The organism is Parabacteroides sp. PF5-9, assembly GCF_029893105.1.
Lineage (GTDB): Bacteria > Bacteroidota > Bacteroidia > Bacteroidales > Tannerellaceae > JARXWG01.
This window is the reverse complement of sequence record NZ_JARXWG010000008.1, coordinates 1-57,671: the sequence shown is the minus strand read 5'-3', so window position 1 is coordinate 57,671 and position 57,671 is coordinate 1. Positions and strand designations below refer to the sequence as shown.

Annotated in this window: 62 protein-coding genes, 1 tRNA gene and 1 pseudogene (1 of these 64 running past the window's edge); 40 read left to right on the top strand and 24 right to left on the bottom strand. The window is 38.7% G+C overall.

The features are described 5' to 3' along the window. From traJ to M2135_RS06390, 13 genes and pseudogenes are all read left to right on the top strand, one after another. On the top strand, positions 1–375 hold the final stretch of the coding sequence (gene traJ / locus M2135_RS06450) for a conjugative transposon protein TraJ (RefSeq protein WP_129733320.1). It extends 612 nt beyond the left edge of the window; 375 of the gene's 987 nt are visible here — the last part of the coding sequence; its start codon lies off the left edge, out of view; it ends in the stop codon at positions 373–375. Between the two features lie 21 nt (positions 376–396). Then, positions 397–1,020, top strand: a complete 624-nt coding sequence (gene traK, locus M2135_RS06445; RefSeq protein ID WP_129733319.1) for a conjugative transposon protein TraK — start codon at positions 397–399, stop codon at positions 1,018–1,020. Between the two features lie 3 nt (positions 1,021–1,023). Further along, positions 1,024–1,299, top strand: coding sequence for a TraL conjugative transposon family protein (locus tag M2135_RS06440; protein WP_129733318.1), 276 nt, complete (start codon positions 1,024–1,026; stop codon positions 1,297–1,299). Beyond that, the gene (gene traM / locus M2135_RS06435) at positions 1,292–2,647 is read left to right on the top strand and encodes a conjugative transposon protein TraM (RefSeq protein ID WP_129733317.1); all 1,356 of its coding nucleotides are present in this window, start codon (positions 1,292–1,294) and stop codon (positions 2,645–2,647) included. Before M2135_RS06440 ends, traM begins: the two co-directional genes overlap by 8 nt. A 71-nt stretch (positions 2,648–2,718) precedes the next feature. Then, on the top strand, positions 2,719–3,681 hold the full coding sequence (gene traN / locus M2135_RS06430; protein WP_129733316.1) for a conjugative transposon protein TraN: 963 nt from the start codon (positions 2,719–2,721) through the stop codon (positions 3,679–3,681). Between the two features lie 2 nt (positions 3,682–3,683). After that, the gene (locus M2135_RS06425) at positions 3,684–4,268 is read left to right on the top strand and encodes a conjugal transfer protein TraO (protein WP_129733315.1); all 585 of its coding nucleotides are present in this window, start codon (positions 3,684–3,686) and stop codon (positions 4,266–4,268) included. Positions 4,269–4,281: 13 nt separating this feature from the next. Further along, the gene (locus M2135_RS06420; protein WP_129733314.1) at positions 4,282–4,620 is read left to right on the top strand and encodes a hypothetical protein; all 339 of its coding nucleotides are present in this window, start codon (positions 4,282–4,284) and stop codon (positions 4,618–4,620) included. Positions 4,621–4,640: 20 nt separating this feature from the next. Beyond that, positions 4,641–5,069, top strand: a pseudogene (locus tag M2135_RS06415) (DUF3872 domain-containing protein); the annotation flags it as partial. Between the two features lie 185 nt (positions 5,070–5,254). Beyond that, positions 5,255–5,854, top strand: a complete 600-nt coding sequence (locus M2135_RS06410; RefSeq protein ID WP_165359883.1) for a M23 family metallopeptidase — start codon at positions 5,255–5,257, stop codon at positions 5,852–5,854. 2 nt (positions 5,855–5,856) lie between these two features. Continuing rightward, complete coding sequence (locus M2135_RS06405) at positions 5,857–7,728, top strand: DUF4116 domain-containing protein (RefSeq protein WP_129733312.1); 1,872 nt, start codon at positions 5,857–5,859, stop codon at positions 7,726–7,728. Positions 7,729–7,739: 11 nt separating this feature from the next. Beyond that, positions 7,740–8,183 (top strand): PH domain-containing protein, encoded by a 444-nt coding sequence (locus M2135_RS06400; RefSeq protein WP_129733311.1) that lies wholly within the window; start codon positions 7,740–7,742, stop codon positions 8,181–8,183. Between the two features lie 350 nt (positions 8,184–8,533). Then, the gene (locus tag M2135_RS06395) at positions 8,534–8,896 is read left to right on the top strand and encodes a hypothetical protein (protein WP_129733310.1); all 363 of its coding nucleotides are present in this window, start codon (positions 8,534–8,536) and stop codon (positions 8,894–8,896) included. Then, positions 8,887–9,231, top strand: a complete 345-nt coding sequence (locus M2135_RS06390; RefSeq protein WP_129733309.1) for a hypothetical protein — start codon at positions 8,887–8,889, stop codon at positions 9,229–9,231. Before M2135_RS06395 ends, M2135_RS06390 begins: the two co-directional genes overlap by 10 nt. A gap of 44 nt (positions 9,232–9,275) precedes the next feature. Here the strand turns inward: M2135_RS06390 and M2135_RS06385 are convergent, their stop codons facing one another. Further along, positions 9,276–10,271 (bottom strand): hypothetical protein, encoded by a 996-nt coding sequence (locus M2135_RS06385; protein WP_129733308.1) that lies wholly within the window; start codon positions 10,269–10,271, stop codon positions 9,276–9,278. Between the two features lie 113 nt (positions 10,272–10,384). Then, on the bottom strand, positions 10,385–10,717 hold the full coding sequence (locus M2135_RS06380; RefSeq protein WP_129733307.1) for a hypothetical protein: 333 nt from the start codon (positions 10,715–10,717) through the stop codon (positions 10,385–10,387). Between the two features lie 437 nt (positions 10,718–11,154). Here M2135_RS06380 and M2135_RS06375 point away from each other — a divergent pair, with 437 nt between their 5' ends. The 14 genes from M2135_RS06375 to M2135_RS06310 all read left to right on the top strand — a co-directional run bounded on the left by M2135_RS06375 (position 11,155) and on the right by M2135_RS06310 (position 23,023). After that, positions 11,155–12,168 carry an IS110 family transposase gene (locus tag M2135_RS06375; protein ID WP_129733306.1) on the top strand — a complete coding sequence of 338 codons (1,014 nt, stop codon included), beginning with the start codon at positions 11,155–11,157 and terminating at the stop codon, positions 12,166–12,168. A 67-nt stretch (positions 12,169–12,235) separates the two neighbouring features. Then, positions 12,236–12,568 (top strand): metalloregulator ArsR/SmtB family transcription factor, encoded by a 333-nt coding sequence (locus M2135_RS06370; protein WP_129733305.1) that lies wholly within the window; start codon positions 12,236–12,238, stop codon positions 12,566–12,568. A gap of 88 nt (positions 12,569–12,656) precedes the next feature. Next, a complete protein-coding gene (arsM, locus tag M2135_RS06365; protein ID WP_129733304.1) occupies positions 12,657–13,490 on the top strand; it encodes an arsenite methyltransferase in 834 nt (277 codons plus the stop codon). A gap of 12 nt (positions 13,491–13,502) precedes the next feature. Further along, on the top strand, positions 13,503–13,937 hold the full coding sequence (locus M2135_RS06360; RefSeq protein WP_129733303.1) for an arsenate reductase ArsC: 435 nt from the start codon (positions 13,503–13,505) through the stop codon (positions 13,935–13,937). After that, entirely contained in the window at positions 13,930–14,964 is a 1,035-nt protein-coding gene (gene arsB / locus M2135_RS06355; protein ID WP_129733302.1) for an ACR3 family arsenite efflux transporter, read from the top strand. The genes M2135_RS06360 and arsB overlap by 8 nt, the downstream gene beginning before the upstream one ends. Before the next feature lie 30 nt (positions 14,965–14,994). Further along, a complete protein-coding gene (locus M2135_RS06350; protein WP_129733301.1) occupies positions 14,995–15,423 on the top strand; it encodes a nitrophenyl compound nitroreductase subunit ArsF family protein in 429 nt (142 codons plus the stop codon). Continuing rightward, positions 15,423–16,121, top strand: coding sequence for an aromatic aminobenezylarsenical efflux permease ArsG family transporter (locus M2135_RS06345; RefSeq protein ID WP_129733956.1), 699 nt, complete (start codon positions 15,423–15,425; stop codon positions 16,119–16,121). Before M2135_RS06350 ends, M2135_RS06345 begins: the two co-directional genes overlap by 1 nt. A gap of 28 nt (positions 16,122–16,149) precedes the next feature. Further along, a complete protein-coding gene (locus M2135_RS06340) occupies positions 16,150–16,383 on the top strand; it encodes a thioredoxin family protein (RefSeq protein WP_129733300.1) in 234 nt (77 codons plus the stop codon). A gap of 11 nt (positions 16,384–16,394) precedes the next feature. Beyond that, entirely contained in the window at positions 16,395–16,616 is a 222-nt protein-coding gene (locus M2135_RS06335; protein WP_129733299.1) for a ferredoxin family protein, read from the top strand. A 122-nt stretch (positions 16,617–16,738) separates the two neighbouring features. Further along, on the top strand, positions 16,739–17,068 hold the full coding sequence (arsD, locus tag M2135_RS06330) for an arsenite efflux transporter metallochaperone ArsD (protein WP_129733298.1): 330 nt from the start codon (positions 16,739–16,741) through the stop codon (positions 17,066–17,068). Positions 17,069–17,073: 5 nt separating this feature from the next. Continuing rightward, positions 17,074–18,792: an arsenical pump-driving ATPase gene (arsA, locus tag M2135_RS06325; protein ID WP_129733297.1), complete on the top strand. Its 1,719-nt coding sequence runs from the start codon at positions 17,074–17,076 to the stop codon at positions 18,790–18,792. Between the two features lie 313 nt (positions 18,793–19,105). Next, entirely contained in the window at positions 19,106–19,525 is a 420-nt protein-coding gene (locus M2135_RS06320; RefSeq protein ID WP_229058434.1) for a DUF302 domain-containing protein, read from the top strand. Between the two features lie 521 nt (positions 19,526–20,046). Further along, positions 20,047–22,224, top strand: coding sequence for a TonB-dependent receptor (locus tag M2135_RS06315; RefSeq protein ID WP_129733296.1), 2,178 nt, complete (start codon positions 20,047–20,049; stop codon positions 22,222–22,224). A 1-nt stretch (position 22,225) separates the two neighbouring features. After that, positions 22,226–23,023: a cation diffusion facilitator family transporter gene (locus M2135_RS06310; protein ID WP_129733295.1), complete on the top strand. Its 798-nt coding sequence runs from the start codon at positions 22,226–22,228 to the stop codon at positions 23,021–23,023. 116 nt (positions 23,024–23,139) lie between these two features. Here the strand turns inward: M2135_RS06310 and M2135_RS06305 are convergent, their stop codons facing one another. The 17 genes from M2135_RS06305 to M2135_RS06225 all read right to left on the bottom strand — a co-directional run bounded on the left by M2135_RS06305 (position 23,140) and on the right by M2135_RS06225 (position 34,830). Further along, positions 23,140–23,922, bottom strand: a complete 783-nt coding sequence (locus M2135_RS06305) for a DUF695 domain-containing protein (RefSeq protein WP_129733294.1) — start codon at positions 23,920–23,922, stop codon at positions 23,140–23,142. A 143-nt stretch (positions 23,923–24,065) separates the two neighbouring features. Further along, entirely contained in the window at positions 24,066–24,428 is a 363-nt protein-coding gene (locus M2135_RS06300; RefSeq protein WP_229058435.1) for a hypothetical protein, read from the bottom strand. A gap of 8 nt (positions 24,429–24,436) precedes the next feature. After that, positions 24,437–25,117 carry a hypothetical protein gene (locus M2135_RS06295; RefSeq protein ID WP_129733293.1) on the bottom strand — a complete coding sequence of 227 codons (681 nt, stop codon included), beginning with the start codon at positions 25,115–25,117 and terminating at the stop codon, positions 24,437–24,439. 11 nt (positions 25,118–25,128) lie between these two features. Then, on the bottom strand, positions 25,129–25,362 hold the full coding sequence (locus M2135_RS06290; protein ID WP_129733292.1) for a hypothetical protein: 234 nt from the start codon (positions 25,360–25,362) through the stop codon (positions 25,129–25,131). 38 nt (positions 25,363–25,400) lie between these two features. After that, the gene (locus tag M2135_RS06285; RefSeq protein WP_129733291.1) at positions 25,401–26,333 is read right to left on the bottom strand and encodes a hypothetical protein; all 933 of its coding nucleotides are present in this window, start codon (positions 26,331–26,333) and stop codon (positions 25,401–25,403) included. A 14-nt stretch (positions 26,334–26,347) separates the two neighbouring features. Continuing rightward, positions 26,348–26,941: a hypothetical protein gene (locus tag M2135_RS06280; protein WP_129733290.1), complete on the bottom strand. Its 594-nt coding sequence runs from the start codon at positions 26,939–26,941 to the stop codon at positions 26,348–26,350. 47 nt (positions 26,942–26,988) lie between these two features. Further along, on the bottom strand, positions 26,989–27,549 hold the full coding sequence (locus M2135_RS06275) for a hypothetical protein (RefSeq protein ID WP_129733289.1): 561 nt from the start codon (positions 27,547–27,549) through the stop codon (positions 26,989–26,991). Between the two features lie 20 nt (positions 27,550–27,569). Further along, positions 27,570–27,776 (bottom strand): hypothetical protein, encoded by a 207-nt coding sequence (locus M2135_RS06270; RefSeq protein WP_129733288.1) that lies wholly within the window; start codon positions 27,774–27,776, stop codon positions 27,570–27,572. 51 nt (positions 27,777–27,827) lie between these two features. Continuing rightward, positions 27,828–28,820: a fusion protein gene (locus M2135_RS06265; protein WP_129733287.1), complete on the bottom strand. Its 993-nt coding sequence runs from the start codon at positions 28,818–28,820 to the stop codon at positions 27,828–27,830. 19 nt (positions 28,821–28,839) lie between these two features. Beyond that, the gene (locus M2135_RS06260; protein ID WP_203558333.1) at positions 28,840–29,076 is read right to left on the bottom strand and encodes a hypothetical protein; all 237 of its coding nucleotides are present in this window, start codon (positions 29,074–29,076) and stop codon (positions 28,840–28,842) included. A 507-nt stretch (positions 29,077–29,583) separates the two neighbouring features. Beyond that, positions 29,584–30,114, bottom strand: a complete 531-nt coding sequence (locus tag M2135_RS06255; RefSeq protein ID WP_129733285.1) for a hypothetical protein — start codon at positions 30,112–30,114, stop codon at positions 29,584–29,586. A 22-nt stretch (positions 30,115–30,136) separates the two neighbouring features. Further along, positions 30,137–30,556: a virulence RhuM family protein gene (locus tag M2135_RS06250; RefSeq protein ID WP_129733284.1), complete on the bottom strand. Its 420-nt coding sequence runs from the start codon at positions 30,554–30,556 to the stop codon at positions 30,137–30,139. Positions 30,557–30,562: 6 nt separating this feature from the next. After that, positions 30,563–31,087 carry an ORF6N domain-containing protein gene (locus M2135_RS06245; protein WP_129733283.1) on the bottom strand — a complete coding sequence of 175 codons (525 nt, stop codon included), beginning with the start codon at positions 31,085–31,087 and terminating at the stop codon, positions 30,563–30,565. An 11-nt stretch (positions 31,088–31,098) separates the two neighbouring features. After that, complete coding sequence (locus M2135_RS06240; protein ID WP_129733282.1) at positions 31,099–31,995, bottom strand: site-specific integrase; 897 nt, start codon at positions 31,993–31,995, stop codon at positions 31,099–31,101. A 20-nt stretch (positions 31,996–32,015) separates the two neighbouring features. Next, on the bottom strand, positions 32,016–33,458 hold the full coding sequence (locus tag M2135_RS06235) for a site-specific integrase (protein ID WP_129733281.1): 1,443 nt from the start codon (positions 33,456–33,458) through the stop codon (positions 32,016–32,018). 455 nt (positions 33,459–33,913) lie between these two features. Further along, positions 33,914–33,987: transfer RNA gene (locus tag M2135_RS06230), tRNA-Asp, on the bottom strand. 225 nt (positions 33,988–34,212) lie between these two features. Next, complete coding sequence (locus tag M2135_RS06225; protein WP_280747746.1) at positions 34,213–34,830, bottom strand: hypothetical protein; 618 nt, start codon at positions 34,828–34,830, stop codon at positions 34,213–34,215. Between the two features lie 528 nt (positions 34,831–35,358). Between M2135_RS06225 and M2135_RS06220 the strand changes: the two genes are divergently transcribed. From M2135_RS06220 to M2135_RS06190, 7 genes are all read left to right on the top strand, one after another. Next, positions 35,359–36,102, top strand: coding sequence for an NUDIX domain-containing protein (locus M2135_RS06220; protein WP_280747745.1), 744 nt, complete (start codon positions 35,359–35,361; stop codon positions 36,100–36,102). 18 nt (positions 36,103–36,120) lie between these two features. Further along, on the top strand, positions 36,121–37,611 hold the full coding sequence (locus M2135_RS06215) for an FGGY family carbohydrate kinase (RefSeq protein WP_280747744.1): 1,491 nt from the start codon (positions 36,121–36,123) through the stop codon (positions 37,609–37,611). Between the two features lie 21 nt (positions 37,612–37,632). After that, positions 37,633–38,961 carry a xylose isomerase gene (xylA, locus tag M2135_RS06210; RefSeq protein WP_280747743.1) on the top strand — a complete coding sequence of 443 codons (1,329 nt, stop codon included), beginning with the start codon at positions 37,633–37,635 and terminating at the stop codon, positions 38,959–38,961. A gap of 96 nt (positions 38,962–39,057) precedes the next feature. Next, positions 39,058–40,605, top strand: coding sequence for a D-xylose transporter XylE (gene xylE / locus M2135_RS06205; protein ID WP_280747742.1), 1,548 nt, complete (start codon positions 39,058–39,060; stop codon positions 40,603–40,605). Positions 40,606–40,919: 314 nt separating this feature from the next. Then, positions 40,920–42,074, top strand: coding sequence for an efflux RND transporter periplasmic adaptor subunit (locus M2135_RS06200; protein WP_280747741.1), 1,155 nt, complete (start codon positions 40,920–40,922; stop codon positions 42,072–42,074). Continuing rightward, complete coding sequence (locus M2135_RS06195; RefSeq protein WP_280747740.1) at positions 42,071–45,250, top strand: multidrug efflux RND transporter permease subunit; 3,180 nt, start codon at positions 42,071–42,073, stop codon at positions 45,248–45,250. The genes M2135_RS06200 and M2135_RS06195 overlap by 4 nt, the downstream gene beginning before the upstream one ends. Then, positions 45,247–46,632, top strand: a complete 1,386-nt coding sequence (locus tag M2135_RS06190; RefSeq protein ID WP_280747739.1) for an efflux transporter outer membrane subunit — start codon at positions 45,247–45,249, stop codon at positions 46,630–46,632. The genes M2135_RS06195 and M2135_RS06190 overlap by 4 nt, the downstream gene beginning before the upstream one ends. 85 nt (positions 46,633–46,717) lie before the next feature. Here the strand turns inward: M2135_RS06190 and M2135_RS06185 are convergent, their stop codons facing one another. Next, positions 46,718–47,989, bottom strand: coding sequence for a hemolysin family protein (locus M2135_RS06185; RefSeq protein ID WP_280747738.1), 1,272 nt, complete (start codon positions 47,987–47,989; stop codon positions 46,718–46,720). A 172-nt stretch (positions 47,990–48,161) separates the two neighbouring features. On the opposite strand from M2135_RS06185, the gene pheS reads away from it, so the two are divergent. From pheS to M2135_RS06165, 4 genes are all read left to right on the top strand, one after another. Further along, positions 48,162–49,181 (top strand): phenylalanine--tRNA ligase subunit alpha, encoded by a 1,020-nt coding sequence (pheS, locus tag M2135_RS06180; protein WP_280747737.1) that lies wholly within the window; start codon positions 48,162–48,164, stop codon positions 49,179–49,181. Between the two features lie 69 nt (positions 49,182–49,250). Then, a complete protein-coding gene (crcB, locus tag M2135_RS06175; protein ID WP_280747736.1) occupies positions 49,251–49,631 on the top strand; it encodes a fluoride efflux transporter CrcB in 381 nt (126 codons plus the stop codon). 1 nt (position 49,632) lies between these two features. Further along, positions 49,633–50,271: an endonuclease III gene (nth, locus tag M2135_RS06170; protein ID WP_280747735.1), complete on the top strand. Its 639-nt coding sequence runs from the start codon at positions 49,633–49,635 to the stop codon at positions 50,269–50,271. Then, on the top strand, positions 50,268–51,185 hold the full coding sequence (locus M2135_RS06165) for a hypothetical protein (protein WP_280747734.1): 918 nt from the start codon (positions 50,268–50,270) through the stop codon (positions 51,183–51,185). Before nth ends, M2135_RS06165 begins: the two co-directional genes overlap by 4 nt. Here the strand turns inward: M2135_RS06165 and M2135_RS06160 are convergent. From M2135_RS06160 to M2135_RS06150, 3 genes are all read right to left on the bottom strand, one after another. Further along, positions 51,182–51,937: an MBL fold metallo-hydrolase gene (locus tag M2135_RS06160; RefSeq protein WP_280747733.1), complete on the bottom strand. Its 756-nt coding sequence runs from the start codon at positions 51,935–51,937 to the stop codon at positions 51,182–51,184. The two genes, M2135_RS06165 and M2135_RS06160, sit on opposite strands and share 4 nt — an antisense overlap. After that, positions 51,937–52,950 (bottom strand): UDP-N-acetylmuramate dehydrogenase, encoded by a 1,014-nt coding sequence (gene murB, locus M2135_RS06155; RefSeq protein ID WP_280747732.1) that lies wholly within the window; start codon positions 52,948–52,950, stop codon positions 51,937–51,939. The genes M2135_RS06160 and murB overlap by 1 nt, the downstream gene beginning before the upstream one ends. Positions 52,951–53,052: 102 nt before the next feature. After that, positions 53,053–54,012 (bottom strand): hypothetical protein, encoded by a 960-nt coding sequence (locus tag M2135_RS06150; RefSeq protein ID WP_280747731.1) that lies wholly within the window; start codon positions 54,010–54,012, stop codon positions 53,053–53,055. 207 nt (positions 54,013–54,219) lie between these two features. Here M2135_RS06150 and M2135_RS06145 point away from each other — a divergent pair, with 207 nt between their 5' ends. Together M2135_RS06145 and trxA are read left to right on the top strand one after the other, a co-directional pair. Next, positions 54,220–54,495 carry an HU family DNA-binding protein gene (locus tag M2135_RS06145; RefSeq protein ID WP_280747730.1) on the top strand — a complete coding sequence of 92 codons (276 nt, stop codon included), beginning with the start codon at positions 54,220–54,222 and terminating at the stop codon, positions 54,493–54,495. 402 nt (positions 54,496–54,897) lie between these two features. After that, positions 54,898–55,374 carry a thioredoxin gene (trxA, locus tag M2135_RS06140; RefSeq protein ID WP_280747729.1) on the top strand — a complete coding sequence of 159 codons (477 nt, stop codon included), beginning with the start codon at positions 54,898–54,900 and terminating at the stop codon, positions 55,372–55,374. 100 nt (positions 55,375–55,474) lie between these two features. Here the strand turns inward: trxA and M2135_RS06135 are convergent, their stop codons facing one another. Next, a complete protein-coding gene (locus M2135_RS06135) occupies positions 55,475–57,361 on the bottom strand; it encodes a TonB-dependent receptor (protein ID WP_280747728.1) in 1,887 nt (628 codons plus the stop codon). Positions 57,362–57,671: the final 310 nt, after the last annotated feature.

Genomic DNA, 57,671 nt, shown 5'->3' with positions numbered 1-57,671 from the left:
TATGACGGGTTTCAGGCAACGCTCACCCAGTGGCTTACACGCTATATAAGCGTATATCTGTGGCTTCCTATTTCTGACATTTTTTCTTCCGTACTGGCACGCATACAGACTTTGATGCTTGAACAGGATATAGCCTTGTTGCAAGATCCGAACTATATTCCCGACGGCTCGAATGGTGTGTATATCGTATTCTTGATTATCGGAATTATCGGATACTTCACTATCCCGACCGTAGCCGGATGGATTATTCAATCAGGTGGAGCGGGTGCATACGGAAGCGCAGTAAACAAAACAGCAAGTAAAGCAGGTGGAATTGCCGGAGGCGTTGCGGGATCAGTAGCCGGAAACGTTGGCGGTCGTTTGCTTGGTAAATAACCAATAAATGTAATTAAAAACATGGAGTTCAAAAGTTTAAAAAATATTGAAACAAGTTTCAAGCAAATAAGGATTATCGCCATTGTGTTTGTGGTGCTGTGTGCAGGAATTACCGGATATGCAGTCTGGAACTCATTCAGCTTTGCGGAAGCACAACGGCAGAAAATCTATGTATTGGATGAAGGAAAATCGCTTATGTTGGCTCTTTCACAGGACTTATCTCAAAACCGTCCTGTTGAAGCAAGGGAGCATATCAAGCGATTTCACGAACTGTTCTTTACCTTATCACCGGATAAAAGCGCCATTGAATCAAACATCAACAGGGCACTCTTTCTGGTGGACAAAAGTGCTTTCCGCTATTATCAGGATATGTCGGAAAAAGGTTACTACAACCGCATTGTGTCGGGTAATATCAATCAGATTATTCAGATTGATTCTGTGGCATGTAATCTCGATGTTTATCCCTATAAGGTAATGACCTACGCCCGGCAAATGATTATCAGGGCAAGTAATGTAACGGAGCGAAGCCTTGTTACACGCTGCGACCTGATAAACTCTGTCAGAAGCGACAATAATCCTCATGGGTTCACTATGGAACGCTTTGAGATAATAGAAAACAGGGATTTAAGAACAATAGACCGATAAGCCATGATAAAGAAAAAACTTACAGCCGTAAGGGACTGGATGGAAGACGGTCTGCGGTCATTGTTAGGGCAGATAACGCCCGACGGACGGATTATTATAATCCTTGTAATGCTTTTCGTGTTTGGCGCAGGTTCCATCTACATGACGGTTTCTTCCATATATAATATGGGAAAGAAAAGCGGTCAGGAAATGCAGATAGACCATATCAAGCAACTGGAACTGGAGTATCAGCAGAAAGCAGATAGTATCAACCAAATAAACAGATTTGATTATGAGTAAGGAAAACGAAGGTAACGAACCGAAACCGGAAGTTACTGAAAAAAAGAAAGAGAGTAAGCCTAAAAAAGAGCTTACGCCGCAGGAGATTCAGAAGCGGAAAAAGATGCTTGTCTATCCCTTGTTTGTCTTGCTGTTCATCGGGGCTATGTGGCTCATCTTTGCGCCCTCCGGCGGAAAGGATGAAAAGCAACCCGACGGGTTTAACCCTGAACTACCCATCCCTAAAGACGAAGGTATTGTAGGGGATAAGCGGACAGCTTACGAACAGGAAGCCATGCGTAACAAAGAAGAAAATAAAAGGCGTAGTTTACAAGACTTTGCATTTTCGCTCGGTGAAGATGAAGACCGCAAAACGCAGGAAGATTACGAAAAACAGGTGCGCACGGCTCCTGTTACTCCCGATTCTCCCGATAACTCCCGTAGTGCGGCTTCTCCTATCCAATCTTCAGCCCATGCTTATCAGGATGTAAACCGCCAGTTAAACAGTTGGTATGAACAACCCGCAAGCGGAGCCGATGAACAGCAGCTTGCTTTGGATCGGCGTATGCAGGAATTGGAGCGTAAACTGGAAGAAGCCGAAGCTGCGAAAAGTGCGGAGGATAAACAACTGGAACTGATAGAAAAATCTTATCAGATTGCAGCCAAATACACGCCCAATGCACAGGGACAGGTAACGCCTGACGGACAGCAGCAACAAAATGGGGATAACACAATCAACCTGCGTGAGAAAGTAACCCCGAAGCCTGTGTCACAGGTACATCACAGTGTTGTTTCGCTTTTGGCAGCTCCAATGGATAATGACGAGTTTCTGGAGCAATACAGCAAGCCCCGTAACATGGGATTTATCACGGCTGCCGGACAGGAAGGCGTAAGGGAGAAAAACGGTATCAAGGCTTGTGTGTGCCAGACTATAAAACTTTCCGATGGGAAAGAAATGCAACTGCGTTTACTGGAGCCTATGAGAGCCGGAAATATTCTGATTCCTGCTAATACTATTCTGACAGGAAGTGCGAAGATTAGCGGGGAGCGGCTTCAGGTAACAATCATTTCTATACAGTATGCAGATAATGTGATACCTGTTGAAATGGATGTTTACGATTTAGACGGATTGCGGGGATTTTCGGCTCCGGGTTCGGATGAAATGAACGCAGCTAAAGAAATTGCAGCCAACATGGGTACGTCGATGGGCAGTAGCATTACCATAACAGACGACGCAGGTTCACAGCTTGCCGCCGATTTGGGGCGAAGCGCCATTCAGGGATTGTCGCAATACGTCAGTAAAAAAATGCGTAAAGTGGAAGTAACATTGAAAGCTAATCATCAGGTATTACTTCTTCCAAAGGTATAAAACAGGGCGTAAGCCTACCACTAAAAAAATCCAATAGTATTTAGTAATTAACAATTAAAACAATTTTTCGTATGAAACAAATTCTTTTTGCACTCGCTATTATCGGGTGCGTATTCACAGCGAACGCTCAGGATGTTGAAAAACAGAGCGTAGAAAAACAGCAAACAGCAAATATTTCTCCCTCTACCGGAGATTATTTTGACGGTCTGACCAGACCGCTAACCTTTAACCGGATGATACCACCGTACGCACTGGAGGTTACATTCTCAAAGACAGTGCATATCATTTTCCCGTCTGCTATAAGATATGTCGATTTGGGTTCTGCCGACCTGTTGGCAGCCAAAGCTGCTGGAGCGGAAAACGTATTGCGTGTAAAAGCTGCTCTCCGGGACTTCTCTCGTGAAAGCAATTTGGCGGTCATTACCGACGATGGCGCATACTATACCTTTAATGTTAAATATGCCGATGAACCGGTGAAATTGAGTGTCGAAATGACCGACTTTATCCATGATGGAGAAGCCGTGAACAGACCAAATAACGCTATGGAGATTTACATGAGGGAATTGGGTAGCGAATCGCCGTTACTGGTTAAACTGATAATGAAATCTATCTATAAAAATGATGACAGGGAAATAAAGCACATCGGTTCCAAACGTTTCGGTATTCAGTACACACTCAAAGGAATTTACACGCATAACGGATTGCTTTATTTCCACATGCAACTCAAAAACTCATCCAATGTGCCGTTTGATGTAGATTTTATCACTTTCAAGATTGTAGATAAAAAACTGGCGAAACGTACAGCCATTCAGGAACAGGTAATTGTACCACTCCGGGCGCATAATAACCTGACATTGATAGGTGGAAAACGGACAGAACGTGTGATTTTCACTTTGCCGAAGTTTACGATACCGGATGATAAGCACCTTATCATCGAACTGAACGAAAAAGAGGGCGGACGGCATCAAAGTTTTGTTGTCGAAAATGCCGACCTGATAAGGGCGAAAGTTATCAACGAATTGAAAGTTAAATAACCATGAAACGGCTATTACTTATACTAACGTTTGTGCTGTGCCTGGTCTTTGCAGACCAAGCACACGCACAGCGTTGTTTGCCCGGTATGCAAGGCATACAGGTAACTGGTGGAATGGTAGATGGATTCCATTTGTCAGACAAAAAGAATGAACTGGGCTATTATTTCGGGTTGTCGATGGCCACCTATACCAAACATGCAAATAAGTGGGTATTCGGTGCCGAGTTCCTGAATAAATATTACCCTTATAAAGATGACAGAATACCTGTCAGCCAGTTCACTGGAGAGGGTGGTTATTACCTGAAATTTCTTTCCGACCATAATAAAGTAGTCCTTTTTTCTTTGGGCGGATCTGCTCTTGCCGGATATGAAACAAGCAACTGGGGAGAAAAAACACTTTTTGACGGTTCCACACTCCGGAATAAAGACCGGTTCATTTATGGGGGTGCTATTACGTTGGAAATGGAAACCTATTTATCAGACCGTGTTGTATTGCTCCTGACTGCCCGTGAACGGATATTGTGGGGAACATCAACAGGGCATTTTCATTTCCAGTACGGATTAGGGTTAAAATTTATAATAAACTAAACTTTGAGAAGAAATGATAGCAACAACATCAGATAACCTCTTAGAATTTTTAAGATTCTGGAATAATGAACATTTATCGCAGGATGATACTGTCCCTGTGAATATGTATAATATGTCTGCTTTGTCAGCGGGGGTTGGTTTCACATTAAAATGGTTTATTTCAAAAGACGATTTTGAAAAAATAGCGAAGGAAGTAAACTACGTTTTTAATGACAGTGATAAAACTCGTATGCTCCTTAATATTGGAGAAGATAGAATAGAACTGGAAATAGACAAGTATAATATTATTGCTGATTTCAAGGAAGAGGTTAGAGGTATTGATGCTGTCTTTGATAAAATGACAAAACAATAAATATTTTAAAATAAAAAAACATGAAAAAGTTTTTAGCATATTTTTTATACACGCTATTGCTATCGGCAATAGTCTGTGCCTGTAGTGACGATTTGGATATTCAGCAGGCTTATTCATTTGATCTTGTTACTATGCCCGTCCAGAAAAAAATCGTTCAGGGCGAGAGTGCGGAGATTCGATGCCAACTGGTAAAGGAAGGTGACTATGATAACGCCCGGTTCTTTATCAGGTATTTTCAAAGTGATGGAAAAGGAGAACTGCGGATGGATGACGGAACGGTATTTCTACCGAATGACCTATATCCGTTGAATAAAACGACATTCCGGCTCTATTATACATCACACAGTACGGATCAGCAGGTTATCGACGTATATATCGAAGATTCATTCGGTCAGGTCGTGCAAAAAACATTTAGTTGGCAGAATGACAAGGGGGATGATGAAGAAGATGATGATTTACTAAAAGTATCAGTCCATGATTATATGCAGCTATATCGTGTTAAACGTCCTCTGCTGGCTATGGATAGCCCATTCGTTGAATAATGCACCGACAGACGTAGATCTGTGGGGTGAGGAAGTTGAATAAGTAAAGTACCCGGATTATTTCGGGTACTTACTGTTTTTACAGATTGATTATGAAATACCTACTAATATTCGTCACCGTTTTGCTGCATTTGCCTTTATGGGGGCAGCCGTTTGATTCTCTAAACAGAAAATCGGAAATAGAAGACTGTACGAAATCTGCCTATTCTATAAATGAGTTCCAACAGATAGCGGATTCTTTGCAAATGTCTATTGATGAGTTATCCGACTATCCTGTGATTTTTCCAATAAAAAAACCGCTATATATTTCATCGGGCTTTGGTAGGCGTTATCATCCTGTTTATAAAATACAAAAATTTCATACCGGGATTGATATTCCTAAAATCAAAGGTACCCCAGTCTATGCCACTGGTAACGGGATAGTAGTTCGCAAGGGTTTTTGTTCGGGATATGGGAACTACATTGAGATTGAACACGCAGGCGGTTTCCATTCATTTTATGCCCATTTGAGTAAGACGATGGTAAATGCAGGGGATTCGGTAAGTATAACCCAACAGATTGCCTGTGTAGGCAATACAGGAGTATCGACAGGTAGCCATCTGCATTACGAAGTAAGAAAAGGTAAGCGCTATCTGAATCCCCAAAAATGGTGTTATTGCCTTTTTGAAATTATAACAACGAAAAATAAATAAAAATGAATCCACAAGAAAAACAAGATGCTGAATTTGTCAGTAAGGATAAAGACAGATTTATGACACTACCCGGAGATAGACGAACTGAAAGTGTTTCTCTGGCTGCCATTGAAGTTGATCCCGATAATATAAGGTATGTGCCTGAAAATATTCTGAATGAAAAACTTATGAAAAAGGCACTTCAAGGTGATGGTTTAACATTGGAGTACATACCTGATAATATGAAAACATCCGATCTATGTAATGTTGCTGTGGAGAATAGCGGCTGGGCATTACAGTTTGTTCCTGAAGAAATGAAAACAGAACAAATGTGCCGAAGAGCCCTTCATTCCGCTTATGATATTACGGGAGAGGGTATCGAAGTGTTAGCTTTCATCCCTTATCCAGACGTTTGTATGCATGGGATAAAGCTATATGAAAATTCTATGGTTAATATGATGGATATATACGGCTTCATCAATCCGCAAATTATGACTGCGGAGATGGCCATGTATGGTGTTAAGGATGAACCGGGAGTATTAGGCTTTATTCCGGAACATCTTCATTCTTATGAGTTAAGAATGGAGGCTGTTAAAGGTGATGGTATGCGGCTATATAATATTCCTGACAAAGATAAAACGATGGAATTATGCGAGGCTGCAATTAATTCGACCTTTCATAGCCTGAGATATGTTCCCGATGAAATGAAAACTACGGAACTATGTAATCAGGCTTTAAAGAAAGACGCTTTTGCAATACAGTATTTCCCTGCGGATAAACTAACACATGAAGTTTGTCTGGAAGCGGTAAATACAGCCAGTCATCCCCGTATATTGTCATTTATACCGTTTGAGGATATTCATCTAAAGGTTTTCAATGAACAATGCAAAGATTACTCCACTACGAAAGAATTTTTGGAGAATATGAAGCCTGATTATATAAAACAGGATTTGGCATATAAAATTTTTGAGAAACAACCAGAGTTGTTTTACAATATCCCCATCCAATTTAAGGATAAACAATTATGCGAAGCTGCTGTAAAACGTGACGGATCATACTTGGCACATATTCCAGAAAGCCAAAAAACAAAAGAATTATGTGAGTTAGCTATAAAAAGCAGTCCTTATGCCATTCCGTATATTTTGGATGAAATGAAAGGGGAAGAACAATATCGAAAAATGGTAAAAGATAATCCGAAAAACTTAATAGGTATTCCTTATGAAGACCGAACCGATGAATTGTGTCGGATTGCTTTGGACAATACTTTCGGGAAAGATAAAAACGATTTCTCTGTTGTTAATTCTGTTACATCATCTCAAATGTTGCTGGAAGTATTTAAAGCTCATACTAATCCCGAAAAAGTGGATTTGTTGTTACATATTGTTAGTCATGATTTAATCACACCGGAAATAGCAAAAGATGCTTTACAAAAGAGCGGTAGAAGTTTTCACGTTATACCGCAAAAGGCTTGGACACCCGAAGTTGCTGAAACAGCCGTTAAGAGTGATCCCAGTTCATTAGGTTGGGTTCCTTCTAATATGAGGACTGCTGATATGATTTTATTTACTAAAAAAGCTATTGAGGGATATAACATCAATATTCCAGAAGAGATTAGCAAGGGCGATAACATTTATACATTCCACAAAAGAGTGGAAAATATAATAAATAAGCCCTTATCATACGATCAGCATAAGCAGCTATATAATGGAGAATCTATTAGAGTTAAGGATATACAAACATCTAATGGTTTTGTGAAAATTGGAGAATTAAGGTATGATGCAAAGAGCAAAAACCTAAATGTCAAATCTGTGGAACAAACTACCGCAGAAAAACAAAAAAACTCTATCCAAATCAATAAAAAGCCAGACCGAAAAGGGAAAGGGCGGAAAATCTAAAAAACAAAAATATGAACTTTTTATCTACATATTTACAGCCCGGAGAAGAAATAAAATACAGGGCAAAAATACATATATTTCTTTTTCTCCAACCCGCTATATTGTTGGGTATTGGCTATATGTGTTATCTTGATGATGCCCGGATGACACGCTATTTAGGTGTAACATTGCTGTTCTTGGGGTTGGTTTCCCTTGTACAGCGTGTTTTGATAAAGGTTGGTTCGATTTATGCCGTTACTAATAAACGAGTAATTTTGAAAACGGGTGTAATAAGCCGCAGAACGGTCGAACTTGTCCTGGCTAAATGCGAAGGATTGCATGTAAGCCAGAACGTGTTGGGACGTATATTTAATTTTGGAACTATTACAGTAACGACTGGCGGTGCTATCAGTAGCTATCCTTTTATCGCTCGTCCGTTTACATTCAAGCGAGAAATCAACAAGCAAATAGGATAGTTTACAGTGGCGTGCTATTGATTTATGTTTTCAAAATCAGTAATATTCCATTGTTTTTGTGTATTTTTGCACACAGGATCATTTATAACGATGCCAGTCATCGGATGGTTCTTACATAGGAAATAGCAGCATTATAGTGAGGTTTTGAAAACCGCCAAATATTTTAGAACTCACTCACATGGTAATGGATGTTAGCTTCCGTCAGTCTGTATATATGTTACTCGCATATACCGGCAAGGGCGTGAGGTTATTATCTATTGAGTGAGTGGGTGCTTGGCGGTACCTCAAAGCCGATATTTAGTAATTCTTGCGCCTGTTTTTTGGTACTAACATAATATTACAGAGAGATCATGAATTTTGCACAAAAAGCCATTTCTAAACTTTACCTTAAAAGGCAATCACCTGTAAATAAGTTTACTGTTTGTGATAAAATCCGTCCTATACTGGTATTACACAGAATTTCGATTAAAGAATCACTATTTATTTTTCCTGACTATGAGTATGTCTATGAAGCAATGAAAGGGAAAAAAGAATTAGTCAGTACACGGGATTGTATTCGATTTGAAGACATAGTACATCTGGACGAAACAGAGGTTTATGTGGAGATTGTAACCCGCACGGGCTTTGTTCATTTGTTATCTAAGGAAAAGCCGGAGAGAACCTATTTTAATATGTTTTCAGTTACCCATAATAAACCCCGTTTATGGAAATAAAGACAATCTATACTAAAGTAAAAGACTATATTGAGTATAAGAAATTTGTGTTTGAGGATTTGCGGGCTATGGGCTACATTTCAAAAGGGGAGATACTTTTCGTTTCTGTATTTATCCTGTTCGTGGTAGGCTTTACAACTTGGTGGATAATTGATAGTCGGCAAATGGAAAAGGAATACCAAAGGAAGGTGCAGGAATTAGACAGACATTACAGAGAGAAACAAAAGGAACTGAAGATTGACAGGCATTCATTGGACAAGATGCCTCACGAATTTGATTCTCTGGAGGATTGGATCAGGTGGGAAATGGAAAATGATTTTGACAGACCTCGATAAAACAAAAGAAGCATTAAATTTAACTTTAATGCTTCTTTTGTTTTTTATTTCACGGTATATTTTAGAGTTGATTTCTTCATCATTTGCTCTGTTGAAAGTTGTTCCGTTATCTGATCTATTGCTTGTTCTACATTTATGTCCTCCTGTAACTGCTTTTCCGATATATCCCTAATTTTTTCTGCAAAATTGGGGGGAATACTTATTGTTCTTATTCCCTGCATGATTCCGGTTCCGGCATCCACAAGAAACATTGTTATTATATTTGCTTCTGAATTTAACCAATCGTCTTGTTTTTCCTCTGGAATTTTAGTTACATCAATACTCACTTCAAAAGAAAAACCCATGTCAAAAATCAGAAATGGAATGTTAGAGTTTTCATATAAGTAAACATCTAATTTCCCCTTTCGGAATAGTCTTATTTCTTCTGTCGTTGGTTCATGGAAACTGCAAAAAACATCAAAAAATGCTGTATTAATAATAGCAGCAGTTGTTTCTATTTGATTCAAATATCTTTCATCAGGGAATCTCTTACCCACCTCGTATTTTATTTTTTCTTTTGATGTAGTGTCAGCAGAATGTGTGTTATTTGTTTTTTTTCGGTAATCGTTGAGATATAAGGAATAATATATGTATAGTTCCACTTCGCCCATTATCATTTCTTCTTCTCCGCTTGTAAGCGAAGCGGAAGGATAGCAAGGAACTGTATATATAAAAGAGCTTTCTTTGGGGGTAGTAGTCAATTTCTCAAATCCTCTTTTCTCTATAAAATTATCAACCAGTTCCAATACCATAGATGCGTCTTTTGCTTCAAAACAGCAAAAGTTCATATACAAAGGGATATTATTTTTTTCAAAGTTAAAAATAGCAACGTTGCTGGCTATGGTAGTAACGACTTCCAAATTAGTTAAAGGAAATTTCAATTTGCTCTTTTCCTTATTAATGTCCTCAAAGGGTTTGAGTAAATTTATTGTTTCCTCTGTAATATCATCAGTATCTCTAACAAGTGTAGAGCCTTTATATGTTATATGTTCAACCTTCATGCTTATCGCTTTTTATGCAAAAGTAGAGAATTTATATATATCATAGATGATTTCATTTAACTTTTTAAATATCTGTTAATCTACAATTTACTTTCCATAGTGGAATTTGTAGATTATTCTATGTATTTATTTTCGCTACTATCGGTTTGTTCTCGTAAAGCACGCTTTTTAGCTTTCTCTTTTTTCTTCTTTTCTTTTTTTGCTTTGTCATCTGCGATAATGTCATTCAGAGAGCGAACAGTAACAGGTTCTTCCCGTTTAAACCGTTTGATATATATATCTTCGATAAACTGGGGTAACGGAACTTTCCATGTTTCCTGTTTATGGTTATCTATTTTACCTAATTTATCGGGATTTAGTCCCAACTCACGAGCCATCTGGACGTGCTTATCTGACAATTTATGTTTTTTTTGGGCAACTACCCATTTTTCTATTTTTACAGGCATATTATTGAGATTTCAAGACAAAAATACCTATTTGTTCAAATGTATGAAAACAAATAGGTTTAAAAGGCTTTTTGTTACTTTTTCTTCCGTTAGATTACTTTTACTCATGGAAAACCTTAGGTTTGCATTGTAATTATTTTATAAACTATAATGAGTGAACCGTATGGAAAAAGAGAAATGTAAAGTCTATGTTACTATTTGGGACTCATTTTATTCATTTAATTTCAAGAATATTTAATGATTTACGTTATGAATTAAGAAGAAAGGAAAATAACAAGTAAATCAGCATGGAAAATAGGAATAACTTATGTTACTATAACGAACTTGTTATTTGTCTTGGATTAGACCTATATAAGAATTTTATCTGAAAGATATTTAAGGTTTTTAGGATATATTCAAATGCCTTTCCAAATTATAAATCATTAAATCACTTTATTATGGGAAACTATTATTTTATTGGAATTGATGTGAGTAAAAAGAACTTGGATTGTTGCCTCCTGAGTAATGGTGTGGTGGTGAAACAAGATGTTATTTCAAATCATCAAAAGAGTATCGAGGACTACTTATCTGTAATTTGTGCAGAACAAAATATAGATGCAGAACAAATAGTAGTATGTGCTGAATTTACAGGATTATATATTTATCCTTTAACAATCTCTTGTCAAGCCGGAAACTATAAACTTTGGTTAGAAGATCCTACTCAAATAAAATACAGTTCAGGGTTGCAACGAGGAAAAAATGATCCCGTAGATGCAAAGCGTATTGCTTTATATGCCTATCGTTATATAGATAAACTTAAAATATATAACCACCCAACTATAAGTGTTGAATCAATAAAGCTATTAACAACAGAATTAAATATGCTATGTGTTGATAGAGCTAAATACCAAGCTCAATTATCAGATCAAAAAGAATATATGCCTGATAGAGTCTATAAATTGAAGTCAAAGAGATTATCTCTGCTTATTAAAGAATTAGATAAAGCAATAGCTAATATTGAAGCGGAGATTGAGGATATTGTAGCAAAGGATGCTTTATTATCTCATCAGATGAAATTATTATTGAGCATTGAAGGAATAGGTAAAAAAACTTCTTTAAAAATGATACTGGAAACACAAGGCTTTACACGATTTACAGATAGTCGTAAATTCTGTTGCCATGCGGGTGTTGCTCCATTCAGTTATTCATCAGGAAGTAGTCAGCATTCTAAAAATCGGGTTTCCCATAGAGCAAATAAAAGTATAAAATCTTTACTCCATTTAGCAGCCTTATCTGCTATTCAAAATAAGAATAGTGGATTAAGGGTATATTACGATAGAAAAGTTGCTGAGGGCAAAAATAAAATGTCAGTACTAAATGCTATCAGAGCCAAACTCGTAGCCCGCATGTTTGCCGTAATAAAGAATAATGAACTATACAACTCAAATTATACTAATCAGTTTGTTGTCTGAAAAAACTGTTCGTATATTTGCGAATTAAAAAACTATTCGTATATTTGCGAACTATAAAATGAAGAAGATGGAAAAAGTGAAGAAAAGATATACGGTTGAGCAGGTGCAAATGGCACGTTTCGCCAAAGCCCTTTCGCATCCTGTACGGATTGCTATTCTGCAATTGTTAGCAAGTCAAGAATGTTGTTATCATGGAGATATGTCTGAAGTGTTACCAGTAGCGAAAAGCACTTTATCGCAACATTTGAATGAATTAAAAGATGCCGGTTTGATACAAGGTGAAATTACATTGCCATCTGTTAAGTATTGCATTAATCAGAAAAACTGGTCTTTAGCGAAAAGATTATTTGAAGCTTTATTGACTGAAGTAGAAATATCAGACAATTGTTGTAATACATAATTTTTTATCTTTAAAGTTCGTATGTTTGCGAACCTACAGACAATTCGCTTTAAAGCGAATTGAATTTTTGATAAACTTATTATTATATATGGAAAATAAAGAAATTAAAGAAATGGTAAAGCAAAAATACAGCGCACTTGCTTTACAAAATGATAACCAGTCGTCTTGTTGTGGCTCTGGATGCTGTTCCTCTGATAATGTGTATAACATTATGAATGAGGATTACAGTCAGCTTGACGGCTATGAAGCAGATGCTGATTTAGGTCTGGGATGTGGACTTCCTACAGCTTTTGCCGGATTAAAAAAAGGCGATTTTGTTGTGGATTTAGGTTCCGGGGCAGGAAATGATTGTTTTGTAGCCCGCGCTGAAGTCGGAGAAACAGGGAAAATCATCGGTATTGATTTTACAGATGCTATGATAGAAAAGGCAAGAAATAACGCACAAAAGAGAGGTTTTACAAATGTCACTTTCCGCAAAGGTGAAATAGAAGATATGCCTATTGGTGGTAATTCCGTTGACGTTGTAATAAGTAACTGCGTATTAAACCTATTACCAACCAAAGATAAAATCTTCCATGAAATTTTCAGGGTTTTAAAACCCGGTGGGCATTTCTGCATCTCGGATGTGGTTTTAGAAGGTGAATTACCTGAATCCATCAAACAAGTAGCAGAATTATACGCCGGATGCATTGCAGGAGCAATTCCTAAAGAACAATATATGGTTAAGATTTTCAGTGCAGGTTTTTTACAGGTGAAAATACAAAGGGAAAAACCTATCGTTGTCCCTGATGATATCCTAAAAGAGCATCTTGATGAAAAATCATTCCATGAATACAAGGAGAATAATTCAAAGATATTCTCTATTACAGTAACAGGTGTAAAACCTGAAAGTGCTTGCGATTGTAGTTCCGGATGCTGTTAATAATGTTTTGATATGAATGCACAAAAAGTTTTAATTCTTTGTACAGGCAATAGTTGCCGTAGCCAAATGGCACATGGCTTCCTGCAATCTTTCGACCCTGCATTAAAAGTATTCTCTGCAGGGACAAATGCAAGCGGAAAGGTTAATCCCAAAGCCATAGAAGTAATGAAAGAAGCCGGAGTAGATATATCCAGCCATACTTCCGATAGTGTAGATAAGTATCTGAATGAAGAATGGGATTATGTCATTACGGTTTGTGGTGGGGCAAATGAAAACTGTCCTACTTTTTTCGGTAAAGTGAAAAACCGTTTGCACATAGGATTTGAAGATCCGTCAGAAGCAAAAGGGTCACCAGAATTTATCCATTCGGAATATATCCGGGTACGGGATGAAATAAAAGAAGCATTTTATAAATTATACATAGAAAAAATAAAAGGCAATGAGTAAGAAGAAAATGAGTTTTTTAGATAAGAATCTCACTCTTTGGATATTCCTGGCAATGGCTATCGGGGTTGGGCTGGGTTACTTTTTCCCATCTTTCAGCACTACAATAGATTCATTATCCAGTGGAACTACAAACATCCCTTTAGCCATCGGTTTAATCTTAATGATGTATCCGCCATTGGCAAAAGTCGATTATAAACAATTACCGAAGGTTTTTAAGGACGTAAAAATATTATCAGTTTCGTTAATCCTGAATTGGATTATCGGGCCGATATTAATGTTTGTACTTGCCATCATCTTCTTACACGATTACCCTGAATACATGGTAGGTGTAATCCTTATCGGATTAGCGAGATGTATAGCAATGGTGCTTGTGTGGAATGACCTTGCGGAAGGAAATACGGAATACGGTGCAGGTTTAGTAGCCCTGAACAGTATCTTTCAGGTATTCTTTTACAGTTTCTATGCTTGGTTGTTTATTACGAAACTTCCTCCCCTTTTCGGGTTTGAAGGGGCTATCGTTGATATTTCCATCGGTACGATTGCCGAAACGGTTGCTATATATTTAGGTATTCCTTTCTTAATGGGAATATTGAGCCGACTTATATTAGTGAAATTGAAAGGAGAACAATGGTATAAGGAAAAGTTTATCCCGAAAATATCCCCGATAACCTTAATTGCACTGTTATTTACAATCGTTCTTATGTTCAGCCTGAAAGGTGAATTGATTGTACAAATACCAATGGATGTGGTTCGGATAGCCATACCGTTGCTTATCTACTTTGTCGTGATGTTCCTGCTTAGTTTCTTCGCAGGTAAGTTTATGGGGGCTTCTTATGATAAAAATGCTTCTATTGCTTTCACTGCAACCGGAAACAACTTTGAACTGGCTATCGCAGTGGCAATCGGCGTATTCGGATTACATAGCGGACAAGCCTTTGCCGGAGTAGTCGGGCCATTGGTCGAAGTCCCGGTATTAATCCTGTTAGTGAACTTGGCTTTTTGGCTTCGGAAGAAATATTATAAATAAACATAGTACAAACTAATAAAAACACATTGTATGAAAAAAAGTATTTTAATCGGGCTTTTTGCCATATTGCTGGTAGCCTGTGGTGGTAATGCACAAAAAAACAACGGACAAGCCACTGAAACGCAAGCTAAAGAGCAAGTAGCGGATGCTTCTGTGGTGAACGTTTACTATTTCCACGGTAAACAACGCTGTAAAACCTGTATTGCGGTAGGCGATGTAACAGAGAAGACAATAAAAGAACTTTATGCAGACAATCCACACGTGAAATTCATTGAAGTAAAAACCGATGAAAAACAAAATGCTTCACTCGTAGAAAAATATGAAGTAACATGGAATGCCCTTATTATTGCCAAAGGGGATAATTCCATAGATATTACCGACAAGGCATTTGCCAACGCTTTGAATACTCCCGAAAACCTCACTGACCTGATCAAAACCGAAGTCAATAAAAGATTATGATGGAGTTTTTACAGAATCTTGTGGATGGCTCTAACTTTCCATTACTAACGGCGTTTCTTTTGGGCTTAATGACTGCAATCAGTCCTTGCCCATTGGCAACCAACATTACAGCTACCGCTTATCTTAGTAAAGATATAGGCGATAAGCGAAGAGTAATGTTTAATGGCGTATTCTATACACTCGGCAGAATGTTTACCTATACGGCACTTGGTTTGATTTTCTATTTTGGAGCAAGTCAGTTTCAGGTAGCTAAACTTTTGCAGAATGTTGGGGGAATGTGGCTTGGGATAGCATTAGTCATTATCGGGATATTCATGTTGGACATTATTAAAATAAAGGTTCCGGGAATGAATAAGCTAACCTCAAAAATAGAAAACAAGAAAGGAAAGAAAACCTACCTCGACGCTTTCCTGCTCGGTTTGCTGTTTGCATTGGCTTTTTGCCCTTATAGCGGTGTATTGTACTTTGGTGGATTAATCCCGATGACTATTGCCAGCCCGTCAGGGTTATTACTTCCCCCTGTATTTGCCATAGCTACCGGGTTGCCTGTAATTATCATTGCATGGCTGTTGGCATACAGTGTTAGCAACGTAGGCAAATTCTACAATAAGATGAGTGTCTTCCAGAAATGGTTTAAATGGATTGTCGCTGCCGTTTTTATAATAGTGGGTATTTACTACATAATTACAAGCATTTAATTAGAAATAACAATATAAGATAAATAATATGGAGATTATTGTATTAGGTACAGGTTGTGCCAAATGTAAAACAACCTATGAATCTGTCCGGAAAGTGTTGGCAGATAATAACATTGCTGCCGATTTGAAGAAGGAAGAAAATATACTTGAAATTATGAAGTATAACATTATGTCTTTACCTGCGGTTGTTGTTGATGGAGAAGTAAAGTTGAAAGGGTATGTTCCGAGTGAAGAAGAAATAAAGAAATCCCTGAATCTATAAAACATCACATTATGAGCAGCACATGGTATCCGATTATTGATTCGGAAAAATGTACAGGATGTTCCGCTTGCTTTGAAAAATGCAAGAAAGGAGTTTATGCGATAGAAAATGAGAAACCAGTAGTTGTATATCCTGATGGATGTGTAACTGGTTGTCATGGTTGCGAACCTCTTTGCCCTACTGCTGCAATCAGTTACTTTGGTGATGCAGCAACAATGGATTACTGTAATTGATAGAATTGTACGCATTGAATAGATGCTGTTTTGAATCAGATAGCGTCTATTTTTTTAACCAAATAGTTCGCTACATTACGAACATTGAATAAATAGAATTAATAACAAATAAAATATTAAAAATGAAAACAATTAAAATTTATGACCCTGCATTATGCTGTCCTACCGGATTGTGCGGAGTGAATATCGACCCTGAGTTGATGCGTATAGCAGTTGTGGTTGAAACATTGAAACAAAAAGGAATTATAGTTGAACGTTTTAACTTGCGAGACCATCCTCAGGTATATGTAACCACGAAGGTTGTCAATGATTGCCTTATGGCAGAAGGAGCAGACGTATTTCCTCTAATCACAGTTGATGGTGAAATTGCTATAAAAAAGGCGTATCCATCAAATAAGCAGATTGCAGAATGGCTCGATATTTCAGAAGATGAACTAACAATAAAAAAATAACCCACATGAAAAAGTATAATCCTTCAAACGAAAAACTTACCCAGTATATATTTTTCACGGGTAAAGGCGGTGTAGGCAAAACATCTATCGCCTGTGCTACAGCTGTAAGTCTTGCAGATAGTGGAAAAAAAGTATTGTTGTTGAGTACCGACCCGGCATCCAATTTACAGGATGTATTTGATATGCCGTTAGACAATAAAGGTACTCCCATTAAAGATGTACCCCGCTTGACTGTTGTAAACCTTGACCCCGAACAAGCGGCTGCCGAATACAGGGAATCGGTTATCGCTCCATATCGGGGTAAATTACCTGAAAGTGTAATTGCTAATATGGAAGAACAACTATCCGGTTCATGCACAGTAGAGGTCGCAGCGTTCAATGAATTTTCTGATTTTATCACTGACGAAGATAAGAGCAAAAACTATGATTATATCATTTTTGATACAGCCCCAACAGGTCATACACTCCGTATGTTGCAACTTCCTTCTGCGTGGGATACTTTTATTGACGAAAATACGACCGGAGCTTCGTGCTTAGGACAATTATCAGGTTTGGAAGACCGCAAAGATGTATATAAACATGCGGTAAAAAATCTAACCGATAAGTCTAAAACAACGCTCTTCCTTGTCAGCCGACCGGAAGACAGCCCGTTGAAAGAGGTCGAACGTTCATCCAATGAGTTGTCGGATATAGGTATCGAAACACAGCATTTAATCATAAATGGCGTATTAGAAAACTACGATGCAGACGATAGTATTTCCAAACAGATTTATGAACACCAGCAAAATGCGCTGAATAACCGTTCGGCAGCCTTGCTAAAACTGAACACCTATATTGTTCCGCTTCGTTCTTATAACATGACAGGCATTGATAATATCCGTAATATGTTGAATGCGGATGTAGCCATAAAGAACGAAAGTCCGGATATTGAGAAACGTAGTTTCAATACGATTGACAGCGTTATTGAAGACCTCTACAAAACAGGTAAACGGGTGATTTTCACGATGGGTAAAGGCGGTGTAGGCAAAACTACCATTGCCGGGAATATTGCTCGTGGTTTGGCTAAAAAAGGAGTGAAAGTGCATCTGACTACAACTGACCCTGCAAACCATTTGGCTTATATCGAAACGAAAATAGACGGCATCACAGTAAGCCATATAGATGAAAAAGCGGTGCTTGCTGCCTATCAGAAAAATGTGCTTGACAAAGCAAGGGAAACAATGGGTGATGCTGATTTAAGTTATATCGAAGAAGACCTGCGTTCCCCATGCACACAGGAAATTGCCGTTTTCAATTCCTTTGCCGAAATAGTTGCCAAAGCGGATAATGAAGTGGTTGTGATAGATACTGCACCAACCGGACACACGTTGCTGCTGCTGGATTCAACCCAAAGTTATCATAAGGAAGTAGAACGGACACAGGGAAATATCACCCCTGCGGTTCAAAACCTATTACCTCGCTTGCGAAGCGAAAAGGAAACGGAAGTGGTTATCGTAACCCTGCCGGAAACAACACCTGTGTTTGAAGCACAAAGACTGCAACAGGACTTACAACGTGCCAGAATTAAGAATAAATGGTGGGTGGTTAATTCCAGTCTTTTGCTGACTTCAACCAATAGTCCATTCCTTAAAGCTAAAGCATTAAGTGAAGTGCAATGGATTAATAAAGTGAAGGAGATTTCAGACGGGAACTTTGCCGTTATTGAATGGAAGGAAAAAGTGTAATTTAGAACGATCTGCAAATTATTCTGAAGAAAATAAACGAATAATTTGCAGATCTTTTAAAAATCTTCGATTTTCATCAATCTTTTTTATTTTAAATTAATGATGATGTACATCCATTTTTAAAGAAAATCAGACTTTTAGCATATTTAGCTGTTAAAAATTGACTATCAAAATCTTTATAAAATTATGTAAGGTGCTTGTATCTTCATGCAATGTAAATAGTAAAAATAAAGCGGATAATAAACGTATTATGCAACCTTTTTGGCAAGAAAATTGTTTAAATAATAACATAGAGTAATATAAAAAAAGAATCATGAAATCAACAGAACAACCTGAGAGCGCAATGTTTTTAGAAAACGTAAGCCGTTACAGTTATGACGAAACCTTCGATAAACTATCCGAAAAAATCCAGTCTCTCGGAAACTGGAAAATACAGCATATTCATGATATGCAGGAAACGCTTCGCAAAAATGGGAAAGAAGTGCTACCGATAAAAGTCATAGAATTGTGCAACCCCAAATATTCCGGCAGAATATTGGAGCATGATATGGAACGTCTTTATTCATCATTACTTCCATGTCGCATATCTATATATCAGACTTCTGATGGTATAACCCGTATTTCGCGCATGAATTCGGTTGCTATGGCAGCACAAATCGGCGGACTGGTAGAGGAAGTAATGAGCGAAGCCTTTGCTGAAATTGAAAAAGCAATAGCCGAAATAGAATCGTAAATTAAACAGTAGATAATCTGTGAAAATAGTACGAAACTTGCAACTAAGTTGCAAAACATAATCGCTATCTTTGCAGCATGAAATATTTGTCCCTCATATTATCCATATATGTATTACTGTTATCAGTAATGCCATGTTGTTTTGAGGATAAATGTTTAGCTATATATACAGATACCGTTGAAACGAGCAATGACATAGGCAATAGTTGTGACGACTGTTCCGATGATAGTTGTTGTTCCCCTTTTCTACATTGTAATACCTGTTCCGGATTTCCGGAAGCCCGTTTTTATAATCCAATAATAATAATTTTAGGCTCTATACCTGATTATAAATCAGATTATATAGTAAAAAACGCTCTCTCTGATTATAAATCTTCAATCTGGCAACCGCCAAAAGCATAAACTAATTTTTATTATACAGGTCGTTGTGAATATGCCCTGCAATTTTTACGATAATACATTCTTTGTAATATCGTAATCCTCATATCATTTATAGTTGAAGATTTAAAAACAAGAAATAAAATGAAAACAAAAATTATACTGATGCTATTCTTAGTATTCAGCATTTCCAATATTTTCGCTCAAAATACACTTAACGTTAAACTAATAGACTGTGATAACAAAGAGCCTTTAATCGGTGCTAATATTATACTTCAAAATACTACGAACGGAACATCTTCTGATGCTGAAGGATTAGCGGTACTCTCCAATATTCCAGACGGTAAACAGAGGTTTGAAATTACTTATGTAGGATATGAAAAGACCATAAAAGAATTTACATTCCCGTTGGCTTCGGATGAACCTATCGTTATCAGGGTTGAGCCTGATGAAGAAACATTGCAGGAAGTAGTTGTTTCTTCAACAAGGGGGACACGTACTTTTAAAGATATTCCTACCCGTATTGAATTTATAAATGCCGAAGAGTTAGGCGAAAAAGGAGTGATGAAACCCGGAGATATACGTATGCTTCTGAATGAAAGCACGGGTATTATGACACAACAAACATCAGCCATATCGGGTAATTCATCTATTCGCATTCAAGGTTTGGACGGTAGATATACACAGATACTAAAAGACGGTTTTCCCGTATTTTCAGGTGCAGCAAGCGGATTAGGTTTATTACAGACACCACCGCTCGATTTAAAGCAGGTTGAAATAATAAAAGGTTCTTCTTCTACTTTATACGGTGGCGGTGCTATTGCGGGACTGGTAAACCTTATATCGAAAACGCCTGAAAAGGAAAGGGATTTCTCAATCCACCTGAATGGGACAACAGGTAAAGGGCTTGATGTAAACAGCTTTTTCGGTCAGAAATTCAACAAGGTAGGTACTACCGTTTTTGCATCGTATAACCGTAACTGGGCTTATGATCCGTCAGATGTTGGCTTTACGGCAATACCAAAGTTCGACAGGTTTGTATTTAATCCTAAGCTATTCTTGTACCTGTCTGAAAACACAGATTTTAATTTCGGTATAAACTCCATGATTGAAAACCGTCTGGGTGGTGATATGGAGTATGTAAAAGATAAGGGAAACGAAGAACATTCCTATTTTGAAAGAAACAAGACACAAAGGCATTCAAGCCAACTTACATTTGAACATCGTTTCGACAAACAAAACAGATTAAATGTAAAGAACAGCATTACTTATTTCAGCCGTAAGATTGAGATTCCCGATTTCAAATTTGACGGCGACCAGTTATCGTCTTTTTCAGAAGTATCTTATATACATACAAAAGAAAAAACGGAATGGGTAGCGGGTGCGAATGTGTGGACGGATAAGTTTACCGAAGAAAAACTGACCGATTTTCCTTTACGTGATTACAATATGACTACCGTAGGCGTATTTGTACAGAACAATACGAAAATAACGGACTGGATGAATCTTGAAAGCGGATTGCGTACCGATTATATTAACGATTACGGTTTTGCAGTTCTACCCCGTATATCTTCTCATTTCAAGATAACGGAGAAATTTTCATCCCGTGTAGGTGGTGGGTTCGGATATAAAGCACCTACCATTTTTTCGGAAGATAGCGAACGCATCCAGTTTCAGAATGTCTTGCCGATAGATGACAACAGGAACAAACTGGAAAGGAGTTATGGGGCAAATGTGGATTTTACTTATAAAACGGGTTTGTTCGGCGACCAAGTATTTTTAAGTATAAACCAGTTATTCTTTTATACTTACCTGAAAAATCCGCTTGAACTGCAAGCTGCTGAAAATAATCGTTGGCAGTTTAATAACATTAACGGTCACGTGGATAGTAAAGGGGCTGAAACCAATATGAAAATTAAGTATAAGGATTTCGGTTTATTTCTCGGATATACCTATACGGATGCTGATGTAAAGGAAGACGGCAGAAGCTACCAAAAAACCTTAACCCCGAAACATAAAATCAATTCTGTTTTAATGTATGAGGTGGAAGATAAATGGAAAATCGGATTGGAAGCTTATTATACCGGAAAACAAAATTTGAATGACGGTAAAACAGGTAAGGATTACCTTGTCTTCGGATTAATGATGCAACGAATTTGGGAAAAGTTCTCAATATATGCTAACTTTGAGAACTTTACCGACAGACGGCAGACAAGGTTTGATACCATTCATACGGGTTCGATGACTAATCCTGAATTTCGGGACATTTATGCACCGTTGGACGGTTTCATCCTGAATACCGGGATTATAATTAAATTGTAAAATGAATAAATCAATTTTTAAAATTGAACAAATGGATTGTCCGAGTGAGGAAAACCTCATTCGGATGAAACTCCAAAATATAGAGGGTGTTGCAAAGCAGGAATTTGACCTGAAAGGCAGGATATTTACTGTTTACCATACAGGCGACTATCAGGAAATCGAAAAGCAGCTTGCTACCTTGAATCTCGGTTCACGCTTTATTGAAAGTAAAGAAGTAACAGGAGAAGTCCAGGCAGAGGAAAATAGCAAACAGCGTAAAGTCCTTTGGATTGTACTGGCTATTAACTTCGGCTTTTTCCTGATTGAAATGTCAACGGGTATTATATCCAAATCTATGGGATTGGTTGCTGATAGCCTTGATATGCTTGCTGATGCTTTTGTTTATGGATTAAGTTTGTTTGCAGTCGGTGCAGCCGTAAGCCGTAAGAAGCGTGTTGCTATGATTTGCGGATATTTCCAGATACTTTTGGCTGCCGTTGGTTTTATAGAGGTAATCAGACGGTTTACAGGTACAGAGGAAATGCCTGTTTTTCAAACAATGATAGGTATATCCGTACTTGCTTTGATTGCTAATGTTATATGTTTGCTTTTACTTCAAAGGACGAAGAGCAAAGATGCCCATATTCAGGCAAGTATCATCTTTTCATCCAACGATGTAATAATAAATGCAGGGGTAATTCTTGCCGGATTCTTAGTATGGCAGTTGAATAATCAGATACCCGACCTTATTATCGGTAGTATTGTATTCCTTATTGTTATAAGAGGGGCAATTAGGATATTGAAACTTGCTAAAAATTAAATAATGTCATTTGATCTGCAAATTATTTGTATATTTTCTCTCAAATAATTTGCAGATCTCATAAGAATAGTAACGGGCGGAAACCGCGCGTCTGTTTATTTTATATCAGCTATATTTTATCTGCTGTTTTGTGGGCAGCATCCCCAACCGTCGTATTTGGCACCGTAGTCATTACCCAATGTTACTAACTCCCATGTATATTCGTTAATCTCTGAGGGCATGACATTGTTTAGCCGGGAGATTTGCAATGCGAAATGATAGGAATCGCCATGATCTACGGTTTCTTTTAGCGCCACTTTATATCCGAGCGTTTCGACTTCCCGAATAAACTGCTCTCGCCCTTCTTCGGTCGGGAAATAGATAAAGTGATCCACTTCCCTTTCTTTGCTGAAGTCGTCGCCGTCCTGATCCAGTTGGAATAAGACCGACTGGTTTTCTATGGTTTGCAGTTCGTATTTGGATGGGTACAACAAGTCGAAGTAGGTATTCCAATCCTTGTCTTTCTGCACTTCAATGTTGTACGAGTATTCGGGATGTACATTCATGACGGACTTTAAGAGTTCCTCGCATTCTTTTCCGTGTTTTACATAAAGGTACATATTCATCAGACCGTTTGACTTAACGATTCCTGCGACGATGACATTTTTCTTTTCGGTAGCCTCGATGATTTCTTCTTGGATGCTGTGTAGTACCTCGGATTCTTCTTCTGCCGTGAATAATCCGTTTTCATCTGCGGAGAGCATCTGAATAGTAAATAGCAGCAACTCTTTGAGGTTATCTATTGGGGCTAAGTCTACCAGCGCGAGGTTCATCAGGACGTTAGCGGGATGATCTTCGATGTGGCTGAAATAAGCAACCCATTGTTCTGGTATATTGTTGGTTTTAATTGATTCTGACATATTGTATAACTTTTATTACGGCGTGAATTTAACTAAAAGATTTTAATACTCACTGTATTAGGATAATCTAAAAAATATTTAGTGATATAATAGCTATCCCGACGGTGTTCCGTCGGGATTTTTTCGTGTATAAAGAGGAAAATTCAACGAATATCTGTACCGAACATTTCATTGAAGAACGCTACAAGTTCCTCTCGACGCAGGCTATCCCAATAGAGAGAGGCAGGGTGATACGGTTCGTGCCGACCGATTTCATAGGCAATATCCATTTTTGTAAAACGCTTGCCCTGATTGTAGCGCATTTCTGTACCTTCCAACCAACGTGAACGACGGCTTTGTTGTTGAAGCGGGAGCAGTTGTTCCAACATATAGGCATAATTTTCGCCTACGGTGTGTCCGCTTTCCATTTTATACGGACTGTCTTTACAACGCTTACATTCGTCAATGGCGGCGTTCAAATCTGTTACTTCAATTATGTTTCCATCTATGTCTTTTATTGTTGTCATATTCTTTGTTATTTAGAGGTTTGTACTTGCATTGAGGAAACATACCAATTATCTTGATACTTGTCTCCAATCAGGTTAAAAGTACCTGATAGTCCGCTATTATCTGCGTATTTCTTGGCTTCCATTATAGAGCTGAACTCGCCCAACTTTTTGAATCCAATAAATAATTTATACATGGTGCTGTTCTGTTTATGCTTGATGACTTCTGCCTGTAAAATGGCATACGCTTCATTATAATTTTTCTTTTTCTGTTCCAATTTGGCTTTGGCTTTGAGTAACTTTTCATCCGTTTCAAGATTGAAAAACAGGTCATTGTGTGTCATATAGTCGATATATTTGGCGATTGCCCTTTCTACCTTAGTTATCTGCGCTTTTGCCGAAGCTACTTTGCCTAAAAGGAAGTCAAAACCTGTTTGCAATCCCGTCCGCTTGTCGTATGCACAGTGATATACCCAAATTTTCTTACGGGGGTATTTACATACCAATTTTGCCCTGCGCCACTCAATAACCCACCGCCAACGGTCTAACATGGCACGAGGGATGTCGATTATATGTAGTATTTCACGGTTTCTGTCCTCGTCCCTTACTTCAAAGGTTATATATACCCAATGTTCTATTTTGAGTTCCCGTTCCGCTTTTGCAAGGTCTTTGGCATCTTGCATCCAATCGTCTATTTTTTCCTGTGCCATGATATTGATAATTAACTGTTATAAATTTGCTGTATTTCTTCTCCGATTTTTGACAACGCTTGTCGTTGTTCATCGGTAAGTGATAGTACAAAATCATCGTTGCTATACCATTCTCCGCTATCTTCTTGTTCTCGGAAACATCGCCTGTTAGCAGTATCTACGATTCCCAATATTACATCAACTTCGGTTGAAGTTAGTCCGCTAATTGTGCAGGTCTTATTTGTTTTATTTACTTTCAATTTCATGCTTTTTGAGATTATGGGCGGATTACTCCGCCCTTTGGTTATTCATATGCTTCAATCCTTTCTTTTACAATCTCATGTAAGTGTGAATTGGATTGATAAATTTTGATTTTTTCTTGAAAGGTTTTATTTTGCCAAAATTGGTTGGCATCATCAAGGAATTTTGCATCTATTTCATTATTGCCGTCTCTGTCCTGCTCTATACCTGTAATATCTTCAAATTCATCAAAACTAAGCCATTGCCACCACGTATTAAGAGTTTGCAAAGACCATTCATTCGGCTTTTTGGGACTTTCCTCAAATGATCTGACAACCGTTTTCAATTTTTGTCCGTCTGATACACTTAATTCTTTATCCCTGTCCAAAAGCCAGTACAGGAAAAAGATGATAGTGTCTTTAGATATTATATGATTGCCATTGAATAGATTTAGCAAAACAACAGGTTCTTTTTCTTTGGCTTTCAATGCTTCTTCGCTTGTGGTATAGGCATTTTCACCGATACCGAAACGTAGGGAGTTGTTTACGGTAAATTCTACCTTTCCGTATTCTTCCATTTTCCTGTATATGAAGTGTTCTAAATCTCTTATATCGTGTATCAGGTCGAAAGGGTGCAAGGCTTCCAGTTCTTCTTTTAACTGGTTGTGAATATCCCTTAACATGGGTTCAATGGTAAACCATTTAGTAGGGTTGGTTATCTTTCGGCAAGTGGCAGGATCGTGAACGTCATCGAGAAATAAACCATTCTTATCAAGTGTGCAATAACAGTCATAGCAGAAATGCGTATGATATTCCGTTTCGCTCTTTTTGATAGACTTATTTATGATTATTCGGATTTGACCGTTCTGTAACAGATAAAAACGGATGCTCCAACGGTCAGTTTCAAAAGCTATTTGATAATGCTTGCTTTCGCCTGTTACCCTGTTCAGGAAATGTACAACTCCCTTATACATAATTGCTATTTTATTCGGTTTCATATTGATTGGATTTATTAAAAGAATGATAATTCTAATTGTACAGGTTTACGCCCTGTAATCTCGTCAAATAAGGCTTTCGCTTGTTTTAATACATTGATTGCATATCGGTCGGTCTTACTGCTGTCTTTTTCAAGTCCTGTAAGCATTTCATTTAATGCTGCTTTCAGGCAGTCTTTTCTATTGTCGAATATTTTACCCCATACATTAAGCCCATAGCCTGATCCGCCTGTACTGTGAGAGTAACTCATTCCATAAGTCCATTTTCCGTTTAAGCCTTTACCCAGTGTGATATGGTTAGATACCGCCCAACCGTCCCGATGTGGGAATTGTATTTCTTCACGTTCCAAAAAATCAGGTCTTTCCAACCAACCGTATTCGTTAAATTCCTTTTTAATGAAGCCAAATACTAAATGTCTTTCGTACTCTCGTTTATTCATTAATAACTGGCGAGGGGTATTTCCAAAACTCTCGTATTCCTCTATTATCGCCCTGTCGTTACGTCTTAATGCGTTCAGATATATAGCTACATTGTGGCGTTCTGCCCTGCAAAAATTGATGTCCTGTATCTTTTGCAATTTTTCGTATGCTGACAATTCTCTGTATTTCATGACTGTTATTTTGTGGGGCAGGGTTACTGCCCCGTGTTTGACTTCTTTTATCTTGCACTCATTGTTATAGTTCCTCGCAGATTGGGTGAGAACTTTTGTTCATAGGCTTCAATCTGCCTTTCAAGTTCTTCCCATGCGGTTATTTCTTCATCATACATCTGTAAATCGGCTTTACATTCTTGTATTAGAATTGTGAGGTATTCTTTTTCTATTTCAATTTGCTTGATTGCTTCATCCGCATTTATCCTGTCTTGTGAATTTTCATCAGGCTTGGTTGTTGGCAGGAGAAAAACGCAGTTGTATGATGTCAGATAATTCCATGTTTTGCCCTCCACACTTGCATACATTCTGTGATTATTGTCAGATATACCGATTGCAATGCCTTTACATCCTCTTTTTTCGGTGATGCTGTAAGAAAGGTTGTTCGGGTTCTCTGCGGTGTATATGGCTTTAATTAGCTTTGAATTGGCTACCTTGCCATTAAAGGCTCTGATAAACGGCTCACACGTTTCCAAACCTTTTATAAGGTTCTCATTTACTTTAATTTGTTGGTTCATTCTATTAATGAACTCTTGTTTTCTATTGGGGTTCTTTAATCCGTAATACATGATATATTGTTTTTTGATTGTTAATTATTTACTGCGTCCCATTCTCCTTTTTGGTCATCAAACCAAATTGCATGATAGAATTGGACGGTTACTTTTGGCTTCTTTCTTGGGTTGGCAAAGGTTTCCGTTTGGCTGACTTTCCACCCTTTTGCAGTTTCTGCGAGAATTATACAGGATAGGTTTTTATTATACCTGTGGATGAATTTCATATCTATATCTACTCTCATGGTGATTGTTTTTAGTAGGGCAGATAGGCTCTGCCCTGTGTTCTACATTGTTTAATCCAATCCGAAATAATAGGCTAACCTTTGCTCTTGTGATTTCGGGAAAATCCATCCTTTAATTTTTTTCCCATTAAAGGTTAATCGACTGTTGAAGCGTCCTCCCATTGCTCTTAGTTCGTCTTTAATTGCTTTGGTTTCCCCGAATACCGCTACTGCTTTGGCTGAATACTCAACCATTGTACAACCGCATTTACTTTCCCCTGTCTGGTTGGTTGGTGGCGTTGTGTTGGACTTACTGATATGTATATTATCTTCGCTTCCTGCTGTGTATGCAAAATCTTCAATAGTGCGTTCACGGTTATATACTGGCACTTTTTTAATTATCCAACCGCTATGCCTATATTCTCCTAAATAATACCCTGCACCCATAGAGTATTTTTCCCTATTTTCGTAATCCTCGTTAAACTCGGCTAAATAGGCGGTTTCCTCGAAGTTTGATGCGTATTTACGCATTTCGGAAAAAATATCCCTTTTATGTTTGGAAAAGCCTAAAATGACGGTGCGTTGTGTGCTACTTCCGTAATAGTCGGTTTGACTATCGCTTTCGTTTTGTTTCAGACGTGCCACGATTACCGCTTGCGCATCTTCGGGAAATATCTCGGCAAAACGTTTACGCCCTATTACCTTAACTTCTTCTACTCTTATCTTCTCTTTTTCGGCTTCGTCTGTTTCCGCTTTAACTATGTCTTTCGCTTCCTGAAGAAGTAACGCCACTTCAAAACCATCCATAAATTCAGGATTTTCGCTGTCGTAATAATAACCGATACCGAATTTTTCGCTTAATGGTCTGATTATGTCTGCTGTCTGAAAAACTTTTTTCCGTAGGTTAATCAGCTTGTAAGTGATACCCCAGTTATTTTTAACGATGTCATAGACTACATATCTGTCATAGCTATAACCCTCCATTTGGATAACCTGATTGACTTGAACAACCTGTATAGCCTTGTCAATTTCCTTGTTTGCTCCTAATAAAAATACTTTGCTCATAACTCTAAATTTTAAGGGATTATAAAAAGGTCAGCATTGCGAGAATAAAGAGGATTATAGCACCCATACCCACGAAAAAGGAGAGGATACCCCGTATAACAGGAAGAAAGAGATACAAGCCCACTAAAGCCCAAATAAACCCTGTTCCCCACACACAGAAGCCCAAAACCGCCAAAACGATTTTTAAAACCAATTTTATGCTAATTGGATGGTAGGCTGTCGGTCGTTGTTTCCTATTTTTTTCTGTACTTCTCATAATTTCTGACTTTTTTTTTATGCCAGTATGGAGAGGGTGAGGTGTGATCGAGTTTCAGGTGCCTTACTCACGCAGTGCTTTTTGGCAGCATCAAGATTTTTCAAAAAAATACACTCGCTTTCCTGTACCTGATTGGGGTGCAGATACATTTCTTTAAGAAAAGAGGCTATAATTATTGCCCGGATAATTTCTTAAAATCTATTACAAAAGAGATTTTGAATCGAGGAAGATTTTTTTAAAAACACGTCTGATCTTGTGCAGCCAATAAACATGAAATAAATTCGCGCCTGATACTCGTTCACTCCGAACCCCTCCTTTTTTATGGTCATAACTAAATGAGGAAGAAATTATACCGAGGGAAGTACAGAAAAAAGGAAATTTGGTTGTCTGCTTTGCGTTTATCATAATAAAACGCAGAACTTTCCTCACAGAAAGGAAAGCTATATACAAAAAAAGCCTGTACCGATTTTTACGATACAGGCTCCATTTGGATTGTGATATGTATTTTTATTTTGCTCTGGTTTTTCCGTAGCATTTGCTGCCGTCAGGAGATAAGTAGAAATCAAATGTTTCTTCAACGGCTGTTCCACCCGGAGCGATTGAGTATTTGCATCTAACAATTACGGCAAGAACATCATTCGGATTCTTACTGTCATATCCGTTAAGATTATCCGGAGTAAGATTTTTTAGAGAATCAATAGTATTGCTCATCCGTGCAATATCAGCATTGTATTTATCAATTTTAGCTTGATTTTTTTCTCTTGCCAGTAGATCTTCACTCATTTTTTTAGCCAGCTCAATCTTACTGATGTTAGGTTGATTATTTTTCTGAAATTCATCAGTAAGATAGGCGATACTGTCGGCAACCGTAACGTTGCCGGTTTCGCTAATCTCAATAATTTTGAAGTTGAGATTTTCTTTTGTGTCGCTCCCTTTTAACAGGTTATCAGTAATGGTTTTTTCGTAATTACTCGTTGATGAGTTTGAACCGCAGGAAACCATAAAAACAGCGATAAGTAAATAAAATACGTGTTTCATATCTAAATGTATTAAACGTTTATTAATTCATCGAAATAGCCGGAAGTTTTGAGTGTAGGTTATATACTATCAGAACTTCTGTTGATTTTTTATTATCAGTCCGGGTATATTCGGTTAATGCTTTCATTACCCATTCCCGAAATGCTTTTGCTTCAAAAGATGCTACACGGTAGCTGACAAATATCAGTGCTTCCAGATTATACAGTACCGTTTCGCATGGGTGCCCGTTGCTCTCAAATTTATGTATTCGGGTAACATCTTCTTCACGGAGCAAGCCGGATTTGAATATACTCCGTAGATTGTTACCAATCGTATTGACAAATACATTAAATAAGTCGGCAATTTGATGTTTCGTTACCCACAGGGTGCAATTTACAAGTTTTGCTTCAACAATCAGTTGATTTTCACTATTTTCTTTAATATTTATATATCCTCGTTCCATAATATATTATTCTTCATCCTGTTGAACATTATAACCAATACGCTTACGGGGTTTATTTTCCAGTTCCTTTTGTGATGCAAGTTCGGTAAGAGCTTGGTAAATATCACTAAACTGCATATTTGTTTCCACCATAAATTCCTCCAATTTACGATTTAATTCCGCATAACCCAGTGCATATTGTCGTAAAGCGACAAAAGCTCTGATAATAGATATATTAACCTGAATGGCCAACGTGCTGTTAAGAACGCTTGACAGTTGGGCTATACCCTGTTCAGTAAATGCAAAAGGTAAGTATTTTACGTGTTGCCCTTGTCCTTGATTTTCTAAGGTGCCAAAATTGCACCTTAAAAAATCGTACTCTTCCTTTGAGAGTTCAATCATAAAATCCGGAGGAAAACGGTCTATGTTCCGACGAACAGAACGTTTCAGATTTTTGGTTTCAACCTGATATAATTCAGCCAAATCGTAATCCAACATAACTCGCATACCTCGGATTTCATAAATCTTGCTTTGAATAATTTGTAATTCCATGATAAATATTTTTAGAGGTTTAATGCAGTATCCATACCTGTAAGGTGTTCTGATAATTTCAACATATCCCGCCCAATCTTTCCGTTATCCATTCGTACCAATGTTTGGGTTGTATTTATATTGGTATGTCCTAACATTCGGGATATTGTTTCAATGGGTACCCCATTCATATAGGTAATAGTAGTCGCAAATGTGTTTCTTGCAACCCTGAAAGTGAGATTTTTACCAATACCGCAAATATCACCGATTTCTTTCAAATAATCATTCATCTTTTGATTACTTGCTATCGGTAAATTTTGACTGTACTTATTCAAAATTTTCTGCGGAACTGAAAGCAAAGGGATTATAACAGGTGTATATGTCATGCTCCGCATAATTTTGATAATAGGATTACCGTCTTTATCTGTTTCAAAATTTTCGGTTGTTAGCATTGATAAGTCTGAATAATTCAGACCTGTAAAACAGGAAAAGATAAATACATCCCTTACTTGTTCAAGTCTTTTAGTCGAAAACTTTTTGCTCAAAATAGACTGTAACTCCTTTTCCGAAAGGAAGGCACGAACTACCTCTTGCCTTTTAATCCGGTAATGGCTAAAAGGGTTGTTGGATATAGCCTGTTTTTCACAGGCTATATTTACAATACGACGGAATAATTCTATTTTCTTGGCGGCTGTGTTTACGTTATATTTGCGAAACTTCATCAGGTAATTTTCAAAACCTATTATGAAATTGACGTCGATTTCGGACAGCAAGTAATCAACTTTCCCATATCGTTGTTTAATGTAATCAGCGATATAGTTTCTCACCGCTTCATATTTCAGGTAGGTAGATAAGGCTTTAACCTTATATACATTCTTATTATACTCGTCGAACAGAGCTATTACTGTTGAATATTCATTTTTTTTCATTACTATTAAAAATTAGTGGGTTAAACAGCTAATTGAGTATTGGCTTTTTCCGATTTAAAAGTGAGATTGCCTTCATTTTCAAAAGTATTAGACCAGAGAGATAATTTTTCTTCTTCTGAAAGGCTATGCCACATGACAGATATACGCTTTAATCTTTCGGGATCATCAGACAGAGTGCCGGGAAGATTAAATAAAGCCATTTTTTCATGCAATGAAAGGCATTCAAAAAGTTTATCTAAATTAGATTTAGATTTGATTCGCCTTTCTTCAAGTTTTTCAGCAAAAGAAGCCATATCGTTGCTTACCTTAACATCGGTAATTCTTGCATAAATTTGGGTAGTTTTTATGTTTGTATGACCTAACATTTTTGATACACTTTCAATGGAAACTCCTTTTGTAAGCGTAAGAGTGGCGAAAGTGTGTCTTGCAAGATGAAATGTTAAATCTTTGTCAATACCGCAAACAGCTCCGATTTCTTTGAGATATTCATTCACTTTTTGATTGCTTGGAACAGGGAGAACTTTCTTATTGGGCATCGTCCCTTTATACTTCTCAATAATTTGCTTTGGAATGTCGAGTAATGGAATATTGTAGCTTGTACCTGTCTTTTCACGTTTCCCCATTATCCACAAATTATTATCAAATGAAATGCGGATATTACTTTCATCCAATCCTTTTACGTCTATATAGGAAAGTCCGGTATAACAGCTAAAAATAAAGATATCTCTTACTCGCTCCAAACGTTCAGAAGAGAATTGTTTCTTCATGATTTCGTCTATTTGTTCTTGCATTAAATAGCCTCTATCGACTTTCTTAAACTTTATTTTATAGTTGGCAAAAGGATCAATGTGAATCCAACCGTTATTTTTGGCGAAAAGAATAATAGTGCGGAATCGCTGTAAGAATTTAGCAGTAGTATTTTCCTTACATTTGCAGCTTGTCATTAGGTACACTTCAAAATTTCTCAAAAAGGAGTGATTTACCTCTTTCAAAGAAATATCAGCAACATTATAATACTCTTTAATAAAATTAGCCATGTGCCTACGGGCTACGTCATATTTTTGAAGTGTACCTTTTGCCCTGCTTATACCAACCAATTTAGCGATATCATCAACATGCCGTTGGAATAATTCGAGTACGGTTTGGTTTTTAATTTCAAGACCAAGAAAGATATTTTTAACCCGATCAGGATTAACATTGTTCTCTTTGGTGAGTAAATCATGGTAAACGTTGTATAAGCCTGTTTTAATTGTTTCCAGAAAGGTATTTATCTCGACAGCTTCTTTTGTTCTGCCCAGAGCCATTGACGACTTTACATCCCATGATTTAGGATGCACATTTAATTTGGTACTGAAACGGCTTATTTGTCCGTCGATTGTAATCCGGCACATGATAGGAACACTGCCATCGGATTTTTGCTTGTCTCTTTTCAAAAAGAAAAGAACTTTAAATGTACTTTTCATAAACTCATTTTTTAATGTTACAAAATTAAAGTAAACTATCTGTTAATGAGTTTTATGCAGACTGCCAATTCCCGACAACACACTGCCAATTTTGGACAATTCGTACCCCTTTTTCTTTGATTTCTCGTACCCCCTGTGTCCCTTTTTGGTTTGGGGTATGAAATGGGACACACTAAATGTCTTTTTTTGGCTTTATTTTGGCTTTTTCCTAAGACAACATAAATAAAAAAAGTCCCTCATATTCACTGAATATGAAGGACTTGTCTCTTTTTTGGCGCCTATTGACTTAGGCTTTCCGCGGTATGGACGGGTACGCCACCAAACTGTGTCTTTTCGCTGTTTTCCAGCTACTTAACCCCTCTTTTTATCTTTAGGGGTACGAGTTAGAGCCAAAACTCTTAAACTCGTTGTACGTCAGTCTTTTAACGACCTTACCAACCTTATTCCTTTTTTAGCGGAACGGACGGGACTCGAACCCGCGACCCCCTGCGTGACAGGCAGGTATTCTAACCAGCTGAACTACCGCTCCCTATTTTCTTTTTTACTGCTATTCCTCTGAATTGCGATGCAAAGATAGCGGTTTGTTTTTACTGTGCAATACCTTTTTCAAAAAAAATGACGATGAAAAGAGAAAAAAGAAAACACGAACGGATATATCTACAGGCTATATTTTTAAGAATCAAGGCAAAACCGCTTTCCAAAAAAAATAGTCTTTTTACTTTTTCTTTACTTCCTGTTGAGATGAAAATTATTCTCAACGCTTTTTGAAGACGACATTCGAAAAATAACCTGTTTCCAGTATGAAATCTTCATGCGAACAGATAAACAACCCCACATAACAATCCTCCGGCAGTTCCAATTCGACCTGAGCATCCGAGATCTCCAAATCGCCTTTTCCTGATCGTATCAAGACGGTATTTCCTTTTCTTTCCAGATAAATGGATGTTGGAGCCTTTGCGGCAGAAACCACCTCTTCGGTCAACCCTGCTTCAATTTTGCGGTATTGTAAAGAGGTCAAACCATCTCCGTGGACAGCGATATCCGCATAACGAGAACCGGGTTCCAGTTTCTCTCGGAGAATAAGACCGATCTTACGATGAGCATTCGTGCCTTCCCCTTCAAAAGCGATATCCGCAGACAAACTAAAATCGCCAGTCACCTTTTTCCAATTCATAAAAAAAGCATCCGCATGGTCCCACATATTCAATCCGCCGGCTTCCATGGTATAAACTCCCGTCTTTTTATCAAAAAAGACACTACCCGGTACTTTTACATCACCAATATCCTGAGCCCCTTCAAATAGATCCTTCTGTCCACATCCGACAAAGGCGATTACAAGAGCAACACATAAAAACAGATTTCGAACTTTCATAAGTATTATTGTATAGTTGTATCAAAATAATGCAAATATAGTCATAACTTTTCACCCTTGTCTGAAAGACTTTTTTGTCAGACGTAGATCCATTTTTTGTTAGAGGTACGTCTAAATGAATTTAGAGGTACGTGTAAATCGATTTAGAGGTACCTCTAAAACATTTTAGACGTACCTCTAACAGAAAAGTGTTCATGATGGCTCAAAAAAAGCGTTGGGTGCTTTCACAAAAGCTTCTGTATCGCACAAAAAAGCAGTGGTGTTATTTGACTACCGATTCACATCAACAACTGAAATATGATGTAAAAAAAACAGCTGTTTGTATCCCTGTTCGCTTATTGTTATTTTTTTCAGACAAACAGTTTCAGACTATATTGTTATAAGTACATTATCTTCAAGAATTCATATTGTACAAAGTAAGATAATGAAATATCAGATAAATAGACTATTATAGCTATTAAAAAAAATATTTAATTACTTGTAAAGTAAAAAAATTACATATATTTGCATCCATCTGATATAGAAAACATGGAAACACAAGAAAAGAGAAAAGACATGCTCTATTCACACGTCTCAGTAGATTGTGTGTTGTTGGGAATTAGTGAAGACCAACTTTCTGTATTATTAGTGGAAAGGAGTGATGTTGACGGAAACAAAATAGGTTTCAAACTACCCGGCAGTTTGATTTACGACACCGAGACGCTTGATGAAGCGGCTTATCGGGTGTTAAACGAAACTACAGGTCTTAAACGAATATCGCTCAAACAGTTTCGCTGTTTCGGTTCTCCATCGCGTACCAAAAACAAAGACGATCTGCAGTGGTTGGAAAATGCATTAAAACTGAATAAAGTCAGTCGAATAGTCACTGTAGCCTATCTCGCCTTATGCAAAAACACCCGTAAGTTCAACCCTTCTTATAAATACGATGAAGCGCAATGGTTTAAAGTAGATCAGATTCCACATCTCCCTTTCGATCATAAAGAAATTATTGAAGCTGCAGTGCAGGAAATGCGCGCATGGATGGAAAAAGAGCCGGCGATTGTCTTTGACTATTTGCCTTCAAAATTTACTGCTTTTCAATTGAGACGGACTTATGAGATCATTTATAACAAAGAGATGGATGTCCGGAATTTTCATAAAAAGATGAATTCGCTGGAATATGTTGTGCCGACAGACGACATACAAGACGGAGTGGCTCATCGAGCGGCACGGTATTACCGTTTTGATAAAGTAAAGTACAACAAACAGCGATCAAAATTTAATAAAAACTGATTCAAACAAGTCTATATTATGTATTTACTGGGATGTGATATTGGTAGTTCTTCGATCAAAGCCTCGATTGTCGAAGTAGAAACCGGGCAAGCTGTCGGGACTGATTTTTATCCGAAAGAGGAGGCTCCTATGATAGCGGCAAAGCCCGGCTGGGCAGAACAACATCCGGAAGATTGGTGGAACAATCTGAAAGAGGCGATCCGGGGAGCGATTCAAAAAGCAAACATTGATGGCCGCCAGATCCGGGCGATCGGCATCTCTTATCAAATGCACGGTTTGGTCGTGGTTGATAAAAACAAGAACGTGCTCCGTCCTTCCATTATCTGGTGCGACAGCCGAGCCGTTCCATATGGTGACCGGGCATTTAAAACGATCGGAGAGGAAAAATGTCTGTCACATCTATTGAACTCACCGGGTAATTTTACGGCCTCAAAGTTAGCCTGGGTAAAAGAACATGAACCGGCTTTATTCAGTTCTATTCATAAAATAATGTTGCCTGGCGATTACATCGGTATGCGGTTGACCGGTGATATCATCACCACCATCTCCGGATTGTCGGAAGGTATTTTCTGGGATTTCAAAACGAACAGACTCTCTGAGGAGTTAATGAACCATTATGGTTTTAGTCCGGAACTAATCGCAGACATTCGCCCCACATTCGGATTGCAAGGAGAATTATTAGGTTCGGTGGCCGATGAGTTGGGCCTAAAAAAAGGAACACCCGTCACCTACCGCGCTGGCGATCAGCCCAACAATGCCTTATCGTTAAATGTGCTCAACCCGGGAGAGATAGCGGCTACCGGAGGAACTTCCGGAGTGGTATACGGTGTAAACGAACATGTCAATTACGATACACTCTCTCGGGTAAACTCTTTTGCACATGTCAATCATTCATTCGAAAAGATTCGTCTGGGCGTGCTTTTATGTATCAATGGAGTGGGAATTCTCAACTCCTGGATTAAACGAAATATTGCCCCCCAAGGGATCAGTTATGACCAACTCAACGAGTTGGCATCGACTATCCCGATTGGTTCGGATGGGATATCGATCATTCCTTTTGGCAATGGAGCAGAACGAATCATGCAAAACAAAGAAGCCAACTGTTCAATACACGACATAAATTTCAATATCCACAACAAAACACATCTGGCTCGTGCCGCACAGGAAGGCATTGTCTTTGCTTTCAAATACGGTATGGATATTATGAACGATATGGGAATTGATATCAGCATTATTCGTGCAGGGAATGCAAATATGTTTTTAAGTCCGATTTTCAGAGAAGCTTTGGCTGGTGTAACTGGGGCTGTTATCGAACTGTTCGACACGAATGGAGCCGTAGGTGCAGCCAAAGGTGCCGGAATTGGTGCCGGGATTTATAACTCACCGGAAGAAGCCTTCGCCTCATTACAAAAGATCGATGTGATCGAACCCGACGGCTTCAAAGCGGATAAATACTGTGCTGCCTTCGAGATCTGGAAAGAGAGACTCCAACAATCAAATATTATCTAACAATTTAATACCAATCATTTTATGAGTTTTTATAAAGGTGAAAAAGAATTCTTTTCCGGAATAGGAAAAATTCAGTTCGAAGGACGTGAGTCAAAAAATCCGTTAGCTTTTCATTATTATGATGAAAACAAGGTGGTCATGGGTAAAACATTGAAAGACCATCTGCGTTTTGCAATGGCTTATTGGCATACCTTATGTGCCGAAGGGGGCGACCCATTTGGCGGAGGCACAAAAAAATTCCCCTGGAATGAAGGAACAGATGCCATTTCACGCGCAAAATACAAAATGGATGCTGCCTTTGAATTTATGACCAAATGTAATATCCCTTATTATTGCTTCCATGATGTGGACGTGGTAGACGAACCGGCAACACTGGCGGAGTTTGAAAAACGTCTGCAGACAATGGTAACACACGCCAAAGGATTGCAACAGGCAACAGGCAAAAAATTATTATGGTCGACTGCCAATGTATTCGGACACGAACGCTATATGAACGGAGCAGCTACTAATCCGAATTTTCCGGTTGTGGCATGCGCTGCTACTCAAATAAAAAATGCCATTGACGCCTGTATCGAACTGGGTGGTGAGAATTATGTCTTCTGGGGCGGACGTGAAGGGTACATGAGTCTGCTTAATACCGATATGAAACGCGAAAAAGAACATCTGGCTATGTTGTTGACAATCGCACGGGATTACGGACGTAAAAACGGATTCAAAGGGACTTTCCTTATTGAACCTAAACCGATGGAACCGACCAAACACCAGTATGATGTCGATGCTGAAACAGTGATCGGGTTCCTCCGTCATTACGGATTGGATAAAGATTTTGCCCTGAATATCGAAGTGAACCATGCGACCTTGGCCGGCCATACTTTCGAACATGAACTACAAGCTGCTGCCGATGCCGGTATGTTGTGTAGTATCGATGCTAATCGCGGGGATTACCAGAATGGATGGGATACCGATCAATTCCCCATGGATATTTATGAACTGACACAGGCATGGCTGGTTATTCTGGAAGCGGGAGGATTAACTACCGGAGGTACGAACTTCGACGCAAAAACCCGTCGTAACTCGACCGATCTGGAAGATATTTTCATTGCACATATCGGTGGAATGGATGCTTTTGCCCGTGCACTTCTCGTAGCGGCAGACATTCTCGAACATGCTGATTACCGGAAAATGCGTAAAGAACGTTACGCCAGTTTCGATCGTGGTGAAGGAAAAGCTTTTGAAGAGGGCAAGTTGACATTGGAAGACCTTCGGACAATTGCACTTCGCGATAGCGAACCGCAGCAGATCAGCGGCAAACAGGAGTTATATGAGATGATAATCAACAATCATATTTAACATTTACAGCCTTTAAGGTTGACATATAGACAACCTGATCCCGTGCGTATTGCACGGGATCAGGTTTCTCTTATTCTCCATAAAAATCTACTGATTATGAAGAACAACAATAATTATATTTTCGGTCTCACCTTAGTGGCCACATTAGGAGGTCTGTTGTTTGGATACGACACAGCTGTAATATCAGGAACTGTCGAATCTTTACGTAAGTTCTTCATCGAACCGTACCACCTACCATTGGATCAGGCAAATGCTTTAGAGGGCTTTGTGGTCAGCAGTGCACTTATCGGATGTATTTTCGGTGCATCCTTTGCCGGCTGGATCAGTCAGCGTTACGGTCGTCGCCCGACACTGATAATGGCTGCAATACTGTTTCTTTTTTCTGCTTTAGGCTCGGCATGGCCGGAACTGTTTATGGGGATGCCAGGAAGTGGAGATCATACACTTATGTACCTATTTGTATGTTACCGCATTATCGGTGGTATTGGCGTAGGATTGGCATCCATGGTGTCACCAATGTATATTGCCGAAGTAGCACCGGCTGATCGTCGGGGAAACCTGGTGGCCTGGAATCAGTTTGCCATTATTTTCGGGATGCTTGTCGTCTATTTTGTAAACTATACCATTGCCCTGCAAGGGGATGCTTCATGGTTACACCAGATCGGATGGCGGTGGATGTTTGCTTCCGAAATAATCCCGGCACTACTCTTCTTAATCTTATTGATGTTCGTGCCGGAGACACCGCGTTATCTGGTTATGCGTGGACAAAACGAAAAAGCATTCTCTATTCTCGGCAAATTAATGGATAAGAAAGAAGCAGACAAAGAACTCGTTGCTATTCAGGAAAGTTTTAAAGAGAAAACACCTTCCCTCCGCCCCTATTATACGTTTATGGGGACATGGCTCGTTTTATTCATCATCGCGTTTGCATTATTAAAACTAACAGGAAACACCAATGCGCTCGAAATTTCACTGATAGGTAGTTTCTTTATCTCATTACTATTACCGATACGCTCTTACGGTATCTTAATTATCATGGTTGGCGTGTTATTATCTGCCTTCCAGCAATTTGTAGGGATTAACGTCGTTCTTTATTATGCACCCGAAATATTTAAAACAATGGGAGCAGAAACAGATGCGGCTTTATTACAACAGATTATCGTAGGAGCCGTCAATTTATCGTTTACTGTCTTAGCCATTTTTACTGTTGATCGATTCGGACGTCGCCCGTTAATGATTATTGGCGCTTTGATTATGGCCGTTTCAATGATGACTCTGGGCACTACATTTTATACACATTCCGTCGGCATAGGTTCTTTGATATGTATGTTGGTATATACAGCCGGATTTGCGATGTCATGGGGACCGGTATGCTGGGTACTTTTAGCTGAAATATTCCCCAACTCCATTCGTTCTACTGTAATGAGCATCGCAGTGGCTGCCCAATGGATTGCCAACTTTCTGGTTTCATGGACATTCCCTATGCTCGACAAGAACCAACACCTCACCGAAGTTTTTAACCACGGCATGGCCTACTGGATCTACGGATTCATGGGAATCTTAGCAGCATTATTTATTTGGAAATTTGTTCCCGAGACGAAAGGTAAAAGCCTTGAAGAGATGGAGCAGTACTGGAAAAGATAAGTATATTGAAAGCGTAAAGCCAATGATAACTGCGCGTAGCAAGCGCGAGATGATGCATAGCCGTATATGTTGTGAAGCAACATATACGGCTATGCACATTTTGCCACTACGTGGTTGACAGACCAATTGGATGGATCAAGTTGACCAACCTTCGGATTACGTTATCAACCAAATACCCCATGAAACTCATTCGTCAGATTAACATATTCCACATTGTATTTGTTATTAATATAGAGCGTTATCACCTTTAATTAAGAACAGCAATGCAATTGTTGCCTGTTTCATTACTTTTTTAAAGTTAAAATGAATTTAAAATGCAACTAAAGAAAACAATAACCTTAGCGATCCTTTTATTAGGGATAACAGGCTGTAGACCGAAAGAAGAACAACAATTACCGATTGTTATCGTCGACAAGCCAGCAAAAGAAAATGTAGAAATTTACGGTGAATATGTCGGACGAATTCGTGCGTCGAGTTTTGTGGAAGTACATGCACGTGTGGAAGGATACCTCGAAAAAATGCTTTTTGAAGAAGGTAAACGTGTCAAACAAAATGATCCTTTATTTATTATCAGTTCGGCTCAATACAAAGCACGTGTAGAAAAAGCAAAGGCACAGCTTAAGAAAAGTGAAGCACAAGCGGCAAAATCCAAACGTGATGTAGAACGTCTTAAGCCGCTTTACGAACAACATGCAGCCAGTCAACTGGATTTAGACAATGCAACATCTGCCCTGGAAGATGCCGAAGCAAATATAGCCATCAGCAAAGCAGAACTCGATCAGGCGGCTTTAGAACTAAGTTACACGACTGTAACCTCTCCCCTTTCCGGATATATCAGTGAACGTTTTGTGGATGTTGGCGCACTAGTTGGCCCGGGAGCGAATTCCAAACTGGCGGCAGTGGTTAAAAGCGACACTGTATTAGTTGATTTCAAAATGACAGCTTTAGATTACCTGAAAGCGGAACAGCGTAATGTGCGTTTTGGAGAACAAGACAGTACACGCTCATGGCAACCGACCGTCACCGTAACTTTGGCTGACAATTCTGAATATTTGCTGAAAGGTATTGTCGACTTCGCTGATCCGATAGTAGATCCTCAAACCGGAACATTCGGTGTACGGGCTGAATTACCTAACCCAACCCAACGTTTACTTCCCGGGCAGTTTACCCGTGTCAAACTACTCCTTGATGTACGTGAACGCTCTATTGTTGTTCCTCGTAAAGCACTTGCTATTGAACAAGGAGGTTCTTTTATTTATATTATCCGGAAAGATGAGATAGCCGAAAAACGTTTTGTTCAAATCGGACCGGAGATTGGAAATAATGTCGTGATAGAACGAGGATTAGGAGAAAATGAACTGGTAGTCATTGAAGGGTATCATAAACTAAGTCCCGGTATCAAAGTCAGAACGATCCAGGCTGGTGAAGAAGAAGCAATCTTACAATTAAAAGAGGAGAAAGGATTATGAAATCGGGATTTTTCATTGAACGACCGATTTTTTCAACGGTATTATCTATTTTGATTGTTATTGTTGGGATTATCGGGCTTACCTTGTTGCCGGTAGATCAATATCCGCAAATTACCCCTCCCGTAGTACGGGTAAGTGCTTCTTATCCCGGAGCAAGTGCTGTAACTGTTTCACAAGCTGTTGCTACCCCTATCGAGCAGGAGTTGAACGGAACACCGGGCATGATCTATATGCAAAGTAGTAGTTCTAATTCGGGGGGATTAAATATCACGATCACATTTGATGTTTCAACAGATGTTGATTTGGCTGCCGTCGAAATACAAAATCGCGTCAAACTGGCTGAAAACCGTTTACCAACCGAAGTTGTACAAAATGGTATTACTATAGAAAAACAATCACCCAGCCAATTGATGACCCTGACTTTAATGTCGGATGACCCGAAATTTGATGAGATTTACCTGAGTAACTTCGCTACTGTAAACATATTGGATGTTTTACGCCGAATACCCGGAGTAGGAAGAATTTCAAATGTAGGAAGCCGCTATTACGGGATGCAGATATGGGTCTATCCAGACAGATTGGCTAATATGGGATTAACTGTAAAAGATCTGCAAAATGCTTTACAAGATCAAAATCGGGAATCTGCTGCAGGTGAATTAGGAAAACAGCCAATATTCGATGTGGATATCACCTTACCCATTACTGCTCCGGGCCGATTATCAACAGTAACAGAGTTCGAAGATATAGTCGTTCGTGCGAACCCGGACGGAAGTATTGTCAGAATAAAAGATGTGGCACGTGTTTCACTTGAAGCCTCTTCTTATTCGACTGAAAGTGGCATCAATGGTAAAAATGCGGCGATACTAAGTATTTATATGCTTCCGGGAAGTAATGCGTTGGAAGTTGCTGCGGAAGTAAAAAAAGCGATGAAAGAAATCAGTCGTAATTTCCCGGAAAGACTGGAGTATAATTTCCCTTTCGATATGACAGAATACATTTCCCAATCCATACATGAAGTATACAAAACCTTGTTTGAAGCGTTGTTTCTTGTCATACTCGTCGTTTTCCTCTCACTGCAAAACTGGAGAGCAGCTCTCATTCCCACTATCGCTGTTCCGATCTCACTGATTGGTACATTTGGATTTATGTTAATGATGGGGTTTTCACTCAATATATTGACTTTGCTTGGATTAGTTTTAGCCATTGGAATAGTCGTAGATGATGCGATTGTTGTGGTTGAGAATGTGGAACGAATCATGGAAACGGAAGGTGTTTCACCACGCGAAGCTACGCATAAAGCGATGAAAGAACTTTCGGGTGCACTGATCGCAACCTCCATGGTTCTGGCAGCCGTATTTGTTCCGGTCAGTTTTCTGGGAGGAATCACCGGTCTATTGTACAGACAATTCTCTGTAACCATTGTTGTATCCGTACTTCTTTCAACAGTGGTAGCTTTAACATTAAGTCCTGCAATGTGTGCCATCCTTTTGCGCCCCTCTTCAGACAGAAAAAATATTGTCTTCCGTAAAATCAACAAATGGCTGGTCAAAGGAAATACCCGGTATACCCTCACATTGCAACAAGCAATTAGTAACCCCAAACGATTACTCGCTGGTTTCGGAATGGTTTTAATCTTTATATTCGTATTGAACAGAATCTTACCCACCAGCTTTATTCCGGAGGAAGATCAGGGATTTTTTACGGTTGAACTGGAAATGCCCGAAGGGACTACGCTGGAACGTACTCGCAAAGTGACTGATCGTGCAATTGCCTATCTTCAAAGTCAAGAAGCCGTCGCATATGTTCAAAATGTAACAGGGAGCAGTTCCCGGGTCGGGACCTCTCAAAGTCGGGCAATGCTTACTGTTATATTAAAACCTTGGAAAAAACGTAAATCTTCCGGAATGAAAGTGGAAGATGTGATGGATGCTGCCCGGAAAGAATTCTATTACTATCCGGAAATCAAGGCATATATAAATCGCCCTCCTGTTATTCCGGGATTAGGAGAAAGCGGAGGACTTGAAATGCAGTTGGAAGCACGTGGAGATGCAACTTGGAATAACCTGGTTGATGCCAGAGATACTTTTCTCTATTATGCATCACAAGCCGCTGAATTACAAAATATATCTTCTGCTTTACAATCAGAAATACCACAGTTATATTTCGATGTTGACCGCGATAGAGCCAAATCGTTAGGAATTCCGCTATCAGACATATTTTCAACGATGAAAGCCTATCTTGGTTCGGTATATGTAAATGATTTCAATATGTTCAATCGTATATACCGTGTTTATATCCAGGCTGAGGCGCCTTATCGTGCGACTCAAAATGATCTCGGATTATTTTTTGTGCGTACTTCCAACGGAGCGATGGTGCCATTAACCGTTTTGGGAACGACCCAATACACAACAGGTCCCGGGACAATCAAACGGTTTAACATGTTCAATACAGCCTCTGTGAATGCTGTAGCCTCCCAGGGGTACAGTACCGGAGAAGCCATGGCTGCTATGGAAGAAATTGCGAATGAACATCTTCCAGAAAATATTGGTCTTGAATGGAGTGGTTTATCTTATCAGGAAAAACAAGCCGGAGGACAAACTGGATTCGTACTTGCCTTAGTTTTTCTGTTTGTTTTTCTGTTTCTTGCCGCTTTATATGAGAGTTGGATTGTTCCTATTGCTGTCTTATTGTCATTACCCGTGGCTACTTTAGGAGCCTATCTTGGAATATGGATAATGGGTCTGGAAAATGATATTTATTTTCAGATCGGACTGGTTACGCTCATTGGCGTAGCGGCAAAAAACGCCATATTGATCGTGGAATTTGCAAAAATCAAGGTCGACAAAGGAGTAGAAATCAGCAAAGCTGCCATTCATGCTGCGCAAATGCGTTTCCGTCCGATTTTGATGACTTCATTGGCTTTTATTCTGGGTATGTTGCCAATGGTTCTGGCCAGCGGTCCAGGGTCAGCCTCACGGCATAGTATCGGCACCGGTGTCTTTTTCGGTATGTTGGTCGCTATATCTATTGGTATTGTCATGGTACCGTTTTTCTTCGTAATGGTCTATAAAATAAAAGACAAATTACAGATACATCAGATTGTAAAAGATCAACAGATAACTAAGAGATCTTCAAGGTGGATTGAAAAACTAAGACTTAACCGTATTCAAAAATGAAACAAAAAAAGTATTCTCTCAAGCCGTTAGTAGTGCTACTGTTTGTTCTTATTCTAACGTCCTGTAAAATCGGGACAAAATATGCACGTCCGGATTTAAATCTCCCATCAGTGATTGCTACAGCATCTGACAGTACTTCTATTATCACCGATATACCTTGGGAAAGTTTATACAGGGACGATATACTACAGCAATTAATTCATAAAGCGCTTGAAAACAACAAGGATATGCTCATTGCCGCTGCACGCATAAAAGAGATGATCGCTTTAAAACGTATCTCTTTCGCCGATCAATTTCCTGAAATAAACGCTCGCTTCAATGCACAAAAAGAACAACTAAACTATGGTGGAGATAATCCGAAGCCAGATCCGGAATTTTCAGGTAAATTGACACTGGCTTGGCAAATAGACTTCTTCGGCAATCTTCGCTGGGCCAATGAAGCCAATATCGCAGCTTATATGCAATCTGTCGATGCACAAAAAGCGCTTCAACTGACAATTATTTCCGAAGTTGCCACTAATTATTACCAACTCAAAGCTTTAGATAAAGAATTATACATTATTCAACAGACACTGGAAGCCCGCCGTGAAGGGGTTCGCTTAGCAAAATTACGTTATGAAGGAGGTTTAACCTCAGAGACCGCCTACAATCAGGCACAAGTCGAACTTGCCCGTACCGAAACATTGATACCGACACTTGAAAGAGATATCAAAATAAAAGAAAATGACATCTCCGTTTTACTCGGTCAATACAGTGAAAATATACCAAGAAGCAACCTCTGGGAGTATGAAAAACTCCCGGAAACACTTCCGGTTGGATTACCTTCCGAACTTTTGGAAAGAAGACCGGATATACGCCTGGCCGAACAAAAACTACGAGAAGCGAATGCACGGGTGGGTATTGCCTATACCCATTTGTTCCCAAAAATAAGTCTGACAGGCAATTTAGGCGGTGAAAGCGATGATCTTGGCAATCTATTAAAGAGTCCCGCCTGGTTCATAGCCGGAGATTTACTTCAGCCGCTCTTTGCAATGGGCAAAAACAAAGCGCGACTAAAAGTTGCACAAGCGCAGTATGAACAACAGGTATACAGTTATCAAAAGAATGTATTACAAGCTTTCCGGGAAGTCAGCAACGCAATTATTACAACGCAAAAAGTTAAAGAGATTCGTCTATCAAGCGAAGAACTGGAATCAACAGCTAAAAATTATCTTCAATTAGCACAACTACAATATATCAATGGAATTATTAATTATATGGATGTACTGGATGCACAACGCGGTTTACTCGATGCTCAAATCGGACTGAATAATGCCGTACTAAACGAACAGCTGGCAATCGTTAATTTATACAAAGCGCTGGGAGGGAGTTACACCTTTTAGAAGAATAGACAAAACAACGAAAAGAACAATTTTAAAACATATTCAAACAGATAAAAACAAAAAAATATTCATCAGACAAACAAAATCAATCCATATTTCTTTTTACTAAAACTTTATCTATACGTGCACCATCCATATCTACGATCTCAAATTCAAATGTAAGCCAATTCAGCTTTTCTCCGGTTTTAGGTACATAGCCTAACAGTTGCAGAATCAACCCACTCAAAGTATTATAATCGTAATCAGTATATAGTTCTCCCAGACCAAAATGGGACAAAAAATCATAAAAAGAACATTGACCTTCAACTAAAAAGGAGCCATCAGATCGCTCTACAAATTCTAAATCTTCGCCAGCTTCCGGCAATTGCCCTATTAAACCCTCCAAGATATCCTTCATTGTTACAATTCCTTGAATACCTCCAAACTCATCTGTCACCAAGCCATATTTTACACGAGATTTTTTAAATTGCGCCAACGCATTATATACACTTTGATTTTCCGGAAGATATTGGGCAGGACGAATGTATTCATTCAATTTAAAACCAGGAGAATCTATTTTACCAAATAAATCTTTTAAATAAACAACACCCAACACATCATCCAATCTCCCGGAGATAACCGGATATATATTGAATAGATTTTCCATCACTTTTTCACGAATAACCTCAATACTATCTGTTATATCCAACCAGACCAAGTCATTGCGATATGTCATAATCGAACTAATATTCCGGTCCCCCAAGTTAAATACACGTTCAACAATATGTTGTTCAACTTCTTGTATCTCTCCTACTTCAAGACCTTCTTTCACAATAGCCTTAATTTCTTCTTCCGTGACCTTACTCTCCTCAATCTTATCCACGCCTAACACTTTTACAACACATGAAGTACTTGCTGACAACAGCCACACAAAAGGAGAAGCAATCATAGAGAGTATAAACATCGGTTTAGCCACAATCTCCGACACTTTCTCAGCAAAGCCCATACCGATTCGCTTAGGCACTAACTCACCAAAAATCAGTGTCAAATAGGTCACAACAATGACTATTGTCGTCTTAGCTATCATCAAAGCGTAAGGTTGTAAAAACGGTATACGATCAATAATCTCTGCAAAATCTTTTGCAAAAGCTTCGCCGGAATATAAACCGGTTAAAATACCAATCAAAGTAATCCCTATCTGAACTGTGGAAAGAAAACGATCGGGCTCATTCGCCAATTGCAATGCTGTTTGTGCCGATTTATTACCCTTTTTAGCATCTATTTCGAGGCGTGCCTTTCGTGCCGAAACCAACGCAATTTCTGCCATTGAAAAAAGACCATTTAATAAAACCAATCCAACAATAATAAGTATCTCCATCAACAATGAATGTTTATCTAATTTACAAAAGACGACAAATATCAGTTGCCCCTTTGTTAAATAACAAAATAACACATATTGTGTTCTGATCAGAGAAAAAAAAGGTCAACTGATTGTATTATGGAAAGAAAGGAGTAACTTTGCCTGTCGAATAAAAAAATTAAGTTGTCAAATGCTTGAGAAAATTAAGTCTCTTCTACGGGAAATAGAAGATTTAAAAGCTACAAATGCAGAAGAATTAGAGGCCTTACGCATCAAATATCTTAGTAAAAAAGGAGAAATTTCTACGTTGATGAACGATTTCAGAAATGTTGCCTCTGAACAAAAACGTGAAGTTGGAAAACTTTTGAATGAATTAAAAACCAATACACAAGATAAAATCAACGAACTCAAAGACCGTTTTGAAAACACTCAAACTTTCGATGAAAACGTCGATTTAACAAGAACGGCCTACCCTATCGACTTAGGAACGCGACACCCTATTTCAATTGTCAAAAAAGAAATTTGTGATATCTTCGCCCGCTTGGGATTCAGTATTGCTGAAGGTCCGGAGATCGAAGATGACTGGCATGTATTCTCTTCACTGAATTTTGCAGCAGATCATCCCGCTCGAGATATGCAGGATACATTTTTCATACAACACCATCCGGACATACTGTTAAGAACACATACTTCTTCTGTACAGACACGCGTGATGGAACAACAGCAACCGCCTATCCGCATTATATGCCCCGGACGCGTATACAGAAACGAAGCCATATCCTATAGAGCACACTGTTTCTTTCATCAGGTAGAAGCGTTGTACATTGATAAAAATGTCTCTTTCACCGATCTGAAACAAGCTTTATTGTTTTTTGCAAAAGAGTTGTTCGGAGCAAACACCAATATTCGCCTACGCCCCTCTTATTTCCCTTTCACAGAACCTTCTGCCGAAATGGATATCTCCTGTAATTTATGCGGAGGCAAGGGATGCCCATTCTGTAAATATACCGGGTGGGTTGAAATATTAGGTTGCGGTATGGTTGACCCGAATGTTTTGGATAATTGTGGCATAGACAGCAACGTATATTCCGGATATGCATTAGGCATGGGTATTGAACGTATTACAAATCTTAAATATCAAGTTAAAGACTTACGCATGTTCTCAGAAAACGACATCCGCTTCCTGAGACAGTTTGAGTCGGCCAATTAAATTGACAACCTATAAATCATTACCATCCCCGGATCGGTTGTTCTGATCCGGGGAAAACACATGAGTATTATGGTAAAGATTTTGTTTCTATTAACAGGAGGAGCCATTGGAACCCTTGCACGGTATGGTGTTTCGATGTGGATACAAAAACAGATCTCCCATCCTTTTCCTTTGGGCATTTTAGCTGTAAATGTGCTGGGTTCGTTTTTAATTGGTTTTTGTTGGCATTTATCCGGCACTTTCAACCTGCCGTATCATTTCAAAATATTCCTTTTCACCGGTATATTTGGAGGCTTCACCACCTTTTCATCTTTCTCTTTGGATACGATGATGCTTTTAAAAGAAAACGAGTATAAACTTGGCATATTCAATATTCTCGCAAATAATCTTTTGGGGATCATAGCTGTATTTGCCGGATTTTTTATAGCCAAACAACTTATGCCCAAATAAGATGAAAAAAGCGGAACGATATAAAGGGGTGTTAAGCTGGTTTACAGAAAATGTACCTGTTGCAGAGACTGAGTTGCAATATAAAGATCCGTTTCAGCTACTTATCGCTGTTATACTTTCAGCTCAATGTACCGACAAACGGGTCAATATGATCACACCTGCATTGTACGAAGCTTTTCCTACCGTTGAGGTACTTGCTGCAACTACCCCTGAAGTCGTTTACGAATACATCAAGAGCGTCTCCTATCCAAACAACAAAGCCAAACATCTGGTAGGTATGGCCAAAATGTTGTTGTCGGATTTTGCAGGGAAAGTACCTTCAGAGATAGAAGAGTTGATGAAATTGCCTGGAGTCGGCCGTAAAACAGCCAATGTCATAAGATCGGTAGTCTATAACAAACCTGCAATGGCTGTGGATACACATGTATTCAGAGTCTCCAATCGTATTGGATTGACAAACAACAGTAAAACACCTCTGGAAACAGAAAAAGAATTAATCAGATATATTCCTGAAGAACAAATTGCTATTGCACATCATTGGTTAATTTTACATGGACGTTATATTTGTATCGCCCGTAAACCCAAATGTGAAATCTGTGGATTGAAACCATGGTGTAAATACTTTATAAAACCGGAATGAGAACTTATCAAAAAGAAATAATCATTGTCAGCATCACTATTCTTGTTACGTTCTTTGCTGTATGGCATTTTTTCGGAAAACTTGAAGAGGAGAAACAGACTGTCGATATCGATCTGTATTCACTGGTTGCTCCCAATCCGAATGCATTAATAGCAGTAAACCGACCCTCTATTTTTTCAAGGTTAATTCTTTCACAGACAGCTATGCAAGATATTATTTCCCAGCATATTCCGGACATATTTCTTTCCATAATAGAAGCTTGTCCGACTCAATCTTCTCTCTTATTTTCCATTCATCCGCAAGGAGTCGTTTTTCTGGCGAAAGCAGATGCAAAATCGTTAGTCCAAATCGAGAAAAAGGCAATATCCCCTTTATTTAACACCTATAAACCGCAACATCAGGTCAAAGAGAATATCACATTCAATTACCTACCCGATACCGAAAATCGTTTTTTCGGTTATTACCTGCATAATGGATTCCTTGTTGCCAGTTACAGCAAAAAATTACTGGAAGAGGTCGCCAGCAAACAGATGGATTTTTTAGCATGGATTCCATCCGAAATAACAATGGCCGCCAATGCCTTCGACAGTAATGCCCCGATGAATATCCTTTTCCAGGCCGATTCATTGAATTTGTATACATCAATCACCGATTCGACTGAGTGGAGAATTCAAAACCAATGGCTTGCTGCCGACATTTTCACCAGTGAAGGAAATATCTGTTGTTATGGGAGTTATCCTTTGTCAGAACAAACGGATACGCTTTACCAATCAATGGCTGATACATTATCACTCCGTTTGAAAGAGTTATATCCTCATCTGAATATCACGGCTCAGATAGATACGGATAAAGCATATATGTATTATACCGCCTGCCATTCATCCATCCAAACTGATTCTTTAGTCTTGCATTAAAACTCAATACTCAAGCCATCATAAGCTAAATGTATATGAGAATCCAATTCCCTATCAACAACAGCGTGAAGTCCTATTCGATGACTCATATGTATTAAATAAGCCGCTTTCGGTTTAATTCGTTCTATTTGTATTAATGCCTCTTCCAAACCTTCATGAGAAGGATGAGTCCCTTTTTTCAAAGCTTCAATAACTAATACATCCAGATTTTGTAGTTTTTCGAACTCCTCCTCCGGGATAGATGTCAGGTCACTTAAATAAGCCATATGGCCTATCCGAAAACCTAAAATAGGCAATCGGCCATGCATCAATCGAATCGGAATAACAGGTATCCCAAAAATATTAAAAGACTGATTTGCAATAGAAAACAGATCCAACTGAGGAACACCTGGATACTTATTCGCGCCAAAGGCATACGGCATACGTGTTTTTATCGCCTCTATGACATTTTCTTCCGCATAGATCTGAAGATCTTTTTCCCGCCCCAACGGACGTATATCATCTAATCCTCCCACATGATCATAATGTTCATGCGTAATCAATACAGCATCTATCCACGCTATCCGATTGGAGAGCATCTGATAACGAAAATCGGGGCCGCAATCAATAATAATACGCTTCCCATCTACCTCAACCAGTGCAGATGTACGCATCCGTTTATCTCTCGTATCCCGGCTTGTACAAACTTCACACCGGCAACCAATCTCCGGCACACCCGTAGATGTGCCTGTTCCTAAAAAAGTAAATTTCATCAACCGATATATCTAACTTCCGGTATTAATTCAACACCAAACCGACTAAATACTGTATCTCGAATACTTTCCGCCACTAATGCAATTTCATCTCCTGTTGCCCCTCCCAGATTGACTAAAACGAGCGCCTGTTTTTCATAAACAGCTACTGCTCCATGTGATTGTCCTTTAAATCCACACTGCTCAATCAGCCATCCTGCAGAGACTTTCACCCGTCCGTCCGCTGCCGGATAAGAGGGCATATCAGGATATTCATTTTTCAGTTGCTGATATTTTTCCGGACTAATAATCGGATTCATAAAAAAGCTTCCCGCATTTCCTAACTGCTCAGGATCGGGCAATTTAGATTGTCGAATCCGGATAACAGCGTCACGAATCGCAGCAGGAGAAAGCCTCTGACCTTCTAATGCTTGATTTAACAGTCCGTAATCAGTATGAAAAACATGATGATTTTTGGTCAATCGGATAGTAATATAGGTGATAATATAAGGGTCGTTCTGCTCATTTTTGAAAAAACTATACCGATAACTATATTGGCACTCTTCGTTGGTAAAGATGCGTTTTTCAAAAGTCAGTTGATTATACGCTTCCACCGTTTGAATCACATCTTTTATCTCTGCCCCATACGCTCCGATATTTTGTAGTGCTGCTGCTCCGGCCTCACCAGGGATATGCGATAAGTTCTCAATACCTCCCCACTCTTTTGCAGCGGCAAAAGCAACCACATCATCCCACAGTTCACCTGCTCCCACACGAAGGATGACCTGATCCGTAGTCTCCTCTACCACTTCCATTCCTTTTATCAAAGAGTGTACAATGATCCCATTATAATCATTTAAAAACAGAAGATTACTCCCTCCCCCGATATGAAGAGACGAGCATTCCTGAAAATATTCATCACGCAGGATACGCTGCAACTCCTCTTCCGTTTCATACTCCATAAACCATCGAGCCATCACCGGCAAGTGAAATGTATTCTGTTTTTCGAGCGAATAATTCTGTTCAATTTTCATCTGTTTATTATTAAATGAACGACAAAAATACACATAAAAACCATGAAGCGACCTCTTCCTGCATGCATTTTGAATATTGAGATGAGATCGTTCTTTCTAAATTCAGAGAGAAAGTATCAGCTTGCGTTGGGCATTAAAATAGACATTCCGCTGAACTTCACCACATTGCGAAATAAGCGTCGCATAACGTTTCAATGATTGTATCCACTCTTTATGCATTTTACAGACTAATGGATTTTGAGTAGCGATATAATCTATCGCATAAAGGAACAGAAAAGAGATATTAAAATCCTTTTTTTCGACATATAAATAAGTCGTATCAAAAGGCATATTAGAGAGATAAAGATCGACCTTGTTTCCTGTAGAGAATGCACCTTCTAACGCGATTTGCTCCAGCGTTTTCAGAAAAGTGAGTAATTCTTCCTTTAATTCATTCACATCCTCTTCAGATAAAATCCCCAAATCGGCATAACAACGAATATGCTCTGTCAAATCAGCAAATATTTTCGTATCTAAAATCAAATGAGTCATAGGCATGCATTCACTTAATTCGGGTAGCTTTTTTAGAATCTGTGAGAGATTTTTTGAAAATTCAATATCTTTCATTCGTTTACCTCTTTCCAGTTTGCCATGCTGATGCATCCATCTGACATATTGAAATTTCATCAAATGCGCATGAGAGGTATAAAATGGAAACGGAAGAATACCGGAAGCGATAAACAATTCAGCATCCGATTCATCCGTCAGATAGCGAAGTACATCGAAATAGCGACTGAATACAATATAAAAATAATCATCCTCAGAAGTGATTTTATCCAGATTGATATTAAACATGGCATCCGTCGATAAGGTCATTCCTGCAATCTGATCCAAAGAGAGCCCCATCGTGTTTGCCATTATGACCGCTTCATAAAAAGTAAACGGTACCTCTCCCCTCAACCGCCGATAGGCCGCTTCTTTTCCTATTGATAGTTTTTCCATCAACAACTCTACCAGGTTAACATCTTCCATTAGATGCTCTTTTATTGCTTCTATTAATTCATTATTTAATGAATTTTTCATTTTGTATGAATTTATCGGTTTACCACTTTATTTCATTTAGCGAGATTTATAAGTGCCCAAATTTCAATTTATTACATTTATCGGAAATATTCCCGCTTTTATTTCCTCAATTAAACATAGAATCGGCAAATATACTTACAAAACGCCTCGTTTTTATAAATCACTTCCCCTACATTTGTAATGTATCACTATCAAAACAAAACAGCTATGAATAAAGCGGAATTAATTGAAGCTTTGGCTGACAAAGCCGGGTTACAAAAAAAAGAGGCTAAAAAAGTATTAGATGCCTATATGGATATTGTAACCGAATGTATGATCCGTAAAGAAGAAATTTCTCTTATTGGATTTGGAACTCTAACCCCAAGACCACAATCAAGTCGTATGGCCCGAAACCCTAAAACAGGAACCCCTGTAATGATTCAAGCGCGTACAACTGTGCGGTTCAAACCTGGGAAATATCTGTTAGAAGCCATAAACAAATAAAGAGTCTCTTTTTCGACAAAACTTCTCTTACTTCAGTAAAAGGTCAGTCAACTGAAAAGCCTGGCCTTTTCTCTTCGTCATCTCTGCTTGCAAGAACAATTCAATGATATCGTTTTATCACTTTAAAGCAGCTTTAGTCCTATTTTTCTCAAAGATAAAAGAAAAATATTAAATAATCAGAACGTATTCCCCTGTTTTGATAACCCACATCACAAGCCTATCCATCTATTTGAATCCGAATATCTTCTGGAAAGAACAACCCGTTTTAAGGTGGTTGCATAGAAGAGAGGGTTAATTTGAAAGACTAGTTTTTCATAAATTATTATCTTTTAGCGTTTTGTTGAAGACTATCGTTGATTTTATTACTAATTTTGTATACTATAAATTTGGAAAATGTGATATATGAAAAATTTGAAAAGTGTTTTTTTGATTACTCTTGCTCTGATTACGGTAAGTTGTTCGTTATCTGCCAATACAGAAAAAGAAGGAGATCCCAAGACTGGAACTGAAAAAGGAGAAGTGGTCAATCTGAATAAAGCCGATTTTCTGAGTAAAGTATTCGATTACGAAAAGAACGCTGAAAAATGGGTCTATGAAGGAGACAAACCGTGTATTATTGATTTTTATGCCGACTGGTGTCCTCCGTGCAAGAAAATTGCTCCGATCCTGAAAGATCTGGCCTCTGTTTATAAAAACGATATTGTCATCTATAAAATCAATGTCGATCAAGAACAGGAACTGGCAGCTGTATTTGGAGTACAAAATATTCCGACATTGCTTTTTATCCCTAAAGACGGACAACCACAGATCGCACAAGGTGCGCTACCCAGAGAAGTATTTGTTGAACAGATCGATTCGTTCCTGCTCAATAAAGAATAAAATACTTCCGATAAAAAGACAAAACCTGAACTTAGAGTCAGCTAGCTCTTCGTTCAGGTTTTTCAGTCAATAAAGAAGTAAGTAAATAAAATAATTATGTTCAGAAGGTCAAATCAATCCCACCCATAAAGACCGCTTTAGGCATAGGAAAACCTTCATTAATCGTATATTTCGTTGCAGTTAAGTTCTCTCCTTTAACAAACAGGTTCAATCCCTTCTCCCGGGTACCCAGCCGATAGGCCACTTTAGCATTCAGTACGGTATAATCCTCTTTTACCTTATCCGTCGTATTTATATACAAATCAAAGATAGACTGCACGTTAACATCCACGGTAAAACGTCCCGGAGTATATGTTGCCCCTACAAAAAATTTATGCTTGGGAGCAGCTAACAACGCTTTATTGGTATGCAGATAGCTATAATTCATATCCAGACTAAAATGAGTACGTAGCTGATACCGGGCATCCACTTCAACCCCTTTGTTATAAAATTTACCGGTATTCACATTTTTCGGTCGTCCGTCAAAACGTTCCGTCTGAATCATGTCTTTGCCATCAATATAAAAAGCAGTGACTTCAGCAAACAGATCGCCATCCAAGAATGTTTGCCCCACTGATACTTCATAATTCATCATACTTTCCGGTTTTAAATCCGGATTCTGCGGAGGGAACATATACATCTCACGGATATTCGGGCTTCTGAATCCTTTGGATAAAGATGCTTTTATCGCATTCCCTTCTATCGGACGGAAAGTAATGCCCGCCTGCGGTATCCATTCGCCTCCGAATGTACTGTTATGTTCATAACGCACACCACCATTCAAACTAAGTTTGTCAAACAAATCCTGTTGCATAATGAGATAACCCGCCGTTTCATCGACAGATTTATCGACCAACTCTTCCCGAACTCCATGAATACTGTCATTCCGAGCCAAACCTCCCCAGTTCTTATAGTCTATCCCTACGGTGAAACTATTTCCAGGAAATAACCGGAAAGATTGGTAGACCAACAGACCGACATTGTGATCCTCTGAATGAAACAAGAACTTACGCGGTTCACTGCCCCGATTATATCCATCGTTTATATCATGTACACCCCAGTTGTAAAATGCACGTATGGCTCCTGAACCTTTCGACCAATTATTTTCGAGAGCCAACGATGCTGTCCCACGCAGGATATCCATGATATTATCTATAATCGGTGCGGTGATCTTTCCCGGATTATGATTTTTGTATTTTGCCAGACTGATATCGGCTATGGCTTTATAACTGTCACTGAACGTATAGCCCACTTTGCCAAAACCATTAGTCATATAAAATTTCGAGTCCGCCCGATGCCCGTCTGTGCGGTCGTGATTCAGTGAAATATACGTACTTAAACGACCGATATTATAGCCATTATTGATCATATATTTCTGCGTATTATACGACCCATACATCACCCGAGCCTGTGTACGACGTCCTTCCTGATTATGCTGGCGGGTGATAATATTGACCACTCCACCCATGGCATTCGATCCATATAATAATGAACCCGGACCACGTATGACCTCTACCCGTTCGACATCCGAAGCCACATAGGTATCCGGCAAAGAATGCCCGAAAAGACCGGCCCATTGCGGTTGACCGTCGAACAGCATCAACACTTTGTTTCCCTGCCCTACTCCGCGAATATTTACCGTTCCGGCCGAACCCTCGGAAACCCCAAAACCTGTAATTCCTTTTTGAGTCACAAACAAACCGGGAACGCGCTGAGACAATACCGGCAATAAAGCAGATTCACTACTGCTTTCAATTTCATGCCTCTCAATTACTGAAATAGATAATGGCACACTATTCCGGTTTACTTTTATTTTATTCGCTGAAACAACTACCCCTTTAAGATAAATCAAACTATCAACAACGTCCGGTTCTGTAGCCGAAACATGCGGATTAAAGAATAAAAAGCCTGTTAACAGTACACATAAACACCCAAATCCTTTCCTCATTTAATTCTTTATTTGTAGACGACCTGTTTACTTGTTGTGTCGCAAAAGTAACACAATATTTTAAAAAGGTGTTACTTTTAGTATAAAAAAACAGATTCAAACGCCTTATCCCAAATACTTGCGGATTATTATCCATGCCTACAAGATTTCAACACTACGATGAAACATCCAAACAAAAAACTGAAGTGACCGATTGGTTTATTTGCGTCTTTTATAACACTTTTCTGTTAGAGGTTGTCCCGTCCTAAAATTGGTTGTCAAGTTTGACTGTTTCTAAGTTTCGAAAAAGACCAAAACACTCATGGTCCTT

What these genes read in the sequence shown, in the direction of transcription:
- traK (WP_129733319.1), top strand. Translation starts at nt 397, where the DNA reads ATGGAGTTCAAAAGTTTAAAAAATATTGAAACAAGTTTCAAGCAAATA.
- traN (WP_129733316.1), top strand. Translation starts at nt 2,719, where the DNA reads ATGAAACAAATTCTTTTTGCACTCGCTATTATCGGGTGCGTATTCACA.
- arsD (WP_129733298.1), top strand. Translation starts at nt 16,739, where the DNA reads ATGAAAACAATTAAAATTTATGACCCTGCATTATGCTGTCCTACCGGA.
- murB (WP_280747732.1), bottom strand. Translation starts at nt 52,950, where the DNA reads ATGAAAATTGAACAGAATTATTCGCTCGAAAAACAGAATACATTTCAC.
- M2135_RS06375 (WP_129733306.1), top strand. Translation starts at nt 11,155, where the DNA reads ATGGGAAACTATTATTTTATTGGAATTGATGTGAGTAAAAAGAACTTG.
- M2135_RS06195 (WP_280747740.1), top strand. Translation starts at nt 42,071, where the DNA reads ATGAAATCGGGATTTTTCATTGAACGACCGATTTTTTCAACGGTATTA.
- trxA (WP_280747729.1), top strand. Translation starts at nt 54,898, where the DNA reads ATGAAAAATTTGAAAAGTGTTTTTTTGATTACTCTTGCTCTGATTACG.
- M2135_RS06350 (WP_129733301.1), top strand. Translation starts at nt 14,995, where the DNA reads ATGAAAAAAAGTATTTTAATCGGGCTTTTTGCCATATTGCTGGTAGCC.
- M2135_RS06390 (WP_129733309.1), top strand. Translation starts at nt 8,887, where the DNA reads ATGGAAATAAAGACAATCTATACTAAAGTAAAAGACTATATTGAGTAT.
- M2135_RS06290 (WP_129733292.1), bottom strand. Translation starts at nt 25,362, where the DNA reads ATGAAATTGAAAGTAAATAAAACAAATAAGACCTGCACAATTAGCGGA.
- xylA (WP_280747743.1), top strand. Translation starts at nt 37,633, where the DNA reads ATGAGTTTTTATAAAGGTGAAAAAGAATTCTTTTCCGGAATAGGAAAA.
- M2135_RS06245 (WP_129733283.1), bottom strand. Translation starts at nt 31,087, where the DNA reads ATGGAATTACAAATTATTCAAAGCAAGATTTATGAAATCCGAGGTATG.
- M2135_RS06135 (WP_280747728.1), bottom strand. Translation starts at nt 57,361, where the DNA reads ATGAGGAAAGGATTTGGGTGTTTATGTGTACTGTTAACAGGCTTTTTA.
- pheS (WP_280747737.1), top strand. Translation starts at nt 48,162, where the DNA reads ATGCTTGAGAAAATTAAGTCTCTTCTACGGGAAATAGAAGATTTAAAA.
- arsA (WP_129733297.1), top strand. Translation starts at nt 17,074, where the DNA reads ATGAAAAAGTATAATCCTTCAAACGAAAAACTTACCCAGTATATATTT.
- M2135_RS06400 (WP_129733311.1), top strand. Translation starts at nt 7,740, where the DNA reads ATGAACTTTTTATCTACATATTTACAGCCCGGAGAAGAAATAAAATAC.
- arsB (WP_129733302.1), top strand. Translation starts at nt 13,930, where the DNA reads ATGAGTAAGAAGAAAATGAGTTTTTTAGATAAGAATCTCACTCTTTGG.
- M2135_RS06380 (WP_129733307.1), bottom strand. Translation starts at nt 10,717, where the DNA reads ATGCCTGTAAAAATAGAAAAATGGGTAGTTGCCCAAAAAAAACATAAA.
- M2135_RS06280 (WP_129733290.1), bottom strand. Translation starts at nt 26,941, where the DNA reads ATGAAATACAGAGAATTGTCAGCATACGAAAAATTGCAAAAGATACAG.
- M2135_RS06265 (WP_129733287.1), bottom strand. Translation starts at nt 28,820, where the DNA reads ATGAGCAAAGTATTTTTATTAGGAGCAAACAAGGAAATTGACAAGGCT.
- M2135_RS06305 (WP_129733294.1), bottom strand. Translation starts at nt 23,922, where the DNA reads ATGTCAGAATCAATTAAAACCAACAATATACCAGAACAATGGGTTGCT.
- M2135_RS06190 (WP_280747739.1), top strand. Translation starts at nt 45,247, where the DNA reads ATGAAACAAAAAAAGTATTCTCTCAAGCCGTTAGTAGTGCTACTGTTT.
- M2135_RS06225 (WP_280747746.1), bottom strand. Translation starts at nt 34,830, where the DNA reads ATGAAAGTTCGAAATCTGTTTTTATGTGTTGCTCTTGTAATCGCCTTT.
- M2135_RS06220 (WP_280747745.1), top strand. Translation starts at nt 35,359, where the DNA reads ATGGAAACACAAGAAAAGAGAAAAGACATGCTCTATTCACACGTCTCA.
- M2135_RS06275 (WP_129733289.1), bottom strand. Translation starts at nt 27,549, where the DNA reads ATGTATTACGGATTAAAGAACCCCAATAGAAAACAAGAGTTCATTAAT.
- M2135_RS06440 (WP_129733318.1), top strand. Translation starts at nt 1,024, where the DNA reads ATGATAAAGAAAAAACTTACAGCCGTAAGGGACTGGATGGAAGACGGT.
- M2135_RS06420 (WP_129733314.1), top strand. Translation starts at nt 4,282, where the DNA reads ATGATAGCAACAACATCAGATAACCTCTTAGAATTTTTAAGATTCTGG.
- M2135_RS06340 (WP_129733300.1), top strand. Translation starts at nt 16,150, where the DNA reads ATGGAGATTATTGTATTAGGTACAGGTTGTGCCAAATGTAAAACAACC.
- nth (WP_280747735.1), top strand. Translation starts at nt 49,633, where the DNA reads ATGAAAAAAGCGGAACGATATAAAGGGGTGTTAAGCTGGTTTACAGAA.
- M2135_RS06255 (WP_129733285.1), bottom strand. Translation starts at nt 30,114, where the DNA reads ATGAAACACGTATTTTATTTACTTATCGCTGTTTTTATGGTTTCCTGC.
- M2135_RS06240 (WP_129733282.1), bottom strand. Translation starts at nt 31,995, where the DNA reads ATGAAAAAAAATGAATATTCAACAGTAATAGCTCTGTTCGACGAGTAT.
- M2135_RS06250 (WP_129733284.1), bottom strand. Translation starts at nt 30,556, where the DNA reads ATGGAACGAGGATATATAAATATTAAAGAAAATAGTGAAAATCAACTG.
- traM (WP_129733317.1), top strand. Translation starts at nt 1,292, where the DNA reads ATGAGTAAGGAAAACGAAGGTAACGAACCGAAACCGGAAGTTACTGAA.
- M2135_RS06405 (WP_129733312.1), top strand. Translation starts at nt 5,857, where the DNA reads ATGAATCCACAAGAAAAACAAGATGCTGAATTTGTCAGTAAGGATAAA.
- M2135_RS06370 (WP_129733305.1), top strand. Translation starts at nt 12,236, where the DNA reads ATGGAAAAAGTGAAGAAAAGATATACGGTTGAGCAGGTGCAAATGGCA.
- M2135_RS06235 (WP_129733281.1), bottom strand. Translation starts at nt 33,458, where the DNA reads ATGAAAAGTACATTTAAAGTTCTTTTCTTTTTGAAAAGAGACAAGCAA.
- M2135_RS06295 (WP_129733293.1), bottom strand. Translation starts at nt 25,117, where the DNA reads ATGGCACAGGAAAAAATAGACGATTGGATGCAAGATGCCAAAGACCTT.
- M2135_RS06145 (WP_280747730.1), top strand. Translation starts at nt 54,220, where the DNA reads ATGAATAAAGCGGAATTAATTGAAGCTTTGGCTGACAAAGCCGGGTTA.
- M2135_RS06200 (WP_280747741.1), top strand. Translation starts at nt 40,920, where the DNA reads ATGCAACTAAAGAAAACAATAACCTTAGCGATCCTTTTATTAGGGATA.
- M2135_RS06270 (WP_129733288.1), bottom strand. Translation starts at nt 27,776, where the DNA reads ATGAGAGTAGATATAGATATGAAATTCATCCACAGGTATAATAAAAAC.
- M2135_RS06300 (WP_229058435.1), bottom strand. Translation starts at nt 24,428, where the DNA reads ATGACAACAATAAAAGACATAGATGGAAACATAATTGAAGTAACAGAT.
- crcB (WP_280747736.1), top strand. Translation starts at nt 49,251, where the DNA reads ATGGTAAAGATTTTGTTTCTATTAACAGGAGGAGCCATTGGAACCCTT.
- M2135_RS06410 (WP_165359883.1), top strand. Translation starts at nt 5,255, where the DNA reads ATGAAATACCTACTAATATTCGTCACCGTTTTGCTGCATTTGCCTTTA.
- M2135_RS06185 (WP_280747738.1), bottom strand. Translation starts at nt 47,989, where the DNA reads ATGGAGATACTTATTATTGTTGGATTGGTTTTATTAAATGGTCTTTTT.
- M2135_RS06395 (WP_129733310.1), top strand. Translation starts at nt 8,534, where the DNA reads ATGAATTTTGCACAAAAAGCCATTTCTAAACTTTACCTTAAAAGGCAA.
- arsM (WP_129733304.1), top strand. Translation starts at nt 12,657, where the DNA reads ATGGAAAATAAAGAAATTAAAGAAATGGTAAAGCAAAAATACAGCGCA.
- M2135_RS06310 (WP_129733295.1), top strand. Translation starts at nt 22,226, where the DNA reads ATGAATAAATCAATTTTTAAAATTGAACAAATGGATTGTCCGAGTGAG.
- M2135_RS06425 (WP_129733315.1), top strand. Translation starts at nt 3,684, where the DNA reads ATGAAACGGCTATTACTTATACTAACGTTTGTGCTGTGCCTGGTCTTT.
- M2135_RS06150 (WP_280747731.1), bottom strand. Translation starts at nt 54,012, where the DNA reads ATGAAAAATTCATTAAATAATGAATTAATAGAAGCAATAAAAGAGCAT.
- M2135_RS06360 (WP_129733303.1), top strand. Translation starts at nt 13,503, where the DNA reads ATGAATGCACAAAAAGTTTTAATTCTTTGTACAGGCAATAGTTGCCGT.
- M2135_RS06215 (WP_280747744.1), top strand. Translation starts at nt 36,121, where the DNA reads ATGTATTTACTGGGATGTGATATTGGTAGTTCTTCGATCAAAGCCTCG.
- M2135_RS06385 (WP_129733308.1), bottom strand. Translation starts at nt 10,271, where the DNA reads ATGAAGGTTGAACATATAACATATAAAGGCTCTACACTTGTTAGAGAT.
- M2135_RS06160 (WP_280747733.1), bottom strand. Translation starts at nt 51,937, where the DNA reads ATGAAATTTACTTTTTTAGGAACAGGCACATCTACGGGTGTGCCGGAG.
- M2135_RS06260 (WP_203558333.1), bottom strand. Translation starts at nt 29,076, where the DNA reads ATGAGAAGTACAGAAAAAAATAGGAAACAACGACCGACAGCCTACCAT.
- M2135_RS06285 (WP_129733291.1), bottom strand. Translation starts at nt 26,333, where the DNA reads ATGAAACCGAATAAAATAGCAATTATGTATAAGGGAGTTGTACATTTC.
- M2135_RS06165 (WP_280747734.1), top strand. Translation starts at nt 50,268, where the DNA reads ATGAGAACTTATCAAAAAGAAATAATCATTGTCAGCATCACTATTCTT.
- M2135_RS06345 (WP_129733956.1), top strand. Translation starts at nt 15,423, where the DNA reads ATGGAGTTTTTACAGAATCTTGTGGATGGCTCTAACTTTCCATTACTA.
- M2135_RS06315 (WP_129733296.1), top strand. Translation starts at nt 20,047, where the DNA reads ATGAAAACAAAAATTATACTGATGCTATTCTTAGTATTCAGCATTTCC.
- xylE (WP_280747742.1), top strand. Translation starts at nt 39,058, where the DNA reads ATGAAGAACAACAATAATTATATTTTCGGTCTCACCTTAGTGGCCACA.
- M2135_RS06335 (WP_129733299.1), top strand. Translation starts at nt 16,395, where the DNA reads ATGAGCAGCACATGGTATCCGATTATTGATTCGGAAAAATGTACAGGA.
- M2135_RS06320 (WP_229058434.1), top strand. Translation starts at nt 19,106, where the DNA reads ATGAAATCAACAGAACAACCTGAGAGCGCAATGTTTTTAGAAAACGTA.